The sequence below is a fragment of the Variovorax sp. OV329 genome (genome assembly GCF_900114785.1).
In the GTDB taxonomy this organism is placed as follows: domain Bacteria; phylum Pseudomonadota; class Gammaproteobacteria; order Burkholderiales; family Burkholderiaceae_C; genus Variovorax.
This window is the reverse complement of record NZ_FOUG01000022.1, coordinates 1-54,603: the sequence shown is the minus strand read 5'-3', so window position 1 is coordinate 54,603 and position 54,603 is coordinate 1. Positions and strand designations below refer to the sequence as shown.

Sequence of the window (54,603 nt, the reverse complement as noted above, 5' to 3'; positions counted from 1 at the left end):
GCATTGAAAGTAGCGAGTACCTCGTTGGGACACCGTTCAACACGTGGATGACGAAGTCGATGTCCAGCAGGTATCGCGGCATCAGAGCAGTTCCCGGGCTGATTGGTGCTGGTTTGCGCGGTCGGGCAGGAAGTCGTCGCTGAGACAGGGGTCTTGGAGGAAGAAGCTGTCCCAGGTCTTGCCGAGGGGCACGAGGATGCGCTCGTTGCCCCTAACTCGCACTTCTACCTTGTGGATGCCCTCAGGCAAACGCACGTCAAAGGGGAGGCGGACTGCTTGAGTTCGCTTGGTGACGAATACGGTTCCGATGGCCATGCAAGTGTCCCTCCGGGCTTGAGCATATGCCAATCGTGCGCGGGACCACGATCGCTTCTCTTGCGGCGATGCTCGCTGCTTCAGTTCTGAACTGACCGTGCGAGCCCGAAACGCTACAAAGCCGACCTGGACCCCTGCGATTCCAGCAAGCCGCAGATCGCCCGCACCTGCTTCTGGATGATCTTCGCCACCTCGACCCGGCGCTCGGGCCCCAGGCGCGTGGAAATGGCGGCCACGCTGATGGCGGCGACGGGGTTCCTGGGCGGGAAGGCGACGCCCACGGCCGCGGTGCCCGGGGTCGCGGCGCTGTCGAGGAATGAGTACCCCCGCTTGCGGCTTTCGGCGACCGCCGCCTGCAGGAATGCAGGGTCGAACTCGCCGAACTTCGAGTACTGCGCGCCGTTGGCTTCAAGCACCTCGGCCGCCTCGGCTTCGGGCAGCGCGCCGAGGATCGCCAGCCCGCCCGCGCCCACACCCATGGGACGGCGGATGCCGACGTCGAGCGTCAGCGCCTTGATCGGGTAGTCGCCCAGGGCACGGCTCGTGCAGATCGATTCCACGCCGCGGCGCTCGCTCAGGTACACGGTGTCCTGCGTCAGGTCGGCGATCACGCGCATCGGGCCCTCGCACAGTTGGCTCAGGCGATAGCCCGGTTCGGCGAGCAGCCCGAGTTCGTAGAGCAGCGGACCCAGGTGGTACTTGCGCGTGAGCGGGTCGCGAATGGCCAAGCCTTCGAGCTCCAGGCGCTGCAGCATCCGGAAGCAGGTGGACATCGGCAGCCCGCTGACGCTCACGACGTCCGCGATGCGCATGCCCCGCCGTCCGCGGGAGGCAATCACCCGCAGCATGCCGACGACCCGCTCGATGCTCTGCGTGCCGCTTCTGGCGCCTGACTCGTCCTGGGGCGGTGGTGCCGCGGTTTCGTCCGGGGCCAAGGCGCGCTTGCGGGGTGTTCTGCTTTTAGTTTCCACAGTGTGGCAGTAATCCGGGTTGCACCCGAACGGTGTCATAGGAGCCGTCACTATAGTTTGGGCAATCGAGATTGATCAACAACCACATCGTGGAAGTTGAAACGGAAGCGCAGACATGCCCCAAACGATGACGGAAAAGATACTGGCGCGCGCCTGCGGCAGGCAGAGCGTGAAGCCGGGAGACGAGGTCACGGCGCGCCCGGACTTCGTGATCAGCTACGACTTCCCCGGCTACACCGACGTGTTCTTCAAGGAGACGCGCGAGGACTTCGGCATCGAGAAAGTCTCCAGCCCCGAGCGCTTCGTGCTCTTCATCGACCACATGGTCCCGGCCGCGGCGCCCAAGGAGGAAGAGCTGCACAAGATCACCCGCGCCTGGGGCAAGGAGCAGGGCGTGCCGGTGTACGAGCGCGAAGGCATCGGCCACCAGGTCTCGGCTGAACTGGGCTATGCCACGCCGGGCGCCTTCGTCGTGCACTTCGACGGCCATGTCAGCCAGCTGGGCGCCTTCGGCACCTTCGCCTTCGGGGCGCGCAAGGGCGTGATCGAGTCCTTCGTGACGGAGCGCGTGACCATGACCGTGCCAGCCACCGTGAAGGTCGAGCTGCTGGGCACGCTCCAGCCCGGCGTGATGGCGCGCGACGTGTTCCACCACATGGTGCGCGTCATGGGGCCGGCGTCCTGCCGGTTCAAGGCCGTGGAAATCTGCGGCCCGGTCATCGACGCGATGAGCATCGAGGGTCGGCAGACCATCTGCGGCCAGGCGATGTTCCTGGGCGCGACCACCATGCTCATTGCGCCCGACGCGAAGACGATGGCCTATGTGGCAGGCCGCTCGAAGGTGGCCCTGGAGCCGGTGCATCCCGATCCCGACGCCGTCTACGAGCAGGTCGTGAGGATCGACGTGTCCTCGCTCGAGCCCATCGTGGTGGTTCCGCCCAGCCCGGCGAATACGCGCGACCTCAAGGACCACGTCGGCCTGGAGGTGCATACCGGCTACCTCGGTTCGTGCGCCAGTGGCCGCCTGGAGGACCTGCGCGTGGCCGCCGATGTTCTGCGTGGCCGGCATATCCAGCCGGGCTTCCAGCTGCATGTGGTGCCCACCTCGAAGGCGATCATGGCCGCCGCGGCGCGCGAAGGCCTGATCGAAGTCCTGGTGGAGGCGGGCGCCTTCATCAGCTCGCCCAGCTGCGACTACTGCTTCGGCCGCATCGCCACCATGAGCGATGGCCAGCGCGCCGTGTCCACCGGCACGCTGAACACCCCGGGCCGCATGGGCAGCGTCGATTCGGAGATCTACATCTGCAACGCCGCAGTCGTGGCGGCGTCCGCGCTCGAAGGGCGCATTGCAGACCCGCGTCCCTACCTGGCCGAAGCGGCCGCTGCCGCAGGAGCCGCCGCATGAGCCTCGTCAACCTGCGCGGCCGCGTGGCCTGGGTCTTCGCCGAGGACGACTTCGACATCGACCTCATCATCGGCGTGCGCAACATCAAGATCACCGACGTGAAGGAGCTTGCCGCGCTGGCGATGTCCGACTACATGCCCGGCTTCGCGAGCAGCGTGCGCAAGGGCGACCTGCTGGTGGGCGGCAGCAACTTCGGCTACGGCCACCCGCACTATCCGGCCATGCGCGCCATGCGGCACCTGGGCATCTCCTGCGTGATAGCGGAGTCCTTCTCGCCCGGCTTCTTCCGCGGCGAGATGAGTATGGGCTTCCCGCTGGTCAGCTGTCCCGGCATTCTTGCCGCGGCCGAGCGGGGCGACGAGCTGGACGTGAACTGGGACGCCAGCGAGGTGAGCAACGCGCGCAGCGGCCAGCGCTTGCCGCTGCAGCCCTTTTCTTCGTCCGAGCGCGGCATGCTCGATGCGGGCGGCCTCATCCCCTACCTGAAGGCGCGCTTCGCTGAAGAGAAAAACGCGCAGGCGCGCGCGGCCTGACAGCTCTCACAACCACCTGTGTCCAGGCCCGCCACGGCCAGGGCACGCTCAACTGGAGAATCGCGATGACCACCCCACGCCAGGCCCTGCGCCAGCGCATCACCCACGGCCCCACCTTCTGGTTCGGCGGCGCACAGGACGCCCTGTCGGCACTGCTGGTGGACCAGTCGGATTTCGACGGCATCTTCAGCACCGGCTTCGGCATCTCCGCTGCGCTGCTCGGCCAGCCGGACATGGAGCTCTACACGCTGAGCGAGAACGTCGCCACCGTGAACCGCATGGTCAACGTGGTGCGCAAGCCTGTCTTCGCCGACGCCGACACCGGCTACGGCAACGTGCTGAACGTGGGACGCACCGTGCGCGAGTTCGAGAAGGCCGGTGTCGCGGCCCTGTCGCTGGAAGACCAGGTCAGCCCCAAGCGCTGCCCGGCCGCGGCCACCGAGTCGATCGTCGTGCCCATGGATGCGGCGATCGCACGCATCAAGGCCGCGGTGGATGCGCGCCAGGATGCGGACCTGCTCATCGTGGCGCGCACCGACGCCATGGACGCAGGCGAGGCCCTCGAGCGCGCCGCGCGCTACGCCGAGGCGGGCGCCGACCTGATCCAGCCCATTTCACGCACCTTCAGCAGCTACGAGCAGTTGGTGCAGATGCGCGAGACCTGCGGCCGTCGCCTGTCGCTGCAGCTCATGGCCGGCACCTGGATGACCGGGCTGAGCCGCACGCAGATCGAGAACGTCGCGGCCTTCGCCACCTATCCCATCGCGGGCCTGCTGAGCACCGTGCACGCGGTGCGCGCCAACCTGCAGGTGCTGGCGCAGCGACGCAGCGGCAACTTCGATGACCTGCCCTTCGAGCAGACGACCATGGCGGCCTTCAAGGACATCATCGGCTGGCACGCCCTGGAGGAACGCCAGGCGCACTACGAAGTCGGCGCCAAGCGCTGAGAGCGTTCCGACTCCCTCGTCGACCAAGCAACCCCTTTCCCGTTCAAAACAATCAGGAGCAAGCGTGCGTACTTTCAAACTTCTGGGCCGCGTCGCCGTGGCCGGGTTCCTGGCGCTGGGTATCGTAGGCGCGGCTGTGGCGCAAGGCAGCGCCTACCCGACCAAGCCGATCCGGATGGTCGTGCCCTATCCGGCCGGCGGTGCCACGGACGTGGCGGCGCGCATGCTGGCGCCACGCCTGCAGGAGGAACTCGGCCAGCCGGTGGTGGTCGACAACCGCCCAGGCGCTGGCGGCAACATCGCGATGGCCTCGGTGCTGCAGGGCGGTGCCGACGGCTACACCCTGGCGATGACGCTCACCGGCATGCTGTCGATCAACCCGGTGATCTACAAGAAGGCCGGCTTCGCTGCTTCGGACTTCGTGCCGGTTGCGCAGGTGTCGCTGGCGCCTCTGCTGCTGGTGGTGCCTGAAAATTCGCCCTACAAGAACGTGCAGGAACTGCTGGCCGCGGGCAAGAAGGCCGGCAAGGGCGGCCTGCCCTATGGCTCGGCGGGCGCGGGCGGCCTGTCGCACCTGGCCTCGGAAACGATCAATGCGCATGCCGACAGCAACTTCGTGCACGTGCCCTACAAGGGCGGCGCGCCGCTGGTGCAGGCACTCATGGCCAACGAGGTGACCTGGGGCCTGCTGGGCACCGGCGACGCGCGCAGCTTCGTGCAATCGGGCAAGCTGCGCGCCATCGGCGTGCTGCGCAATGGCCGTTCCGAGCTGTGGCCGGACATCCCCACGCTCACCGAACAAGGCGTGGCTGGCGGGGTGGACTTCGATGTGTGGTTCGGCGTGGTTGCGCCGGCCAAGACGCCCGCGCCGGTCGTGAAGCTGTTGAACGAGAAGATCGCAAAGATCGTCGCCGAGCCGGCCTTCCGCAAGCGGCTCAACGAACTCGGCGGCGTCGCGCCTTCCACCGGCAACACGCCCGAAGCCTTCGCGGAAGTCTTGAAGCGTGAACTGGCCGTGCTGCCCAAGGCCGCACAGGCGGCGGGCTTGCAGCTCGACTGAAGAAGGGTCACCCCACGACCTCTGGCCGGACTGCGTGGCTTGCTGGTGGGTCCAGGATACTGGACAATCAGTCCATCATGAAAGATCCGGCTGCGCAAGCTGTCCCTGAAGAGGACATCAACACCCGGATTGCCAGGCGGGTGCGGGACCTTCGCTCTGCGCGAGCCGAGACGATGGACTCGCTCGCCGCCAGGTCCGGGGTGAGCAAGTCCATGATCTCGCTCATCGAGCGCGGCGAGACCAGTGCCACCGCCGCGGTCCTCGAGAAGCTCGCAGCCGGCCTCGGGGTCGCCATGGCCACGCTGTTCGGGCCGGACAAGTCCGCGCAGCAGCATCCGCTGTCGCATCGTGCCGACCAGCCCATCTGGAAGGATCCGGAGTCGGGCTACCTCCGGCGCAATCTCTCGCCGCCCAACTGGCCCACACCCATCCAGTTGGTGGAGGTGCATTTCCCGGCGGGGGCACGGGTGGCCTACGAATCGAGCGATCGCAGGCCCGCGATTGAACAGCAGGTCTGGGTGATTCAAGGACAGATCGAGATCACCCTGGGCGAGCGGCACTTCGCATTGAAAGCCGGCGACTGCCTTGCGCTGAGGCTCGATCGCCCGCTGATCTACAGCAATCCGTCGACGCAGGCCGCGAAGTACCTGGTCGCTCTGTGCGACCAGGCGGTCATGCATCTTTTTCGATAGGGACACCGAGATGAACAGCGAAGCCATCCAGCTGATCGACTGCAGTGAAGAAGAGCACGCCGGCGCCATCCTGGCGATCCTCAACGAGGCCATCGCCAACTCGACGGCCCTGTACGACTATGTGCCGCGCCCGCCGGAAGCGATGAAGAGCTGGTTCGCGGCGAAGAACGCCAACGGCTTTCCGGTCGTGGGCGCGGTCGACGGCAGCGGCAAGCTGATCGCCTTTGCGAGCTACGGAACCTTTCGAGCCTTTCCCGCCTACAAGTACACGGTAGAGCACAGCGTCTACGTGCATCACGAGCATCGGGGGCAGGGGCTGGGCAGGATCCTGATCGGCGAGTTGATCCGGCGGGCCCGCGCTGCCAATCTGCACGCCATCGTGGGCTGCATCGATGCCAGCAACGCAGGAAGCATTGCGCTGCACAAGGGCCTTGGCTTCACGCATTCGGGCACCTTGCCGCAGGTGGGCTTCAAGTTCGGACGGTGGCTCGATGCCGCCTTCTACCAACTGCTGCTGGACACGCCTGTCGATCCGGTGGACGGTTGACCCCGCCCGATACGCCGCGGCGCTGCTTCAGGGTGCCATGACCTTGTACATCCTGTAGCGCTCATCCTGGTAGAGGATCGGCAGATCCGGCTGCACCGCTGCGCCGATCTCGGTGATGGCGTGCGTCACCCCGTAGCGGATGGCAAGCATCCCGAAGCGTGCCGCGTCGGCCGTCCCATAGTCGGCCACGGCCTGTTCGATCCAGTCGTTCCTGTGGTTGCGAAAGTCATCGGGAACCTTGAAGTCCAGCGGATGGCCGATCGCGTCTTCGATGCGGTGGCGCCACTCCTCGAAGTACGACAGGCTGAAGGTGGTTTCGCCGCCGTCCTTCAAGGACCCCAGAACCCGTCTTTCGGCCGCCCAGCGGAAGTTCAGCAGCGGGGCGTGGCCGATGTAGTAATAGGGCGGGATGGCCACCACCGCATCCGCGGGCAGGTTGGCCCGGGACCATGTGGTGATCTTGTTCTCGTAGTAGGACTCGTACGACGAAGAAATGGGGACATGCCGGTACAGGTGCCCCGCGACCGAGGCCATCAGCAGTCCACCGACGACCCACCGCAGCGACGGCTGAGGCGTCGGCGGGGTCTCCCGACGACGCTCTCGAGGGCGCAGGATCTCGAGCCCGAGCACGACAAGCAGGATCCAGAACGACGCCGTGGAAGCGATCGAATAGCCGTCGGGATAAGTCAGCACCTGGTCCAGCGCCAGCGCGCTCACGGCCACGATCGCGCGAAGCCTGCCTGTCGTGTTCCACGCGGCGGCGGCCCAGCAGGCCAGTGATGCCGCAGCCAGGTAGGGCAGGAAGCGCAAGGTCTCTTGCAGATGAAGCTGGAGCGCGACGGGAATGCCGAAAACCTCCACGCCGACGTAGCCGGCCACGCAGGCCGCCACGATGCCGCACAGGTAGGCAAGAACGACGCGGTCCGGCTTCGCGCGCTGGCTGATGGCGATCGCAAGAAGGGGCGGCAGCAGGGCAATCCAGTAGCTGCGGGGCCAGAGCGACGGGAAGTGGTGAAACCAGAGCAGCAGCCGTTGTGCGTCCAGCCACTCCTTGGGCGCATGGAGGGGAACGCCGCTGGCACCGCCGGTAAACGCCATCATCACGAGGAGTGGGGCCGCGCCTACAAGGAACCACAAGGGCTCCCTCAACGCATTCACGAGACGCGCAGGGCTGAAGGCGGCCGCGAACCAGACCAGGATCGCGCCATGGGCGGCCGTCGTGGGATGGATGTTGAACGTCAGCCCGGCCAGCAGGAACGCGGCGCGGTATCGGCCTTGCGCAGCAAGCCCGAGCGCGAAAAGCAGCGGGCCGAGCGAGAGACTGCGGTTGAGCACCATGACGTCGAAGCTGGCCAGGCCCGCGCTCGAGAAGCGCACGAAAAGCACCATGCAGGCCGCGAGAAGTCCGGCCAGCCCGGCGACCTGACGGGGGGACAGCGCACGCGCAAGGGCGGCGACGCCTGAAAACATGAGGGCCGTGCAGGCGATCTGAAGCGCGAAGTAGATCCATTCCAGGGGCGCCACATGCATCAGGGCGGCAATGGCCGGCCAGAGCAGGGTCGGGTGGAACTGCGCGCGATCGACCAGTGGGTCGCCGACGAGAAAGTCGGGGTGCAGTGCACGCTCGATGAAAGCGAAATGGACGGCGTGATCGGCACCGCCGAACAGGTAGCCATTCACGGCGAAGGATGCAGCGACGAACAGGCAGGAGAGCAGCAACTGCTGGGCGAACGGGCTACCGGGCGCCGCAATGCCGATGCCCAGGCGTTGCCGCTGAGAGTAGCCAACATTCATCGAGAGACTCCTGGGAGGACGGGATTTCAAGCATACCGAAAGTATGTCTGCCGAACCTCCCCGGCCTGCGCGACTAGGCGGTGGGCGGCATCCGGTCAAAGGCCCGCAGCGCGGGATCGATGGGATCCCACGCCAGCCCGCGGACACCGTAGGTGAGCACCTGCGGCGCAAAGCGGCCCGGCTCGTCGAGGCTGCCAGCGGGGACCGCGATCATTTCCGGCATCGCGGCGAAGCGCAGGAAGACCGGCGTTCCGCACACCGGGCAGAAAGCGTGGATCTTCACGTTGCCGCTGTCGCCTGCCACTTCCCAGTGCGTTGCCTCGCCGCTGATCTCCATGTCGGCGCGCGCGGGAAAGGTCAGCCAGGATCCGTGTCCAGTGCCGCTTCGCCGCTGGCAGTCGCGGCATTGGCAGTGATTCTGGAAGAGGGGCGCGTGGCGGGTGGCGTAGCGGATCGCGCCGCATGCGCATCCGCCGGTGTAGGGCTGGTTCATGGACGGTTCCTGGTTCAGGCAGCCGACTTCGGCTTGGCGAAGACGTCGATGCCTTGTCCTGTTTCGAGCAGTGACTTGAGGCTGGACAGGACGATCGGCCAGCCTTGCTGGATGCCCTTGTCCATGCCGCTGCCGGCCTCGAGTTCGTCGTGGGTGACGGTCAGCCGCACCATGCCGTCGTAGGGAGCGACGTCGAAGCTCACGCGGCTGTAGCCGGCCGGATCCTCGGCCTGCGATGCATTCGCCCAGGTGATGACCAGGCGCGTCGGCGGCGCGACCTCGACCACCTTGCCGACCAACTGGACCGTGCGCTGCGCGTCGGCGCGCACATGCTCCCAGCCCGAGCCGGGCTTCCAGTCGGAGACGTTCTCGTGGCCCCAGTAGCGCCGCGCGATCTCTGGTTTCGTGATGGCTTCGAACACCTTCTCCGGTGTCGAGCGGATGTAGGTCACGTAGACGAAGCTGGTCTTCTCTTGGTTCATCTCTCACTCTCCTTCGAGTTCTTTCTTCAGGTCGTGCAGCAGGCTGAGCCGCTGCCGTTCGAACTTGCGCACCCACCGCTCGTAGACCTCGTGCAGCGGCACCGGGTTGATGAAATGCAGTTTCTCCCGGCCACGCCAGACGGTGGTGACCAGGTTGGCCGCCTCCAGAAGCCCGATGTGCTGCGTGGCCGACTGCCGCGTCATGTCCAGGTGCTCGCAGAGCTCGCCCAGCGTCTGGCCGTTCTTCTCGCATAGCAGGTCGAGCAGCCGTCGGCGCGTCGGGTCGCCCAGCGCCTTGAAAACCTTGTCAGCGTCCATCCGTTGCGTTTCGTGAGCTGAGGGCATGATATGCAGGCAAATACCTGCATGTCAAGCGGGCTGTCGGCAACACGTGTGGGACGCTGGGGAAAGCCATGGCACCGGGGCTCAACTTGCCCGCACAATGCGCCCCTACGATCCGGCTGCTCTTCCAGAGGGGCCGCCATCCGTTGCCATCGCCGGGAGCCATCGCCATGACATCCCCCTGGGCACTGATCTTCCTGTTCGCCGCGTCGATTGCCGCCTTCCGGATCGGCAACCGGCTTGCGCGCCGCCTGCCGGTGGGGCACCTCACTTCCGAGGCCCGGCATGCGGCGCACGTGGGCATCGGCATGCTGGCCACGCTGCTGGCGCTGGGTGCTGGGGCTGATGATCACTTCGGCCAAGCATTCCTTCGACGACCGCCAGACCGAACTGCTGCGCATCGCCTCCACGGTGGTGCTGCTGGATCGCGCGCTGGTGGGTTTCGGGGACGGCGCCAAGGAATGCCGCGCACAGCTGCGCGTGCTGTTCGAGAGCGTGCGTGCACGCGTGGAAGACCGCAAGCGCGCGGTGGATCCCCCGACGGAGCTGATGGGCAACCTGCATTCGCTCACGCAGCTGCAACACAGCGTGCTGGCGCTACCCGTTCAGGACGACACCCAGAAGTGGTACCAGGCGCGCGCCATGCAGCTGTCCAGCGAGATCGCGCACGACCGGGTGCTGATCGTGGAGCGCAACGAAAGCTCCATTCCCGCCGTGCTGCTCACGGTGGTGGTGGCCTGGGTGATCCTGATCTACCTGGGCCTGGGCATCTTCAACGTGAGCAACCTGACGGTGAACATCACGCTGGACATCTGCGCACTGGCCTTCGCCTGCGCGGTGGCCATCGTCATCGAACTCGACACACCCTATTCGGGCCTGGTCGGCGTCTCCACCGAGCCGCTGGCGCGGGCGGCCGCGGCGCTGGAAAGCTGAAGACCTTCATGCCTTCACCGTGACCATCCCCCAAGTCCCGCCGCTGGCCGTCAGACCTTGATGCCGTTCTTCTGGATGAGCTGGCCGAAGTATTCGTGGTCGCGCTGCATGGCCTGCGCGAACTGCGGCGCATCCAGGTAGGCCTGCCCCAGCGTGAGCTTGGCCAGCCCTTCCTTGAAGGCCGGGTCTTCCGAGGTCTTGCGCGCCACCTCGCGCTGCAGGTCGATCACCGGCTTGGGCGTGCCCTTGATCGCGGCCAGGCCGCGCCAGGTGCCCAGCGCCAGGTCGAGCTTGCGCTCCTTGAAGGTGGGTACGTTGCCGAAGGCGGGAATACGCTCATCGGCCATGATGCCCAGCATCTTCAGCTTGCCGCCCAGCACGTGCTGGCCGACCTCGGCCGGGCTCACGTCCAGCGCGTCGATGTGGCCGCCCAGCAGCGCCACCACGGCCGGCGCGGCGCCGGAGTAGGGCACGTGGTTGAACTTGACGCCGGCGCGGTCCTCCAGGCCGATGGCGGACAGGTGGTAGACCGAGCCGTTGCCGGCGTTGCCCAGCTTGACCTCGCCGGGCTGCTTCTTCGCGGCTGCGAGGAATTCTTCCAGCGTGTTCCAGGGCGCGTCGGCGCGCACCGTGATGGCGGCCGGGTCGGCGTTGAGCCGCGCGATGGGCTCGAACTTCGTGTAGTCGAACTTGGCCAGGCCGAGGTTGGGCAGGGTGGTGACTTCGGCGATCACCATGCACAGCCTGTAGCCGTCGGGGCGGCTCGCGAGCACGTCGCTCATGCCGATCACGCCGCTGGCGCCGGGCTTGTTGTTCACCACGAAGGGCTGCTGCGGCATGTACTTCTTGGCCACCTCGGCATACAGGCGCGTGAGCGCGTCGGTGCCGCCGCCGGCCGAGGCCGGCACCACCAGTTCGACGGGGCGGCTCGGGTACTCGTCGGCGAAGGCCGGCATCGACCATGGCAGCGCGGCGGCGCCCATGGACTGGAGGATGCGGCGGCGGTTCCAGGTGCCGGTGTGTCGTTGCTTCATGCGCTTGTCTCCTGTTATGTGTGCGGGTTGGCTCTAGGTGAAATTCCGCTGGTAGGTGTCTTCCAGCAGCCGCGTGGCGGCGCGCGCCGCGGCCTCGGGCTTGCTCTGCTCGATGGCGCGGGCGATGTCGGCGTGCATGGCCATCGACCGGTCCATGCCGCCGAACTTCTCGAAGGTGCGCGGCACGCTGATCTCCAGCGCGGCGCGGATCACCGAGCCCACCGGCATCAGGAAGCGGTTGTGCGCGGCGGCGATCACCTGCATGTGGAAATCGATGTCGGCCTGCATCGCGCGCTGCGGGTTCTGGTGGCCCTCGCCCATGGTGTGCAGCGCGGTGCGGATGCGCGCGATGTCCTCGGGCCGGGCGCGCTGCGCGGCCAGGCGCGCGGCCAGCGGCTCGATGGCGAAGCGGATCTCGAAGAGCTCCTGCGCCAGCGCCGCCGGGTCGCCCGACTCGCTCTGCCAGGCGATCACCATCGGGTCCAGCGTGTTCCAGCGCTCGGGCGGCCGCACGCGGGTGCCGATGCGTTGCTTCGCCTCGATGAAGCCGTTGCTCGACAGCAGGGTGAAGGCCTCGCGCAGCGTGCTGCGGCTGACCTGCAGCTCGGCCAGCAGGTCGGTCTCCTTGGGCAGGGTGTCGCCGGGCTTGAGTTCGCCCTGGATGATGCGCCGGCCGATGCGCCCGGCAATCTGCGCGGGCAGCCCGCGCTCGCCGCCGTGGTCGTAGGGCCTGCTCATCGGGGGGACGCCACCGGCAGCGGACCGAGTGCCTGCGCGAAGCGCCGCACCATCGCCAGGCCCGCATCGTTGGGACGCATGGCCGGCGCGCGGTCGTGCACCTGCAGGCCCGCGCGCTCGGCGAACAGGCGCTTGCCGTAGCACAGCAGATTCTCGATGCCCTGCATGACGAAGACCACCGCCGGCAGCATGGCCTGGTATTCGCGCTCGGCGGTGTCCTCGTCTCCACTGCGGAAGGCTTCGTAGGCGCGCACCGCGTAGTCGATGCAGTCGGGCGCGAGGATCATGCCGCGGCAGCCCGCGCGCAGGTTGTCCACCAGCTCCAGCCCGCCGCGGCCGTTGAACACCGGCACGCGGCCCTCGGTGCGCTCGATGAGGCCCGCGATGTCCACCACCGGCCCTTCGCCCTTAAGCAGTTGGATGTTGGGATAGCGCGTGACCAGCTCGCGGATCTCGTCTGCACTCAGCCCCCTGCCGAAGAAGGCGGGCGCATTCTGGATCGCCACCGGCAGGTCTGTGGACTCGGCCACGCGGCCGAAGAAGCGGATGTACTCCGCGGCGCCGAAGCTGCCGGCCGCCGGCGGCTGCAGGATCACCCAGTCGGCGCCCACCGATTCGGCATGCCGCACCTGCGCCACCTGCTCGGCCACCGAGGAGCCGAAGATGGTCAGGGCCAAGGGCACCTGGCCCGCCGTGTCCTCGGCCACCCAGTCCATCACCGTGCGGCGCTCGGCCTCGCTGAGCTTGGAGACCTCGGTGGCCAGCCCCAGCGCTGCCATGCCGTGCACGCCGCAGGCCAGGCTGCGCTGCACCTGCTGGCGCATGGCTTCACGGTCCAGCTTCTCATGCGCGTCGAAGAGGGCGTAGGCGATGGCGTGGATGCCGTGGAAGCTCTCGGGCTTGAACTTGGACATGATGGGCTCGTTTGTGAACGAAAAGTCATATTATCGGAGTTATTGGCTTGACCGAGTTGGGGCAAGCCCTGAGGAAGCCCGTGCGCGAACACGCCGGCTCGTCTAGCATTGCCGCGCATGAACACGCTTGAATTGCGCGGCAGCGCAGCCCGCATTCCGGTGCTCGGCATGGGCACCTGGCGCATGGGCGAGGATCGCGGCCAGCGCCCGGCCGAACTGGCCGCGCTGCGGGCCGGCATCGGCATGGGCTACCGCCTCATCGACACAGCCGAGATGTACGGCGAAGGCGCTGCCGAGGAACTGGTGGGCGAGGCGATTGCGCAGGCCGTGCGCGCCGGCGACGTCGAGCGCGAGGACCTCTTCATCGTCAGCAAGGCCTATCCGCACAATGCCGGCCGCGAGGGCCTGCCCGCTGCCTGCGCCTGCAGCCTGGAGCGCCTGGGGCTGGACTACCTGGACCTGTACCTGCTGCACTGGCGCGGCGAGTTTCCGCTCGAGGAAACCGTGGACGGCATGCGTGCGCTGGTGGCGGCCGGGCGCATCCGCCACTGGGGCGTGAGCAACCTGGACACCGAGGACATGGAGGAGCTGGCGGCCGCCTGCGGTGGCGAGGGCCAGCTGGACTGCGCGGCCAACCAGGTCTACTTCTCGGTGAGCGAGCGCGGCCCCGAGTACAGCCTGCTGCCCTGGCTGCAGGCAAGGTCGATGCCGCTCATGGCCTACAGCCCGGTGGACCAGGGCGCCGTGATGCGCGATGCCGGCCTGGCGAAGATCGCCAGGGGCCTGGGTGTGAGCGCCGCGCAGCTGGCGTTGGCCTGGGTGCTGTCGCGCCCCGGCGTGGTGGCCATTCCGAAGACGGTGCGCAAGGCGCATCTCGAACAGAACCTGGCGGCATCGCAGCTCGTTCTGGGTGCCGATGTGCTGGCCGAGATCGACCGCCTGCATCCGCCGCCGCGGCGCAAGCATCCGCTGGCGATGATCTGAAGGCATGGAATCGCGAACCATGCGGGTCAGCGCCTTCGCCAACAGCAGCAGCGCGAAAGCGTACGAGGTGCAAGCCAGCCGTGGCTGCGGCGGCCCCGCGGAACTGCAGCCCGCATGACGGCGCCGGCCAACAAGGCAGTCGACAGTGCCGTCCGCCTGGTCGCCTTCTTCGAGGCGGCCAAGGGCGTGCTGGTGCTGCTGGTGGGCACGGGCGTGATCGCGCTGCGGCACAAGGGCGTGTACGACGTGGCCTTGTCGCTGATTGCGCATGCGCACCTCAACCCGGCCTCGCGCTACCCGCACATCTTCCTGGATGCGGCCAGCGACCTGCAGAACACGCGCCTGCTGGTGCTGGCCGGCGGCGCCGCATGCTATGCGGCCTTGCGCTTCGTCGAGGCCTTCGGCCTCCTGTTCGCGCGCAGCTGGGCAGAGATGCTGGCCGCGCTCAGCGGTGCCATCTACGTACCCTTCGAGATCATGGGCCTCTGGGAGCACCGCACGCTGCTGCACGCCGGCATGCTGGTGGCCAACCTGGCGATCGTCGCCCTCATGCTCTACGCCCTGGTGCGAAAGCGCAGGGGTTTACAGTCCAAGGCATGAAGACCCTTGCCACGATTTCGGCAGCGCTGCTTCTGGCATGGGGCAGCGCCGGCCACGCTCAAAGTTCCGGTTGCGATGCGATCAAGGCGCAGATCGATGCCAAGGTGCGCGCCTCCGGCGTCAACGATTTCGTGCTCAGCGTGGTGGAAGCCGACGCGCCGGCCGGCGGCCGCGTGGTCGGCAGCTGCGAGCTGGGAACGAAGAAGATCATGTACGAGCGCACCGGCACCGCGTCTTCGCCCGGCACTGCACCGGCACCCGCGCCTCGGGCGAAAAGCCAGCCGATCATCACCGAGTGCAAGGACGGCTCGGTGAGCGTGGGCGGCAACTGCAAGCCCTGAGCGCAGAACGAACAACACACCAACACTGGAGGAGACCCATGACCGACCCCATCGACACCTGGCACCACCTGGTGAAGGACCGCAACCTGAAGGCACTGGACACACTGCTGGCGCCCGACGCGGTCTTCCATTCGCCGGTGGTCCACACCCCGCAGGCGGGCCGGGCCGTGACCAAGGCCTACCTCGCGGCTGCCCTGCAGGTGCTGGGCAACGAGAGCTTCCGCTACGTGCGCGACGTGCGCCAGGGCCGCGACGCGGTGCTGGAGTTCGAACTGGAACTCGACGGCGTTCATGTCAACGGCGTCGACATGATCCGCTGGAACGAGCAGGGCGAGATCACCGACTTCAAGGTGATGCTGCGGCCGCTGAAGGCGGTCAACCTGATCCACCAGAAGATGGCGGCCATGCTGCAGGCCAGGTCTGCGAATGGCTGAGGCGAAGGCGCGCGAACGCTGCGCCTGGGCCGGCAGCGACCCGCTGATGCAGGCCTACCACGACGAGGAATGGGGCGTGCCCGAGCACGATCCGCGCGCGCTGTGGGAATGCCTGATGCTGGAGGGCTTCCAGGCCGGCCTGTCGTGGATCACCGTGCTGAAGAAGCGCGAGGCCTTCCGCAAGGCCTTCCACGCCTTCGACCCGGCGCGCGTGGCGCGCATGGGCGAGAAGGACGTGCTGCGCCTGCTGGAAGACCCGGGCATCATCCGCTCGCGCGCCAAGATCGAGGCCACCATCCAGGGCGCGAAGATCTTCAACCAGATGCGGGCCGATGGCGAGGACTTCGACGCCTACTGCTGGTCCTTCACCGGCGGCAAGGTGCTGCGCGGCAATGGCCACACGGTGCCGGCCAGCTCCGAGCTATCGGAGACCATCTCCAAGGCGCTGAAGAAGCGCGGCTTCAAGTTCGTGGGGCCCACCATCGTCTATGCCTGGATGCAGGCCGTGGGCATCGTGGACGACCACACGAAGGGCTGCTTCAAGCACCATGTTTGACGACGACGCCACACCCCGCCGCCGCCTCCGCGTGGGCCAGCCCATCACGCCCGAGGAGTTCGAGGAGCTGAGCGACGAGCAGCTCGAGCGCCTGGTGCCCAAGGCTTATCGCGAATACTTCCCGGGCAAGGACTTCTGCGCCGACGGCCATTTCTACCTGCATGACGGCACGGCCTGGAGTTTCTACCGGGGCGGATTCCTGGACGAATGATGGCCGGCCGGCGGCTGTCACGTCGGCGAAAGACGCCTGAGGTGTTCTCCTACAGACAGTCTGCCCACAAGCGACCATCTTGGGTTCATGACACAGCCCATCGAACTCCTCGTCGTGGAGCCGGCACCCGGCTCTTTCGTCTGGCGCCTGCTGCTCACGGATGACCAGGGCGGCAATGCGCGCGTGCTGCGCATGGCGCCCGATCCGGCCGACAGCTATGAAGAAGCACTGGCCTCCGGCCAGGCCGCACTGCACAGCGAGATAAGGCGCCACGCGGCGCCTGCCAGCTAACTCACGCCGCCGGCGTGGCGAACTCGGGTCCGTCGAAGGTGGTCGGCACGTGCAGCCGGCCCGATGCGATCTCGGCCGCCACGCGCTCGATGCGGTTGCGCACATCGGCGGGAACGTCGGGCGCCATCGTGAGGCGCACGGCCTCGCGCTGGGCCAGGCCGATCCTGTGGATCTCGTTGGCGGCAAAACGCCCGGCCTGCAGGTCGCGCACCGACTCGAAGACGCCGACGCTCACGTCCGCGATGGCCGAGCCGACGAAGACCTTGGGGTCGCGCGCCACCCAGTCCCCCACGTTGCCGATCTGGCGCCGGCCCTGCTCGCGGCAGACCTGCGTGACGCCATCGCGTCCGGCATTGAGCATGGTGAAGATCACGTCCGCGCCGGCCTGGCTCTGCGCCAGCGCGACCCGGCGCGACAGCGCGTTGTCGTCCTGGTTGCCGGAGAAGTTGGTCAGCAGGCGCACCTTGGCACTGGTGTCGCGCACCCCCGCTGCGTAGGCGGCGCGGCCTTTGAGTCCAGGCACCACGCGTATTCCCGACATGTGGCCGACCACGCCGGTTCGCGTGGTGGATGCGGCCAGCACGCCGGCCAGGTAGGCCGACTCTTCTTGAAGCACGTCGTAGCTGGCCAGGTTGGCGCCGCGCACCGCGCCCTGCGTGACGACGAAGCGGGTGCCGGGATGGCGTGCGGCCACCTCGGCACAGGCCTCGTTGTTCTGTCCGCCGTGGGCGACCACCAGGTCCGGCTGCTCCTTCGCCAGTTCCTCCAGCGCCTGCACCAGCAGCGCCTTCTGCGGCTGGATGCCGTCGATGTAGCGGGTCTTGACGCGCAGTTCGGTGCCTGCCCTCTGCAGGCCGCGCCAGCCAGCCTCCATGAAGCCCTGGTCGGCCACGTTGCCGGCGAAGAGCGCCGACACCTTCAGTTCCGAAGGCTTGCGCGTGGTGGTCGAGCCGCAGGCGGCCAGCAGCGGGAATGCACAGGCGCTGGCGAGCAGGTGCCGGCGCGAAAGCGATGCGGGGAGCAGGGGGCGGTCCATGGCGCTGGAAGTCGTGCGATGCGAGCTCAATGCGCCTCGGCCTGCTTGGCCGCCGCGATCACCGCCGCCTCGTCGTGCTTCGCGCCGTTGAGGAACAGGTTCAGCAGCACCGCCGCCACCGAGGCCAGCAGGATGCCCGACTCCACCAGCGAGTGGATCGAGTGCGGCATCCACTGCTTGAAGTTGGGGGCGATCAGCGGAATCATGCCGATGCCGATCGACACCGCCACGATCATCGGGTTGTTGCGGTTGGTCTTGAAGTCCACGCCGGCCAGGATGCGGATGCCGGTGGCAGCCACCATGCCGAACATCACCAGGCCCGCGCCGCCCAGCACCACGGTGGGCAGCGACTCCACCAGCGCCGCCATCTTGGGCAGGAGGCCCAGCACGACCAGGATCACGCCGCCGGCCACGCAGACATAGCGGCTCTTGATGCCGGTGACGGCCACCAGGCCCACGTTCTGCGAGAAGCTGGTGTAGGGGAAGGTGTTGAACACGCCGCCGATCAGCGTGCCCAGGCCATCGGTGCGCAGGCCGCGGGCCAGGTCCTGCTGGCTGATCTTGCGCTCGGTCATCTCGCCCAGCGCCAGGAACATGCCGGTCGATTCGATCATCACCACGATCATGATCAGCGTCATGGTCAGGATCAGGATGGGGTCGAACTGCGGCATGCCGAAGTGGAAGGGCAGCACCACGTCGAACCAGTCGGCGCGCGCCACCTTCTCGAAGGTCATGAGGCCCATCACGGCCGATACCACGCCGCCGATCACGATGCCCAGCAGCACCGAGATGTTGGCGATGAAGCCCTTGGCGTACTTCACGATCAGCAGGATGGACACCAGCACCAGCGCCGAGATGCCCAGGCCGGTCAGGTCGGCGTACTTGGGGTTGGGCACCGAGGGCACGATGGCCATGCCCTTCGGAATGGGCGGCAGTGCCGAACCGGGCGAGGTCACGTCGGCCAGCCACTTGGCGTAGACCGGGTCCACCAGCGCCGGGGCCGTGGGGCCCACCGGGTTGCCGAAGATCCAGTTGATGCCCACGCGCATCAGGCTCACGCCGATCACCAGGATGATCGTGCCGGTGACCACCGGCGGGAAGAAGCGCAGCATTCGGCTCACCACCGGCGCGATCAGTATCGAGATGATGCCCGCCCCGATGATGGAGCCGAAGAGCAACTGCGCCCCGCCGTGCCCGCCGTTGGCATTGGCGATGGCCACCATGGGGGCCACCGAGGCGAAGGTCACGCCCATCATCACCGGCAGCTTGATGCCGAACCACTGCGTGGCGCCCATCGACTGGATGAGCGTGGCGATGCCGCAGCAGAACAGGTCGGCGGAGATCAGCAGGGCGACTTCCTGCGGGCTGAGCTTGAGGGCGCGGCCGACGATGAGCGGCACGGCCACGGCGCCGGCATACATCACCAGCACGTGCTGCAGGCCCAGGGCCGTGAGCTTGCCCATGGGCAGGCGCTGGTCGACCGGGTGGACGCCCGTCTGGGCTTCAGGGGAGGTGGCGGCAGCCGTCATTGGCTTTTTCTCCTGGCTGGGATGACAAGGGAGGATGGACCAGTGCCCACACGTTCTGTACGCGAAACTGTATACAAATCAGCATGCAGACCGTATGGCGGTAAACCCCGATTCCGCCAGAGGCCAGCAATCCTCGTGCCGCGGAGCGCTCAGGCCAACAGGGCCTTCACCAGATCCAGCTGCCGGTTGGGCGTCTCGTTGTCCAGGTCCAGGTTGGCCTCGATGCGGGCCAGGTGCTCGGCCATGCAGTCCACCGCGGCCTGCACGTTGCCGCCGCGGCAAGCGCGCAGCAGCTCCGAGTGCTCGTCCGAGGAGCAGTGCGGATCGTTGGACGAGTGGTAGAGCATGGCGATGAGCGAACTGCGAGCCACCAGCTCGCGCACCAGCTCGGTGAGCGTGGCATTGCCGGTGGCCTCGGCCATGGCCACGTGGAAGTCGCCCAGCAGCCGCTCTCGCACGGTGCCAGTGGTGGTGCCCGACTGCAGGGCGCTGCGCTCGAAACGGATGTGCTGCTCCAGCGCCTTGTAGTCGGTCGCCTTGGCCTTGGAGATGAACAGGCGCACCACCTCGCCCTCCAGCAGGCGTCGCACGCCGAAGACCTCGCGCGCCTCGGTCACGCTGGGCCGGCTCACGAAGGCGCCCTTGTCGGGAATCATCTCGATCAGCTTGTCCTTGGACAGGGTGAGCAGCGCCGCGCGGATCTTGGTGCGGCTGACCGCGTAGACGCGGCCCAGCGCCTCCTCGCGCAGCCAGGTGCCGGGCGGCAGGCGCTTCTCGACGATGGCGGTGGCGATGTCCTGCGCGATGCTCTCGATGGTCGCGCTCTTGTCGGGCATCGGGTTGGCGGCGGCAGGTTTTTCGGTGGCAGCGGGCATGGGCCGATTGTGGCCAGTTTGTGCGCGCCGCCGCGCCCCCAGCGTTTGGGGGCCCGGCCGCCTCACGCGGCGCGCTGCAGCACCGGCTTGCCGCGCGCGGGCAGGGCGAAGTCCGCCAGCAGCCCGCTCATGGGCTTGGGCAGCGGATGCGCCAGCTCGCCGTGCTTGCTGGTGCGAAGGCGCAGGTTCACCAGCGACTCGACCAGCTGCGTGGCGGCGGCCACGCCGTCGATCACCGGCACGCCCAGCTGCTGGCTGATGTGCTCGCACAGGTCGGCCATGCCGGCGCAGCCCAGCACGATGGTGTCGCTGCCGTCCTCGGCGAGGGCTCGCCGGCATTCCTCGACGATGCGCTCGCGGGCGTTGGAGCCGGGCTTCTCCAGGTCCAGCACCGCGATCTCGCAGGCCCGCACGTTGGCGCAGAAGCGCTTCATGCCGTACATCTCGGCCAGGTGCCAGGCCTGCCCCGTGGTGCGGGCCAGCGTGGTGACCACGCTGAAGCGGCTGCCCACCAGGCTGGCCAGGTGCATGGCCGCCTGCGCGATGCCGATGACCGGCCCGCGCGCCAGCTCGCGCGCCGCCTGCAGGCCCGGATCGCCGAAGCAGGCGATGACGTAGCCGTCGATGCCTTCCAGCTCGCCGGTGGCCACTTCCTGCAGGAGGCCCGGCACTGCCAGCGCCTCGTCGTAGTGGCTCTCGATGGAGGCCGGCCCCATCGCGGGGCTGACCGCCACGATCTGGGTGCCCGGCCGGGCCGCCGCCCGCGCGCACTCGCCGATCGTGTCGGTCATGCTGCGCGTGGTGTTGGGGTTGATGACTTTGATTCGCATGGCAGTGGTGGAAGAGGAGGCAGGAAATCAGGATGCGCGGCGCGAGAGCATCAGGTAGCTCACGAAGCCCAGGCCCATGCCGATGAACCAGGCGTAGTTGGCTGCGCCGTGCAGGGCCGGGATCAGCACGCACAGCGTGGGGATCAGCGCCGAGGGGATCAGCGCACCCACCGCCTTGCGGTTGATGCCGTTGGTGTACCAGTAGGCGCCCTTGGGGCTCATGGTGTAGAGCGCATCCACGTCCACCTTCTGCTTGCGCACCAGGTAGAAGTCGGCGATCAGGATGCCGAACAGCGGGCCGATGAAGGAGCCCAGGATGTCCAGCGTGTAGTGGATGACCTCGGGGTTGTTGTAGAGGTTCCAGGGCGTGATGAAGACCGAGCCCACCGCGGCGATCATGCCGCCGGTGCGCCAGCTGATCTTGCTGGGCGCGCAGTTGGAGAAGTCGAAGGCCGGCGACACGAAGTTGGCACGATGTTGATGCCGATGGTGGCGATCATGAAGGTGAGGGCGCCCAGCACCACGGCGGTGGTGCTGTCGATCCTGGCAACGGTGTGCACCGGGTCGGTGATGAGTTCGCCGAACACCGGCAGCGTGGCGGCCGAGGTGATCACCGACAGCAGCGAGAAGAATAGGAAGTTGACCGGCAGGCCCCAGAAGTTGCCCTTCTTCACCGCGTTGAAGCTCTTGGCGTAGCGCGAGAAGTCGCCGAAGTTGAGCATCGGGCCGCTGAAGTAGCTCACCACCAGTGCGATGGCACTCAGCATCACCGGCAGCGCTTCCCAGCCCTGGAACTTGAGGCCGCCCAGGTTCATGTCGATGTTCTGCCAGCCGGCCTTCCACACCAGCCAGCCGCACAGCGCTGCCATCACCACGTACACCGCGGGGCCGGCCCAGTCGATGAAGCGGCGGATGGCTTCCATGCCGTGCCAGAACACGAAGGCCTGCAGCACCCACATGGTCATGAAGGCGACCCAGCCCAGCGCGGACAGGCCCACGAAGCCGTGCAGCTTCACGTCGGCATAGGGCGCGAGGTGGGGAAAGAAGTGCAGCGCCAGCAGCATGAAGGCGCTGGAGGCCAGGTAGGTCTGGATGCCATACCAGGCCACGGCGATCAGGCCGCGGATCACGGCCGGCACGTTTGCGCCCAGCACGCCGAAGGAGGCGCGGCAGATCACCGGGTAGGGCGTGCCCGTCAGCTGGCTGGGCTTGGCCACGAGGTTGCAGAAGAACTGCACGATGACGATGCCCACCAGCAGCGAGACCAGCACCTGCCAGCTCGACAGGCCCAGCGAGAACAGGCTGCCGGCAGTGATGTAGCCGCCCACGCTGTGCACGTCGGACATCCAGAAGGCAAAGATGTTGTATTGGCCCCAGGTCTGCTTCTTCAGCGGCGCGAGGTCTTCGTTGGTCAGGCGCCGGTCGTAGCCCGGCTTGATAAGGGCATTGGAATGCTCCACATGCCCGGCATCGGCGGCAAGGCCGGTGCCGGGCAGTGGCGCGGCGGCTTGTGTGACAGCTGAATTCATGACTTTGGCTCCTGTGGCGTTGGTCAGGTCGGTGACCTGGAAGGCGGAGGTTGGCTTTTCGATTGCGCCCTATATTTGTATACAAAAATCGGGTGCAATCAAGGAAGTTTCTGCAATCGGGCGTCCGTGTTTACCCTTGGGCCTTTGTCGATCAGGAGTCGAACATGGGCAATCCAAGGTCAGTTGTTTCCCGTCGCGGCTTCATGGGCGGCGTAGGCGCCGGAGGCCTGGCCCTTGGAGCCAGCCTGGTGGGCCACAGTGAAAAGGCCGCCGCTGCGTCCGTGATCGACGTGAGCAAGGTCACCACGCCCGTTTCGAGCGTGCAGGCCCTGCCGAACGCCTACTACCTGAGCAAGGTCCGTCTGGAGACCGGCTTCGTCGAGGAAAGCAGGGCCTGGCTCGACAGGCCGGTCATCACCCGCACCCGGACCGAGTTGAAGACCCTGCGCATCGCCGATGGCAAGGTCGCAGAAATCATGGACGCGGCACCGGCGGGTTCCTCGGATGCACCGGTCTACGACGCACAAGGCCAGTTGATGCTGCCGACCTTTCGCGACATGCACATCCACCTGGACAAGAGCTTCTACGGCGGCCCCTGGGAAGCGACCCTTCCCACGCAGCATGGAAGGGCAGACCGTGTCGCCCAGGAGAAGGAGCTGCTGCCCAAGCTGCTCCCGGTGGCCGAAGAGCGAACGGCCGCGATGATCCGCCTCATGCATTCGCAGGGCACGACCGTGTGCCGAAGCCATTGCAATGTCGACCCGGTCAGCAAGCTGGGCAATCTCGAGCATCTCAAGACCTCGCTGGAGCGATCCAAGGGCACGCTCGAGTCGGCGATCATCATCTTTCCGCAGCACGGCCTCCTGGCCTCCGACAGCGTGGGGCTGATGCGCGAGGCCTTGAAGTCGGGCGGTGTCGGCTATGTGGGCGGGGTCGATCCCACCTCCTTCGACCGCGACATGGAGAAGTCGGTCGACACCACGGTTCAGCTCGCGACCGATTTCAACGTCGGCATCGACATCCACATCCATGAGCCGCGGGCCACTGCCATTCCCGCATTCAACCGCTTCATGGACCACGTGGAGAAGAACAAGCAGCTGCAAGGCAAGGTGACCTTCAGCCATGCCTATGCCCTTGCCGAACTCTCCAAGGAAGAACTGAAGGACATCGTGGCCCGCATGAAGGCGCTGGGCATCACCCTGGCCAGCGGGGTCCCGCTGGGCAAGGGCGCCATGCCGCTGCGCGAGGTGCACGAGGCGGGCGTCAACGTGATCTGCGGCACGGACAGCGTCATGGACTGGTGGAACTCGTTCGGCAACTGCGACATCCTGCAGAAAGCGCAGGAGATTGCCCGGCTGCAGTACGCCAGCACCGAGTACGAGATCAGCCGCGCGCTGGGCTATGCGACCGGCTTCGTCACACCGCTGGACGACAAGGGACAGCAGGTGTGGCCCAAGGCCGGGGACGAGGCGAGCTTCAATCTACTGCCGGCAAGTTGCTCGGCCGAAGCGGTTGCGCGGCTGCCGGCGCGCAATGCCGTTTTTCACAAGGGCCGGCTCGTGCACGGCGCAGTGCCGGCCGCATGAGCTGCACCGCCCCTTGTGGTCCGGTTTGCCGGGAGCAAGTCGCCGACACGCGCTGACCCGGACGAGCCGCAGAATGGCGCCATGGACTCTCCCACCGAAGACAAGCCCGACACCGAGTGCCGCCGCGTCCTGGCCCATGGCCGCGTGCAAGGCGTGGGCTTCAGGGAAAGCTGCGTGCGCCACGCCCGATCTCAGGGCGTAGCCGGCTGGGTGCGAAATCGCGCCGACGGCACGGTGGAGGCGGTGCTGCAAGGCCGGCCCGCGGTGCTGGATGCGATGTGCGACTGGCTGCGCCACCATGTGCCTGGCGCGAGGGTCGATTCGCTGGATGTGCAGGTCCTGCCGCGACCCTGCAGCAAGCTGGACAGCTTCGAGCGCCGGCCCAGCGTCTGACCCGTCGCCTGCAGACGCGGGCAAAGCTTCCTATGATCCCCGCTCCCTTTCCCGAGGAGCGACGATCCCATGAGCATCCCCAGCACCCGCCTCGGCCGCACCGGCCTCACCGTGTCGCGCCTGGCGCTCGGCACCATGACCTTCGGCCTGCAGACCGACGAGGCCGTGTCGCAGCAGATCCTGGACAAGGCCACCGGCGCCGGCATCAACTTCCTGGACACCGCGGACGTCTATCCGCTGGGCGGCACGCTGGAGACTGCCGGCCGCACCGAGGAGATCATCGGCCGCTGGCTGAAGAACAAGCAGCGCGGCGACTACGTGCTGGCGACCAAGGCGGTGGGCAAGATGGGCCCGCACCCCTGGGACCAGGGCGCCTCGCGCAAGCACCTGCTGGACGCCATCGACGCCTCGCTCAAGCGCCTGCAGACCGACTACGTCGACCTCTACCAGCTGCACAGCGACGACCGCGACACCCCGCTGGACGAAAGCCTGGAGGCGCTGGACGTGATCGTGAAGTCCGGCCGCGCGCGCTACATCGGCGTCTCCAATTTCCTGGCGTACCGGCTGGCACGGGCGCTGGGCCGGGCCGACCTGAAAGGCCTGTCGCGCTACGTCTGCGTGCAGCCGCGCTACAGCCTGCTGTTCCGCGAGATCGAGCGAGAGCTGCTGCCGCTGTGCGAGGAAGAAGGCCTGGGCGTGATTCCCTACAACCCGCTGGCCGGCGGCCTGCTCAGCGGCAAGTACAAGGCCGAGATGAAGCCCGAGCAGAACACGCGCTTCACCCTGGGCACGGCCGGCGGCATGTATCAGGACCGCTACTGGAACGATCGCAGCTTCAACACCGTGGCGAAGCTGCAGAAGCTGGCCGACGAAGCCGGCGTGCCGCTGGCCACGCTGTCGGTCGCCTGGGTGATGGCCAACCCGCGCATCACGGCGCCGCTGCTGGGCGCAAGCAAGCCGGAGCAACTGGACGCAACCATCGCCGGCGCCAGCTACGTGATCGACCCAGCGCTGAAACAGCAACTGGACGAAGTCACGCACGAATACAGAAAAGGAGACGCGCCGCGTTGACATGCGGCGTGCAGGCCACAGCGACTTTCCCACTGCTGTTTGCACAGGCAGTCTGGCGCAAAGCCTTGTAGGGCAAGGCCCCGCCGGGAATCGAGGCGAGTTTTCCACAGGCTTGTCCCCGTTTTGAGGGGACAAGAAATCCCGGAAAAACCGACCGGGTGGCGGGCCACCGGGTCGGTTTTGGTGTAGCCGGCGAGGCCCTCAGGCCAGCAGGTCGGCCAGCGTCCGGGCCACCACCTTGGTCGCGCGGCGCAGGTCTTCCAGTGCCACGCGCTCGTCGTTGCGCTTGGCGTGCGACTCCAGCACGGTGCGCGGGCCGGCGCCGTAGATCACGCCCGGAATCCCGTTTTCTCCGTACAGGCGCACGTCCGTGTACAGCGGCGTGCCCATGGCCTTGATGGGCTCGCCGAAGACCGTCTCGCCGTGCTTCTGGATGGCGTCCACCAGCGGCTTGTTGCCCGCCAGCGGCTTCATCGAGTTGGCCAGCAGCATGCGCTTGATCTCCACCGTGATGCCGGGCTTCTGGGCCGCCGCTTCGGCGATCACGCGGCGGATGGTGGCTTCCACCTCGGCCGGGTTCTCCTCGGGGATCATGCGGCGGTCCAGCTTGAACATCACCTTGCCGGGGATCACGTTGGTGTTGGTGCCGCCCTCGATGCGGCCCACGTTCAGGTAGGGGTGGGTGATGCCCTCGACCTTGGACGTGACCTTCTTGTACTCGGCGTTCTGCGCATACAGCGCGTTGAGGATGTGGACCGCGCCCTGCAGCGCGTCGATGCCGGTGTCGGGCACGGCCGCGTGGGCCATCTTGCCGTGCACCGTCACTTCCATCTGCAGGCAGCCGTTGTGGGCCGTGACCACCTCGTAGCTGAAGCCGGCCGCGATCATCAGGTCGGGCTTGGTCAGCTTGTTCTTCAGCAGCCAGCCCGGGCCCAGGATGCCGCCGAATTCCTCGTCGTAGGTGAAGTGCAGCTCGATGCCGCCCTTTGCGGGCTTGGCCACGGCCTCCAGGGCGCGCAGCGCGAAGGTGAAGGTGGCGAAGTCGCTCTTGCTCACCGCGGCGGCGCGGCCGAAGAGCTGGCCGTCCTCGATCTGCGCGCCGTAGGGGTCGTGCGCCCAGCCTTCGCCGGGCGGCACCACGTCGCCGTGCGCGTTCAGGGCCACTTTCAGGCCGCCCTCACCGTATTGGCGGCGAACGATCAGGTTGGTGATGGACTCCATGCCGTAGTCCTTCACTTCCTGCGCGGGCACCGGGTGCTTCTCGGCCGCGAGGCCGAAGCCTTCCAGCAGCTCGGCCGTGCGCTCGGCATGCGGCGCGTTGTTGCCGGGCGGGGTGTCGGTGGGAACGCGCACCAGTTCCTGCAGGAACTTCACTTCCTCGTCGAAGTGGGCGTCGATCCAGGCGTCGAGCTTGGTGTAGTCGGTCATGGGTCAGTCCTGTTCCAGTGCGAGATTGTCCAGCAGCTTCTGCATGGCTTCCACGGCCAGCTGCATGTCGTCGTTGGTGCTCGATTCGAGCGGGTTGTGGCTGATGCCGGAATTGATGCCGCGCACGAAAAGCATGGCCTGCGGCATCACCTCGTGCAGCTTCATGGCGTCGTGGCCGGCGCCGCTGGGCATGCGGAAGAGCTGAACGCCCAGCGAGTCGACAGCCTTCTCCCAGCGCTGCTGCCAGGCCGGTGCGCTGGGCGCGGCGGCGGCGCGCATGGATTCCTCCAGCGTGTAGCGGACTTCGCGGCGCTCGCAGATGGCGGCCAGCTCGGCCAGCACGTCCTTGACCATGGCGTCGCGCTGCGGGTCGGTGGGCGCGCGCATGTCCAGGCTGAACCTGCAGCGGCCCGGCACCACGTTGATGGAGCCGTTGGGCACTTCCAGCATGCCTACGGTGGCGACCGAGTCGCCGTCCTTCGCCGCACGCTTCTCGGCAAACAGGATCAGCTCGGCAATGGCGCAGGCGGCGTCGCGGCGGCGGTCCATGGGCGTGGTACCGGCGTGGCTGGCCATGCCGATCACCTCGCCGACGAAGCGCACGCCGCCGTTGATGGAGGTGACGATGCCCAGCGGCACGTCCAGCTCGTTGAGCACCGGGCCCTGCTCGATGTGCACCTCGACGAAGCCCAGGTACTTGGCCGGGTCGCGCTGGATGCCGGCGATGTCCTCGGTCTTCAGGCCCGCGTGCTGCATGGCCTCGCGCATGCTGATGCCGTCGGCGTCCTTCTGGTCCAGCCATTTCGTGTCGAAGTGGCCGATGAGCGCGCCCGAGCCGAGGAAGGTGGCCTTGTAGCGCTGGCCTTCCTCTTCGGCGAAGCCCACCACCTCGAAGGCGAAGGGCAGGCGGCGGCCCTGCTTCTTCAGTTCGCGCACGCAGGCCATGGGCACGAAGATGCCCAGGCGGCCGTCGTACTTGCCGCCGTTGCGCACCGTGTCGTAGTGGCTGCCGGTGAGCAGCGTCTTGGCGTCGGGCGTCGCGCCTTCGTAGCGGCCCACCACATTGCCCACGGCGTCGATCTTCACGCTGTCGAAGCCGACCTCGCGCATCCAGCCGGCGATCTGCGCGGCGCAGGCGCGGTGCGCGTCCGTGAGGTAGGTGACGGTGAGCTGATTCTTCTCGGCGTAGCCCGGGTCGGTGTGCTGCGCGAGCTGCTCCTGCCAGTCCCACACGTCGTTGCCCAGCAAAGGCTCCACGCCGAACTTGTCGTTCAGCCGGATCTCGGCAATGCGGTGGATGTTGCGCAGCGCCTCGCCACGCTCGAAGCTGGGATGGTTGAAGGCCCGGCGCTCGAAGGTCTCGATGATCTCGCGCTTGCTCAAGCCCGTGCCGCGCGGGCCGCGCACCGCCAGGATGAAGGGAAAGCCGAACTTGGCGTTGTACTCGGCATTGAGCTTCTGGATCTTGTCGAACTCTTCGGGCGTGCAGTCCGTCAGGCCGGCCTTGCCCTGCTCGTTGGTGCTCTCGGCGGTGAGGGTCTTGCTCACCATGGCCTTGCCGGCCAGCTCCGGGTGGGCCTTGATGAGGCCCAGCTGCTCCGCCTCGGAGGCGGTGGACACCACGTGCGCCAGCACCTCCTTCAGATGCGCGAGCGAGCGGAAGGGCCGCGAGGCCATCGCGCGCCGGCCGATCCACGGCGAATGCTCGTAGACGCCTTCCAGGAGGTTGGCCGCGTCGTCGGGCGTGGCGGTGTTCAGTTGTTCGACGGTCAATGCCATGTTCATGCTCCCTGGGTGTTGTTGAAGGGGTGCGTCTTCTTCCAGTGCCGGGCGATGTCGACGCGGCGGCATACCCACACGCGGTCATGCTGGGCGATGTGGTCGAGGAAGCGCTGCAGTGCGGTGATGCGGCCGGGGCGGCCCAGCAGGCGGCAGTGCATGCCGATGGACATCATCTTGGGCGCCTCGTCGCCCTCCGCGTAGAGGGCGTCGAAGCTGTCCTTCATGTACTGGAAGAATGGATCGGCATGCGAGTAGCCCTGCGGCAGCGCGAAGCGCATGTCGTTGCAGTCCAGCGTGTAGGGCACGATGAGCTGCGGCACCACCTCGCCGTCGCTCTTCTGCACCTTCATCCAGAAGGGCAGGTCGTCGCCGTAGTAGTCGCTGTCGTATTCGAAGCCGCCGTAGTCGGCCACCAGGCGTCGGGTGCGCGGGCTGTCGCGGCCGGTGTACCAGCCCACGGCGCGCTCGCCGGTGAGCTTTTCGATGGCTTCCATGCCCAGGCGCATGTGCTCGCGCTCGGTGGCTTCGTCCAGGTTCTGGTAGTGGATCCAGCGGTGGCCGTGGCAGGCGATCTCGTGGCCCGCTTCCTTGAAGGCGACGGCCAGATCGGGGTAGCGCTCCAGCGCCATGCCCACGCCGAACACGGTCAGCGGCAGGCCACGCTTCTCGAACTCGCGCAGGATGCGCCACACGCCGGCGCGTGAGCCGTATTCGTAGATGCCTTCCATGCTGATGTGGCGATCGGGAAAGCTCGCGGGGTTGAACATTTCCGAGAGAAACTGCTCAGAGCCGGCGTCGCCGTGCAGCGTGGCGTTCTCGCCGCCTTCCTCGTAGTTCAGCACGAACTGCACGGCGATGCGGGCCTGGCCCGGCCACTGCGCATGCGGCGGATTGCGCCCGTAGCCGACCAGGTCGCGCGGATAGGGCAGGGTGGAGTCGTAGACAGCAGCCATGTTGCGGGTCGAATGAGGTGGAGGGCGACGCCGGGAGAAGGCGTCAGGACAGGGCCAGCGCGATGTCGCTGGTGGGGACCTTGCGGTCGAACGTGAGGTTGGCCTCGACGTGCAGGAGGTGCTCGGTCATGAGCTTGACGGCAAGCTCTTCGTCCTTGGCCGCGAGGGCCTTGACGATGTCGGCGTGCTCGTCATTGGAATGCGCTGCCGCGGACTTGCTCTGGTACATGAGGGTGATGAGCGCGCAGCGCGAGATCAGCTCGCCCAGCATCTGCGCCAGCACCTGGTTGCCCATGAGTTCGGCCATGCGCACATGGAAGTCGCCCAGCAGCTCGGTGCGGCCGGAGATGTCCTCGCCGCCGACCGAGGCCTTTTCGAGCGCCACGTGTTCCTTCAGCGCCTTGATCTTGGCCGGCGTGACGTTGCGCACGAACTCGCGCGCCATCTCGGCCTCCAGCATGCGGCGCACCGCGAACACCTGCCGCGCCTCGTCGACCGCCGGCGCCGCCACGAAGGCGCCGCGCGCGGGCTCCAGGCGGATCAGGCGGTTCTGCGAGAGCTGGAAGAGGGCCTGGCGCACCAGCGTGCGCGACACGCCGAAGTGGTCCGCCAGCTTCTGCTCGGCAAGTTTGCTGCCGGGCTGCAGGCGGTGTTCGACGATGGCCTTGGTGAGCGCGTCGACGATGGCACGGGTCGTGGTCGAGTCCATGAATTCATGATAGCCCTAAAGCCCAGAACTGTATACACTTTTGTCCACCGGATTTTCCCGGCCCATTCTTGCCACGCGAAGGAGCCCCACCATGGGATTGAGCACTCACGTTCTGGACACGATGCATGGCGGCCCTGCAGCCGGCATGGAGGTGGCCCTCTACACCACCGAAGGCGATGCAGCCACGCTGGTCAAGCGCTTCAACCTCAACAGCGACGGCCGCAGCGACGGCCCCCTGTACGACAACAACAGCCTGAAGACGGGCACCTACCGCCTGGTGTTCGATGTCGCGGGCTACTTCAAGGCCAAGGGCGTGAAGCTGCCGGAGCCGAACTTCCTGAACAAGGTGGCGCTGGACTTCGGCGTGGCGCATACCGACCAGCACTACCACGTGCCCTTGCTCGTCAGCCCTTGGAGCTATTCCACCTACCGTGGCTCCTGAATGGCGCCCCCCGGCTTTTCACTTCGCTTCGCTGCGTGTAATTCGCCACCCCCCGAGGGGGCGACCCCACCAGGGGCCCGGCGAAGCCGGTTCCCCGGTGCGGGGCTGGCGAAGAGATGCCTGACAGCCGTCTCCCGGGGCTAATCTTGAAGCTGGCCCTCGCTCAAGGTATCCAGTTGGAACTTGCCACTCTCGTCCCACAGCCAGGTGTCCGTCCAGGTCACCGCGCCCAGCCGCGTTGCGGCCGGGTAGGGCGCGGCGGCGAGCACGGTGCGCTCGATCTCCTTGATGACCTCCGGCGCATGCTTGGGCGCGCGCAGCCAATGCACGGAGCGCACGCGGCCCTGGGCGTCGAGGTTCACTTCCAGCGTGCCGATGGCGTAGAGCAGCGGCGGCAGCTTGCCCTTGTAGATGCGGTTCTGGTTGAGGGCGTAGACGTGGCCGGCGGCATCGCGGCGGTAGTCGCGCGCCGTGGCGGCGTTGCTGGCGCGCGGCGTCGGCCGGGCGGCAATGCTTCCGGGGGCTTCTGCGTCGCTGATCTGTCCGCGCACGGCGCCGTCGGGCGCGGTGCCGCAGCCGGCCACGATGAGGGTTGCAAGGAAAAGGCCGGCGAAGGCAAGGCGTCGGGACAGGCGTTCAAAATGCATCGGCGGATTTATACCGTGCTCCGCACGCTGCGCCGCAACACGAGGTTTCGCTTTCACACATGAACGGCCTGGTCGACACATTGCTGGCGCGGCTCGCCAGGGGCGAGCAAGGCGTGCTCGTGCGCGTGCATGCCACGCAGGGCTCGGCGCCGCGCGAGAAGGGCACCTGGATGGCGGTGTGGGAGGATGACCTCACCGGCACCATCGGCGGCGGGCAACTCGAATTCCAGGCCACGCAGGAAGCGCGTGCCTGGACCGACGGCGGCACGGCCATCGAGGGCGTGCGCCGCTATCCGCTGGGCCCCACCCTGGGGCAGTGCTGCGGCGGCGTGGTCTACCTTAGCTACCAGCGCATCTCCGAGGCCGACATCGCCGCGCTGCGCACCGAGCTCACCGCACACCTGAACCCGGTCGCCCTCTTTGGCGGCGGCCACGTGGGCGCGGCGCTGGCGCGGCTGCTGTCCACGCTGCCTTTCTCGGTGCGCTGGATCGACAGCCGCGACGGCGTGTTCCCGCCGCAGCTGCCGGTGCAGATCGAGACCGAGCATTCCGAGCCGGTGCAGGACGCGGTGGCGCAGCTGGCCACGAATTCACGCGTGCTCATCATGAGCTTCAGCCACGCGGAAGACCTCGACATCGTCATCGCCTGCCTCAAGCGCCAGCGCGAGAAGGGCGACCTGCCCTACATCGGCCTGATCGGCAGCAAGACCAAGTGGGCCACCTTCCGGCACCGGCTGGAGGCGCGCGGCTTCACCGAGGCGGAGATGGACCACATCACCTGCCCGATCGGCGTGCCGGGCATCACCGGCAAGGAGCCGGAGGTGATCGCCGTGGCGGTGTCGGCACAGTTGTTGCAATCGATCTCTCAGGGTTAACCACTAAGGCCCGCGGCGCGTGCCCACTACGATCAGATTCCAAAACTGTATACACTTCAGTCCACAGTAGCCGCAGCGGAGCGAGGCGGGTCCCCCGTCTGTCGTTCGCGGTCAATTCTCTGCTTACAGCGCCCGCAGTGGTGAGCAGGTCCACACAAGAAGCGGCGCCCAAGCGCCGCCAAGGTTGAGAGCCTCACATGGAAAGCTACTACCTCGACTGGGCCAACCTGCTGCTGCGCTGGGTCCACGTCATTACCGCCATCGCCTGGATCGGCGCCTCCTTCTACTTCGTGATGCTGGACAACAGCCTCGAGAAGCCGCAGGACCCGGAGTCGCTGGACAAGGGCGTGGGCGGCGAGCAGTGGGCCGTGCACGGCGGCGGCTTCTACAACATGCAGAAGTACGCGCTGGCGCCCAAGAAGCTGCCCGACCACCTGCACTGGTCCTACTGGGAAAGCTATTCGACCTGGCTGACCGGCTTCGCGCTGTTCACCATGTCCTACCTCTGGAACGCCAGCACCTACCTCATCGACAAGAGCAAGATGGACTGGCAGCCGGGCGCCGCCATCGGCGTGGCGCTGGCCTTCTTCGTGGTGTTCTGGATGGCCTACGACGCCATCTGCCAGCTCTTCGGCCAGCGCAAGAACGGCGACACCATCGTCGGCGTGCTGGTGGCCCTGCTGGTGGCCGCGGCCGCCTGGCTGGCCTGCCACTGGTTCGCCGGCCGCGCCGCCTTCCTGCTGGTGGGCGCCATGATGGCCACCACCATGAGCGGCAACGTGTTCTTCTGGATCATTCCCGGCCAGCGCAAGAACGTCGCTGCGCTGCGCGAAGGCAAGCCGGTGGACCCGATCCACGGCGCCCGCGGCAAGCAGCGCAGCGTGCACAACACCTACTTCACGCTGCCGGTGCTGTTCGCGATGCTGAGCAACCACTACAGCTTCACCTACACGCACAAGTACAACTGGGTCGTCCTGCTGCTGATCATGCTGGGCGGCGCGGCCATCCGCCAGTTCTTCGTGGTGCGCCACCGCTTCAAGCTGGGCAACGCCGGCAACCCGCTGCCCTACGCGATGCTGGGCGTGGTGGTGCTGGGCCTGACCATCGTCTGGATGCGCCCCGAACCCACGCCGGAGCCGGCGCCCGGCGCGGCCGTGCAGAAGGTGTCGTACGGCGAGGTGCAGAAGGTGCTGGAGCAGCGCTGCTACATGTGCCACGGCGCCGCGGTGCAGATGAAGAACGTGCGCCTGGACACGCCGGCCGACGTCACCCAGCACGCCCAGGGCATCTACCAGCAGGCAGTGGTCACCAAGATCATGCCGATGAACAACGCCACCCAGATCACCGATGCAGAGCGTGCGCTGCTGGGCAAGTGGTTCCAGGACGGCGCCGTCACCAAGTGACGCCAGGGGCACGGGACGATCGATGCGCCCGTGCCCTGAACCTCAATGCGCGGCCTGCGCCAGTTGCACGGCGAGCCGGTTGTGACGCTCCACCAGCGGCTCCGGCTCCAGCGTGGCGAGCTGCCCTTCGCGCACCACCACGCGGCCGTTGACCACCGTGAAGGCCGCCTGCGGGCTGGCGCACAGCAGCAGGCTGGCCACCGGGTCGTGCACCGCGCCGCCGGCGAATCCCAGCGTGCGCAGGTCGAACATCGCCAGGTCGGCGCACATGCCCGGCGCGAGGTGGCCGATGTCGGCGCGGCCCAGCACCTGGGCGCCGCCGCGGGTCGCAATCTCAAGTGCATTGCGCGCCGTCATCTCCGAGGGGCCATGGTCGCAGCCGAAGGGCTCCAGCGCGCGGCCCACGCGGGCCAGCAGCATTGCCTGCCGCGCCTCGTTCACCATGTGGGCGCCGTCGTTGCTGGCGCTGCCGTCCACGCCCAGGCCCACCGGCACGCCCGCGTCGAGCATGCGGCGCACCGGCGCGATGCCCGAGGCCAGGCGCATGTTGCTGCAGGGGCAGTGCGCCACGCCGGTGCGCGTCTTCGCGAACAGGGCGATGCCGGCCTCGTCCAGCTTCACGCAGTGCGCATGCCACACGTCGTGGCCCAGCCAGCCCAGGTCCTGCGCGTACTCGGCCGGGGTGCAGTTGAACTTCTCGCGGCTGTAGGCGATGTCGTGGTCGTTCTCGGCCAGGTGCGTGTGCAGCCGCACGCCGAAGGCGCGCGCCATGGTGGCCGATTCGCGCATCAGGTCGCGGCTGACCGAGAAGGGAGAGCAGGGCGCCACCGCCACGTTCACCATCGCGCCGTGCGACTTGTCGTGCCAGGTCTCGATGAGGCGCTGCGTGTCCTTCAGGATCGCGTCCTCGCGCTCCACCACGCGGTCGGGCGGCAGGCCGCCTTGGGAGGCACCCACGCTCATGCTGCCGCGGGTGGCCACGAAGCGCATGCCGATCTCGTGCGCCGCCTCGATGCTGTCGTCCAGCCGCACGCCGTTGGGGTAGATGTAGAGGTGGTCGCTGCTGGTGGTGCAGCCCGACAGCAGCAGCTCGGCCATGGCCAGCTGCGTGGACACCTGCACCATCTCGGGCGTGAGCCCGGCCCAGATCGGGTACAGGCCGCGCAGCCACGAGAACAGCTCGGCATCCTGCACGCCGGGAATGGCGCGGGTGAGCGACTGGTACATGTGGTGGTGCGTGTTGACCAGCCCCGGCACCACCAGGTGGCCGCGCGCGTCGATCACCTCGTCGGCCTCGCGCGGCAGCGCGTCGGCGGGGCCGATGGCCTCGACCACATGGTCACGGATCAGAATGGAGGCATCGCGCAGTTCGCTGCGTCGATCGTCGAAGGTGGCGACGCATTGGGCGTCGCGAATCAGGAGCGTTGCCATAGCGCAGACAATCCGGGAAGTACGTTGGAGATTGAAGAGCAATGATCGCATCGAATCCAGCCGCAGGCCCCGTGCCCGACGCACGGCAAGCCCCGCGCCAATTCCTCGAGCACCTCTACCGCGTGGCGGTGGACCGTGCCTTGCCGCTGTCTAGCATGGGCGCGAAGCTGCCCAAGCCGCCCAACGGCCGCACGCTGGTGCTGGGCGCGGGCAAGGCCGGCGCCTCGATGGCCCAGGCGCTCGAAGCCCTTTGGCCGGCCGACGCACCGCTGTCGGGCCTGGTGGTCACGCGCTACGGCCACATCCCGCCGCGGCCCGAGGGCCTGGCGCAGCGCATCGAGATCGTCGAGGCCTCGCATCCCGTGCCCGACGCGGCCGGCATGCAGGCGGCCGAGCGCATCCTCGCGCTCACGCAGGGGCTCACGGCCGATGACCTGGTGCTGTGCCTGATCTCCGGCGGCGGCTCCTCGCTGCTGGTGCTGCCGGCCGAGGGCCTCACGCTGGAAGACAAGCAGCGCATCAACAAGGACCTGCTGGACAGCGGCGCCAACATCGGCGAGATGAACTGCGTGCGCAAGCACCTGTCGCGCATCAAGGGTGGCCGCCTGGCCGCCGCCTGCGGGCCGGCGCGGGTGGTCACGCTGACCATCAGCGACGTGCCGGGCGACGACCCGGCCATCATCGCCAGCGGCCCCACGGTGCCGGACGACACCACCTGCGCCGATGCGCTGGGCATCCTGGACCGCTACCGCATCCAGATCCCCGACGCGGTGCGCGCGGCGCTCAAGAGCGGCGCGCTGGAAACGCCCGACCCGAAGGACCCGGTGTTCAAGGGCCACGAGGTGCACCTGATCGCCACGCCCCAGCAATCGCTGGAATCAGCCGCCGCCGCAGCACGTGCCGCCGGCATCGAGGCGCACATCCTCAGCGACGAGATCGAGGGCGAGTCGCGCGAGGTCGGCAAGGTGCACGCCGCGCTGGCGCGAGCCGTCGCACATCGCGGCGCTCCCTTTGCGAAGCCCTGCGTGATCCTTTCGGGCGGCGAGACCACGGTCACCATCCGTCCACGCCAGCCCGGCCAGGCCAAGGGCCGCGGCGGGCGGGCCGGCGAGTTCTGCCTGGGCCTGGCCGGTGCGCTGATGGCGCAGCAGGCGGTGTGGGCACTGGCGGCCGACACGGACGGCATCGACGGCGTGGAGGACAACGCCGGCGCCTTCGTCACGCCCGACACGCTGTCGCGCGCCGAGGCGGCCGGTAAGAAGCTGTCGGACCACCTGGACCGCAACGACGCCTACGGCTACTTCGATGCCATCGGCGACCTGCTGGTGACCGGGCCCACGCACACCAACGTGAACGACTTCCGCGCGATCCTGGTCCTGTAGCGCGGCTCGGGCGGGCCAGGCCTCATCTCGTGCTCGGCTACCTCGGCCTGCTCCAGGTGCGGGACGTCCCGCGTACCTGCGGATTCAAAGCTGTCACCTGCGCCGCACCTGCCCCGCGGGTGGCGGCGCTACCATCGACCGCAATGATTCCATCGCCCGCTACCCCGCCGCCATCGTCGCCGGCCGCCCCGGTGCGCCCCATCCGCCAGGCCGCCACCCTCATCGTGCTGCGCGACGGCGCGCAGGGCCTGGAGACCCTGATGCTGCGCCGCATCGAGAAGGCCAACGACCAGAACAGCGGCGCGAGCGTGTTCCCCGGCGGACTGCTCGATGCGCACGACCGCCATCTGCATGCCTGCTGCGCCGGCGTGGACGACCGGGCCGCGAGCACGCGGCTGTCGATTGCGCAGGGCGGGCTCGACTACTACGCCGCCTCGGTGCGCGAGTGCTTCGAGGAGGCCGGCATCCTGTTCGCGCACGACGCGCAGCAACGGCTGGTGGACCTCGACAGCCTGGGCGCCGAGCGCCTGGCGGCCTTGCGCGGTGCGGCCGCTGCCGGCACCGATGCGCTGCTGGCCATGTGCGCCGACCAGGGCTGGCAGCTGGCCATGGACCGCCTGAACTACTTCGCGCACTGGCTCACGCCGCCTGGCATGCCGCGCCGCTTCGACACCCGCTTCTTCATCGCGGCCCTGCCGCCCGGCCAGAACGTGCAGATCGACCAGGTGGAGATCGCCGAGCACGCCTGGCTGCGGCCGCAGGACGCCATCGACCCCGCGCGCCGGCTCAAGCTGATGAACGTGACCCGGCGCATCCTGGAGCAGCTGGCGACGTTCGGCAGCGTGCAGGAATGCATGGCCCATGCAGGCACACTGCGCGACATCCCGCTGACCATGCCCCGCGTGGCCGGCGGGCCGGGCGCACCGCGCCCGGTGAACATGGAAGAGCCCGCCTATGCCGAGTTGGGCTACGTGGACCCCGACGGCCGTGGCCACGGGCGCCACACGCTGGAGGGCGGCCAGGTGCTCGCGCTGTCGCCGCGCGTGGTGCGGGTCACCGCGTCAGAGGGCGAAGGGCCGGGCGCGCACAGCTACTTCGTCGGTTCCGGCAACGGTGATGGCCCCTGGGCGCTGATCGATCCGCAGCCCGCAGATGCCGCGCACTTCGAGGCGCTTCGAGCCGCGGCGCCGGGCCCGGTGCGCTGGGTGCTGTCCACACGGGGCGAGCTGGCCGACGCCGCGGCGCAGGCGTTGCGCCGGGCCTGGCCGGAAGCAGAGCACGTGCGCCTCGTGCCGGGTGACGAGCTGCGCTCCGGCGAACTGCACCTGCGGGTGCTGTCACCTGGGGGCGACGTGCAGGCGCGTGGCTTCCTGCTGCTGCCCGACGGCCTCTTCTTCACCGGCGAATCCCCGTGGAGCGCCGAAGAGATCCCTGGACAAGCAGCCTGGCTGGCACCGGCCCGCGGCTTCCTGCGCCCCGCGCGCTGACGCATGGACTCGGCCGGCCACGCCATCCGCAGTCTCTACGGTGCGCTGTGGCGTCATGCCGAAGGCACGCGCATTCAGCTGGTGGGCGCGCTGTCGCTGCTCACCTCGGCGCAGCTGCTGCGCCTGGCCATGCCCTGGCTGGCGGGGCAGGCCATCAATTCGCTGCAGGCCGGCGACTACCCTGGCGCAGCGCGCTGGATCGGCGCGCTGGCGGGCGTCTACCTCGCGTCATGGCTCATGCACGGCCCCGGCCGCATCCTGGAGCGCAACGTGGGCCTGCATGTGCGCGAGCAGCTGGCCGACCAGCTCTACACGCGGCTGGCCGATGCGCCCCTGGCCTGGCACGACGCGCACCACTCGGGCGAGCTGCAGCACCGCGTGCACCAGGCCAGCCGGGCGCTGGCGGATTTCGCGCAGAACCAGTTCGTCTACCTCAGCACCATCGTCAGCATCGTCGGCCCGCTGGTGGCGCTGACCCTGCTGTCGCGCGGCAGCGGCGCGCTGGCCATCGTCGGCTACGTGCTCATCGGCCTGGTGGTGCTGCGTTTCGACAAGGCGCTGATGAAGTACGCGCGGCAGGAGAACGATGCCGACCGGCGCTACGTGTCGGCGCTGCTCGACTTCCTGGCCAACACTTCCACCGTGATCGGCCTGCGCCTGGTCAGGCCCTCGCGCCGGCTGCTGGCGCGGCGCATGGCGGCCATCTCCGAGCCGCTCAAGCACACGGTGGTGCTCAACGAGGGCAAGTGGTTCGCGGTCGACATCCTGGGCATGGCGCTCACCTGGGGGCTGGTGGTGTTGTACGTGGTGCAGACGCGCGAGCCCGGGCAGGCGGTGATGCTGGGCTCGGTCTTCATGATCTACCAGTACGCGCAGCAGGCCGCAGGCGTGGTCAGTTCCATGGCCAACAACTTCCAGTCCTTCGCGCGCATGCACACAGACTTCGGAAGCGCCGCGCCCATCTGGGCCGCGCCGCCGCGCGTGGCCGACGTGCAGGCCGGCGAAACGCTCGATCCCGATGCGCAGTGGCAGGCCCTGCAGCTGGCCAAGCTCAACTGGCGCTACCTGCCGCGTGGGGCGGCCGCCGCAGCAGCCGTGGATGCGGGCGAGCGCGTGCCCAGCGGGCTGCACGACATCAGCCTCTCGCTGCGCCGCGGCGAGCGCATCGCGCTGGTCGGGCCCAGCGGCGGCGGCAAGAGCACGCTGCTGCGCGTGCTGGCCGGCCTGTACCAGCCGGGCAGCGGCACGCTGTCCTTCGACGGACAGCCGGCGCCCTGGTCCAGCCTGCGAAACATCGCCACGCTGATCCCGCAGGAAAGTGAGATCTTCGAGGCCAGCGTGCGCGAGAACCTCAGCTTCGGCGAGCCCTGCGACGACGAGCTGCTGCACGCGATGCTGCATGCCAGCACCTTCGACGAGGTGCTGGCCACCACCCATGGCAACCTGGAGACGCCGCTGTCCGAACGCGGCTTCAACCTCTCGGGCGGGCAGCGCCAGCGCCTGTGCCTGGCAAGAGGCATGCTGCTGGCGCGCGGCAGCTCGCTGCTGCTGCTGGACGAGCCCACCAGCGCGCTCGACGCCGCCACCGAGGCGCGCGTGCTGCAGCGCATGGCCGAGGCTTTCCCGGATGCCTGCATGATCGCCTCGGTGCACCGCCTGAGCCTGCTGGAGCGCTTCGACTCCGTGCTGCTGATGGATTCCGGTCGCATCGCCGACTACGGCCCCAGCGCCGAGGTGCTGGCGCGCCAGCCTTCCTTGCGCGGCGCCGTCGTCAATCGACCTTGAGCGAGCCCAGCCGCGCGACCACCAGGTCGTGCAGCGCCTGCGCAGCCGCCGAGAGGCCGCCCTCGCGGCGCTGCACCAGGTAGACGGTGCGGGTGAGCGCGGGCAGCGAGAGCGGCCGCGTCACCAGGCTCTCGCGCCGGAACTGGAACAGCGTGAGCGCCGGCACCACGCTGATGCCCAGGCCCGCATCCACCAGGCCGGTGACCGTGGCCAGGTGCTCCACTTCGAAGACCGTGTTCATGCGCAGCGGATGCAGCGCTGCGTCGAGCGCCTGCCGCACGCTGCTGTTGCGCGCCATCTGGATGAAGGGCCAGGGCGCCAGTTTCTTCGCGGTGATGCGCGACTCTTTCGCGAGCGGATGGTCGGCGCGGCACACCAGGTGGAATCGGTCGGAGCACAGGCGGCGGCTGCGCAGGTCGCCCTGCGCAGTGCTGCCCGCACCGGAGGCCGCGAGCGCGAAGTCGGCCTGGCCGCCACGCACCTGGGCGATGCAGTCGTCCGACAGCGCGTCGATGAGGTCGATGCGCACGCCCGGCCATTGCTGCATGTACTCGGCGAACACGCCCGGCAGCCAGCCGGCCGCCAGCGAGGGCAGGGCGGCCACGCGCACGCGGCCCTTGCGCAGCTCCACATGGTCGGCCAGATCCTGCAGGGCGCCGCTCATGTCTTCCATCAGGCGGCGCGCCGATTCCTCGAAGCGCCGGCCCTCGGGCGTGAGCAGCACGCGCCGGGTGTCGCGGTCGAACAGGCGCGCGCCCAGCGATTCCTCCAGGCCGCGGATCAGCGCGCTGAAGGCGGGCTGCGACAGGTGGCAGCCCTGCGCCGCACGCGTGAAATTGCGCTGTTCGGCCAGGGCGAGGAAGGCACGCAATTGCTTCGTCGAGAGATCGGGCAGCTTCATGCTTATCCGAAAGTTGGATGAGTCGATCTGAACTTTCGATTTTACGGATGACTGGCCGATCCCTAGAGTTCGAAGCATGCAAGGCACGAATCACGCTTTGGAACCACAGGCACCTCCGCTGCTGGTGGGCTGCGCCGCCGGTTTCTCCGGCGACCGCACCGACGCCGCCGGCCCGGTGGTCGACACCCTGGTGCGCCGGCTGCAATCGGGCCCGGCGGGCCAGAAGGCCTTCCTCATCTTCGAGACGCTGGCCGAGCGCACGCTGGCCCTGGCCCAGTTGCGTCGCCGCGCCGACGCGCAGGCCGGCTACGAACCGCTGCTGGACGAGATGCTGCGCCCGGTGCTGGCGCGCTGCCTGCAGCACGGCATCCGCATCGTCAGCAACTTCGGCGCCGCCAACCCGCGCGCCGCGGCGCGCCACATTGCCCGGATGGCCCGCGAACTGGGCGCAACGGCGCCGCGCATCGCGGTGGTGGAGGGCGACGACCTGGGCGCACCCGCACAGCAGGCTCTGCTGCGCGAGGTGCTGGGTGCGCAGATGGAAGGCCTGCGCATCGTCAGCGCCAATGCCTACATCGGCGCAGAAGCCATCGCCGCCGCGCTCGATGCGGGCGCGCAGGTCGTGGTGTGCGGGCGTGTGGCGGACCCGTCGCTCACCGTCGGCCCGGCGATGTCGCATTTCAGCTGGCGGTCGGACGACTGGGACCGGCTGGGCCGCGCCACCATGGCCGGCCATCTGCTCGAATGCGGGGCGCAGGTGTGCGGCGGCTACTTCGCCGACCCTGGCTTCAAGGACGTGCCGGGGCTGGCCTCGGTCGGCTTCCCGATCGCGGAGATCGATGCCGACGGCGGCTGCGTCATCGGCAAGGCCGAGCACACCGGCGGCCTGGTGAGCGAGGCCAGCGTCAAGGAGCAGTTGCTCTACGAAGTGCATGATCCCGCCGCCTACCTCACTCCCGACGTCGTGGCCGACCTCTCGAACGCCGCGGTGCAGGCCGTTGGCGCCGATCGGGTCCGGCTTTCCGGCATCGGCGGCCATGAACGGCCCACGCACTACAAGGTCAACGTCTGCCACGAAGGCGGCTGGCTGGCCGAGGGCGAGATCTCCTATGCCGGCCCGCGCGCCGAAGCCCGTGCGCGCCTGGCGGCCGAGGTGCTGCGCGAGCGCTTGCCACAGTTGAAGCTGCGTGTGGACCTGATCGGCACCTTGAGCATCCTGGGCGACGACGCGGGGCGCGCACTGGCGGCCACGCCGGATGCCGGAGGCCGCGATGTGCGCCTGCGCGTGGCCGCGACCCATGGGGACCGCGCCCAGGCCGAGCGCCTGCAGCGGGAGGTGATGGCGCTCTACACCTGCGGCCCGGCCGGCGGCGGCGGCGTGCGCAGCGCGCTCACGCCGCGGCTCAACACCGTGTCCTGCCTGCTGCCGCGCGAGGCGGTGCCGGTGCGCTTCGGATTCGTGGAGGGCACGGCATGAGCACCGCGCAAGCAAGCTCGCACCGCGGCGCGAAGCACGAAGGTACTTCCATGAGCGACTTCATCGACGTGCCCCTGTACCGCGCCGCGCATGGCCGCACCGGCGACAAGGGGGACCGTTCCAACATCAGCGTCATCGCCTGGCATCCGCAGCTCTATCCGCTGCTTGTCGACGAGATCGGCTGCGAGGCCGTGGCCGCGCAGTTCGCGCACCGCCGGCCCAGCCGGGTGCAGCGCTTCCTGCTGCCCGGCCTGCACGCCATGAACTTCGTGCTTGACGGCGTGCTGGACGGCGGCGTCAACGACGCGCTCAACCTGGACACGCATGGCAAGTCGCTGTCCTTCCTGCTGCTGGACATGCGCCTTCGCGTGCCCGGTGAACTCGTGCCGCTGCTCAAGGGCGGACACGACTGATCACCTCTCTTTCCTCACATCAACTCAGGAGACAAAAGAAATGAACCGTTTTCACGCTGCTGCGCTCGGAGCCGCGCTGCTGGCCGGCTTGCCCGTCATCGGCCAGGCGCAGGGCTTTCCGGAAAAACCCATCACCTTCGTGGTGCCCTTCGCCGCCGGCACGGCCACCGACCAGATCGCGCGTGCCCATCGGCGTGCAGATCACGGCCGCGACCAAGCAGGCGGTGGTCATCGACAACAAGGCCGGTGCCAGCGGCATGATCGCGGCCCAGCAGGTGGCCAAGGCGGCGCCCGACGGCTACACGGTGCTCATCACCACCAACACTACGCACGCGGCAAATGAGCACCTGTACAAGAAGCTCTCCTACGACCCGGTGAAGGACTTTTCGCCCATCACCGCGTTGGGCAAGGGCGGCCAGATCATGGTGGTGAACAACGCCTCCCCCGCCAAGAGCGTGGGCGAGTTCGTCGCGATGGCGAAGAAGGAGCCGGGCAAGCTGAGCTTCGGCAGCGGCAGTTCCTCCAGCCGCATGGCGGGCGAGTTGCTGCAGCAGATGGCCGGCATTCAGTTGCTGCACGTGCCCTACAAGAGCAACACCCTGGCCGTGACCGACCTGCTGGGCGGCCAGATCCAGATGATGATCACCGACACCGCCACCGGCCTGCCGCAGGTCAAGGCCGGCAAGCTGCGCGCGCTGGGCGTGTCCAGCGACAAGCGTTCGCCGCTGGCACCGGACGTGCCCACCATTTCCGAGGCCGGCGTGAAGGGCTACGAGATGGGCTACTGGTTCGCGGCCTATGCGCCCGCGAAGACGCCGCCGGCCGTGGTCAAGCGCCTGAACGAGTTGATGGTGCAGGCGGCACGCAGCCAGGAGGCTAAGACGTCCTTCTACGAACCCACCGGCACGGAAGTCTTCACCACCTCGCCGGAAGAGTTGGCGAAGTTCCAGGCCGGCGAATCGCAGAAGTGGGGTCGTATCGTGAAAACTGCAGGGATCGAGGCCGAATAAGGACGAGCACGACGAAAAGCCCTCCGCCAAGACGTCTTGGCCGGAGGGTTCTCGCGATGCCGGGGTACCACGAGGGCTTGGCCGGGACCGTGGCCTCAGTTTGCAGCAGTTGCGCGGGCCGCGGCGTGCGGATGACGCAGATACTTCATGCCAGCCGAGGCTGACACCGTGTCGGAGAAAGCACCCTTCAGGTCACCTTGACCACGACAGCAGCGATGCCTGAGCCGCCTGCCCGCGTGCGACCCCCGAGGGAGAATCTAGCCCCCTACAACCGACCAGCCGGCCTGCTGGTTCGTCCGGTCGTTCTCGTATTCCCACCGAGTGCCGCAAGCGTCGCAGCGGTAGCTGGTAACGGTGACCGTGTGGCCATCGCTGCGCTCGACCTTGCGGCTGGATGCCTGGACGAGTTCGGCATGTCCGGGTGCACGGCGCCAGTTGCGCTGGATGGCGGAACACGAAGCGCAAAGCACCATCTTGTTCAGCTTCTCTCGTCGGTTGAATGCGTTTGTCATACGGCTTCGGGTCGTCTACGGGTCGTCGAGCTGCCAATGCTAGCAATACGACGGATTGCTCTCGGCGAGAGGGTCGGGATTCCATCCCCGCAGAGCACTTGCCATTGTGGGCGAAGCTGGGCCCCGAGGTGCCCGAGAGCTGGCAGGCAAGGCCCGCGGGCCCTGTCTCACCATCCGGTGGTCGCAGAACGTCACCCTCCCGACGCAATCTCCCGCAACCACGCCTGGCACTGGTCGGCACCTTCCAACGGCCAGTCGACGCGGATGGTCTTGCCACCCTGTTGCACTTCGATGTGGATGAAGCGGCCGTTGCCGTCGGCGTGCCCGTTGGTGTTGCGCCCCCCGATCAGGCGCGACCACCAACTGCCGCCGTGGCCGTTGAGGACCGCTGCGGGTGCCGCCGCACGCATTGGAGTGGCGGAAGGCGAGGGCGCCAGAGTTCCCACCGCCGACACGGCAGGAGCTGCTGACGCTGCAGGTAGCGATGCCGACGCAGCGCGTTCCGATGCAGGCGTCGTGGCAGCCGCGGATGGAGGCGCGGCCTTTGCATGAGCCGCTCCCTGCGTGGCACCCGCAGCCACCGGCTTCACGGCCGCTGCCGGTCCAGCACTCGCCGCTCCAGCCGCCGGCCCGTCGATACGCGCCCGCAGGTTGTTGCCGAACTCCTCCCACATCCGGTCCGCCTTTGTCTTCATCACCGAGAGGCCGAATGTGCCCAGGCGCCCAAGAACATCGACGTTGACCTTGATGCGCAGTTCGGTGCCACCGTCGGCCAGCGGCGTGAGGAAGATCTCGCTCTGCTGCTTGAGCGAGCTGGCCACGGAGGCGTCCTCGCCCGTGCCCTCGGCACGCAGGTAATCGGGCGCGCGCTGCTCCACGATGTTGGTACGCAGCTTGAACTTGGCGCTCACGAAGGCGATCTTCACGTGCATCAGCGCGACGTATTCGGTGGGGCTGATGACGTCGATGGACTGCATGCCGGGCACGCAGCCGCCCATCACCTGCGGGTCCAGCAGCAGCTCCCACACGCGCTGCGGCGCGGCGGCGACGGTCAATGTCTTTTCAATTTCCATGATGTTCGGTCTCCCTCATTTTTTCTGCGGCTTCCAGAATTGATTCCACGATCTGCGTGTAGCCGGTGCAGCGGCACAGGTTGCCGTTCAGGCCGTGGCGCACTTCGTCGGCGTTGGGGCAGGGGTTGTGCTTCAGCATCGCGCACGAGGTCATGAGAAAGCCGGGCGTGCAGTAGCCGCACTGCAGGCCGCCGCACTTCATGAAGCTCTCCTGCAGCGGATGAAGCTGCTCGCCCTGGGCCAGTCCTTCGACGGTGCGCACTTCGCGGCCCTGCACCTGCACGGCCAGCATCAGGCAGGACTTGACGACCTCGCCATCCACCAGCACCGAGCAGGCGCCGCAGATGCCGGTCTCGCAGCCGCGCTTGGTGCCGGTGAGCGTCAGGTCGTCGCGCAGGAAGTCGGACAGAAGCCGGCGGGCCGGCACATGCTCCACGCTGCAGCCTTCGCCATTCACGCTGCATTCGATTCGGTGCGTGCTCATCGCGCAGTTCCTTCTTGCAAGGGGTCGTTAAGGCCGAACAGCTCGGCCACGGTGCGGCGTGCCACCACGCGCACCATCTCGCGCCGGAAGTCGGCATTGCCGCGGGTGTCGGACACAGGATCGATGTCGGTGGCCACGATGTCGGCCACCTCGTTCACGGTGTTCTCGTCCACGGTACGGCCTTCCATAAATGCCTCGGCGCGGCGCAGGCGAACCGGGATGGGCGTGGATCCGCCGACGGCGATGCGCGCCTCGCGGCACAGCAGGCCCTCGCGCCGCGCCACCAGTGCCACGCTGGCCAGCGGGCGGTGCTCGGCGGCCGTCCGCAGGAAGCGCGAGTACACGCCGCTGGTGTCGGCTACCGGGGCAGGCACGCGGATCTCGGTCACGATCTCGTCGCTCTCCAGCGCGGTGACGTAGTAGTCGACCAGGAATTCCTCGATGGACAGCACCCGCTCGCCGCGGCTGCTGCCCAGCACCACCTTCGCATCGAGCGCCATGAGGCAGCCCGGCGGATCGGTGGACGGGTCGGCATAGCAGAGGTTGCCGCCGATGGTGCCCTGGTTGCGCACCTGCGGGTTGGCCACGCGCGAGGCCATGCTGGCCAGCACCGGGTAGTGCTGGCGCACGATGGCCGAAGCGGCGACGTCGGCATGGCGCGAGAGGGCGCCGATGCGCAGGCCGTTCTTCTCGTCGAACTCGATGCCGCGCAACTGCGGCAGGCGGCCCAGCGAAACCAGGTGCGTGGGCGTGAGCATGCGCTGGCGCATGCCCAGCATCAGCGCGGTGCCGCCGGCGATGGCGCGGCAGTCGTCGCCCAGGTCGGCCAGCATGTGGCTGGCCTCGTGCACGGTCGTGGGTTCCAGGAAATCGAAATCACGCATGCACGTTCTCCTCGCGTTGAGCGGCCAGCGCTGCCAGCACCTTCTCGGGTGTGATGGGCAGCGTGGTGATGCGAACGCCCACCGCATCGAAGACCGCGTTGGCGATGGCCGGCGCGCCGGGCAGGATGGCCGTCTCGCTCGCACCCTTGGCGCCGTAGGGGCCGTTGGGATCGTTCGATTCGACAAAACCGCCGCGCAGCATCGGCACGGCGTCGGCGGTGGCCATGGTGTAGTCGGCGAAGTTGCCGTTCATCAGGCGTCCACCCTCCAGCTGCAGCTGCTCGTACAGCGCCCAGCCGAAGGCCTGCACCGTGGCGCCGTTGGTCTGGCCGTGGATGGCCGTGGGGTTCAGCGCCTTGCCGCAGTCGTCCGAGACGAAGCTGTCGAGCACCGTGACCTTGCCGGTCTCCGTGTCCACCTCGACCTCCACCGCCTGCGCGGCGAAGGAATAGGCCGGTGCGATGTTGCCGTACACCTTGTCGTCGTGCATCACCGTCTTGGCGTCCCAGGTGCCGCTGACCTGGATGCCTTCGCCGCCGTACGTCCACACGTGCAGCTTCGCCAGCTCGGCGATGGTGGCGCGGCGCTCCGGTGCGATCACGAAGCCGCCTTCCAGCTTCAGGCTGTCCGTGGGCACACTCCACTGCCTGGCGGCCAGGGCGAAGAGCTTGTCGCGCACCATGCCCGCCGCCACGATGGCCGCGTTGCCTGCGGCGATGGTCACGCGCGAGGCCAGCGAGCCGATGGCGATGGGCGAGGTGTCGGTGTCCGGCGCCTGCACGTAGACGTGCGAGATCGGCAGGTCGAGCTCGTGCGAGACGATCTGGCTGAGCATGGTCATCGCGCCCTGGCCCATGTCGCATTCGCCCGAGAGGATGAACAGGCGCCCGTCCTCGTTGACCTTGATGACGACGGTGGAGCCGTCCCAGTTGCCGATCGTGCGGTTGCCGCTCACGTGCATGGCCGCGGCCATGCCCACGCCGCGCCGCTTCGGCCCGGGGGCCTTGGGCGCGCCGCGCTTGTCCTTCCAGCCGATCGCCTGCGCGGCCTGGGCGATGCATTCCACGAGGCCGGTGCTGCCGATCTGCCAGCCGTGGATGGATACCTCGCCCTGGCCGATGGCGTTGCGCTGGTGGATGTCCACCGGGTCCAGGCCCAGCATGCGCGCCATCGTGTCGATGTGGCTGTTCAGCGCGAACTGCATCTGCGTGCCGCCGAAGCCGCGGAAGGCACCGTGCGGCGGGTTGTTGGTGTAGACCAGCGTGGCATGCGAGCGCACGTTGGGGTTGCGGTGCATGTTGTCGCTGCGCATGGCGCTGACGTGCATCACCTCGGCCGAGAGGCCGCTGTAGGCGCCGCATTCGGCGACGATGCGCACGTCCTTGGCGACGATGGTGCCGTCGGCGCTCATGCCCAGCTTGAGCGTGACGCGCTCGGGCACGCTCGAGCAGCAGGCCAGGAAGTCTTCCAGCCGGTTGTTGACCACGCGCACCGGCTTGCCGGTCTTCACCGCCAGCAGGCCGGCGATGAGGTTGTTGGCGTCTTCCACCATCTTGCCGCCGAAGCCGCCGCCGGTGGTGGCCTGGATCACGCGGATGCTGGAGATGGGGCGTTCCAGCGCCGCCGCCAGGCGCAGGCGAGCCTGCGTGACGGACTGGGTGGAGGTCCACACCACCAGCCGGCCGTCGGGGTCGATGCTGGCCACGGTGCCCATCGGCTCCAGGTAGCCGGGGTACTGCGCATGGCAGTCGTAGGTGGCCTCGTGGATCAGGTGCGCGGAAGCGAAGCCGGCGTCGATGTCGCCGCGGGTGAACCTGATCTCGTGCGAGACGTTGTTGCGCCCCGGATGGATGCCGGGCGCTTCCTCGTCCAGCGCCTCGTCGGTCGTGAGGATGGCGGGCAGCTCCTCGTATTCGACGCGGATCAGGTCCAGCGCGTCGCGAGCGATGTCCTCGCTGACGGCTGCGACCGCAGCCACTTCCTCGCCGGCGAAGCGCACAACGCCTTCAGCCAGGATGCGGCGCTCCTTGTGATGCACGCCCCACATGGCGCGCGGCGCCTCGGCGCCGGTGAGCACGGCCTTCACGCCCGGCAGGGCGAGGGCGGCCGAGGCGTCGATGGAGACGATGCGTGCGCTCGGGTAGGGGCTGCGCAGCACCTTGCCATGCAGCATGCCGGCGAGTTTGATGTCACCGGCATAAAGGGCGCGGCCCAGCACCTTCGCGCGGGCCGTGACCTGGGGCGTGTCGGCCCCCAGGGTCGATGCGCCCTTCCGTTCTTCCTCGGAGGGTGGCGACTGCATGGCGCTTATTCCGCGACGATGCCCAGATCCTGGATCACCTTGCCCATGACCACGTAGTCGCTCGCATTGATCTTGCCCAGCACCTCGGGCGCGCCGCCGGCGGGCAGGGCGCCGAAGATGGCCAGCTTCTCGACCACCTCAGGCTGCTTCACGATCTCGTTGAGGTGCGCGTTGAGCATCTTCACCACCGGGGCGGGCGTGCCCTTGGGCGCGAAGAAGCCGTTCCACGAACCGACCACCACGTCCTTGTAGCCCAGTTCCCTGAGCGTGGGCACCTCGGGCGCCAGCCTGGAGCGCTGCGCGTCGCCGATGGCCAGCGGCACCAGCTTGCCGGCCTGCAGGTACTGGCGCACCGCGCCGAAGGTGACCCAGGCGGTGTTCACATGGCCGGCCACCACGTCGGTGACCGAGGGGCCCACGCCGCGGTAGGGCACGTGGGTGATCTTCACGCCGGCGGCCTGGTTCAGCCACTCGCCCAGGATGTGCATCGGCGAGCCCGCGCCGGGGCTGGCGTAGGTGACCGGCTTGCCGGCCTTGGCCATGGCGATCAGTTCGGGCAGGGTCTTCACGCCCAGGCCCGGGTTGGCCACCAGCACCAGCGGCTGTGTGGCGGTGTTGATGATGGGCTCGAAGCCGTGCAGCACGTCGTAGCTGGCGCTGGGCGAGAGCTTCATCACCAGAGGGGCTGTCGTGAAGGGGTTGGGCGTGAACAGCAGCGTGTAGCCGTCGTTGGCCGCGCGGCCAACGTAGTTGTTGCCCAGTGCGCCGCCGGCGCCCGGCTTGTTGTCGATGATCACCGGCTGCTTCAGGCGGGCCGAGAGCTTGTCGGCGAACAGGCGCGCGATGGCGTCGGTGTCGCCGCCCGGCGGGTACGAGACCACTACCGTGATGGGCTTGCTCGGGTACTCGCCCTGGGCGAGGGCCGGGGTGGCGACAAATGCGCTGGCGGCCAGGGCGGTGGCGAGGCTGAGGACGTGGCGGCGGGTCGAGAGGGTCAAGTCGGACTCCTGGAGTCGAAGGGTGGGGCGGCTTTGCTTGATGCGTTTTATTAGTGAAACAAAGATTCACTAATGAATAAAGATTCTGAGGCTTGAATTGATGCATCAACTTGCTGCAACTACCTATTGACACAGATAATTTTCGAATTCGCAGCAAGCCTGAAATCGCAGTGCACCGGCATGGAACAATGCGTGCCCCATGAGCGAGCAAAGCCCCCCTTCTTCCCGCCCCCAGAACACCGCCACCCCCTGGCACGACCTGGATGAAGCCGGCACCGGCCTCACGGTCGATGCCTTCATCACGACCATGATGAGCCAGGTGGGCAACGCCCTTCGCCGCACGATCACGCTGCCTTACGCCGACCAGTTCGGCCTGTCGGTGTCGGAGTGGCGGCTGCTGTCGCTGGTGGCGCATGCGCAGCGCGTGGCCTTCAGCGACCTGGTGCTGCAGTCGACTTCCGACAAGGCGCTGGTGAGCCGCACGCTCAAGCTGCTGGAGGGGCGCGGCCTGGTGGCGCTGGAGGCCGAGGGCAACACGCCGCGCAAGAAGATCTACTGCGTGATCACCGACAGCGGCCGGGAACTGCACGCGCAGGCCATCCCGATCGCCCGCGCGCGCCAGGCCGCGGCGATCCGCGTTTTGCCGGTGGAGGAGCGTGACGCGATGTACCGCGCGCTGCTGAAGTTGCGGGCCTACTGCAGCGAGATGGAGGCTGAGGGCCGCCACGGGAACGGACGGGTCGATCCACTGGGGCTGGACATCTAGCGGACCAGCGCCGGCCGGCTTCGGCGCGGCTTCACGGCTTGATCGTCGAACGATCGGGCGGCGATCGTGGGCAGGCGATCGCCGATGCCCATGATGGATGGCCATTCGACTTAGCCGGAGGTTTGGCTCACAGTCATGGCGAGCGCCGCCACAATTTCGAACTGGGGTGTACCTGCGGGTCCCTCGGCGTCCGGCGGCGTCGGAGGCGGGTTGAACAATCCATCGGTGAACACGCGCGTTGCGTTGGCCGACTCGGCCGGGCGAACGTCCGGCGGCGAGGGCGTGATCGCGTTCGATGGGTTTCGTTTCGATCCGGCCCGCCAGGAACTGGTCGACAAGGAGGGCATCAGGGTCGCGCTGACGCCCAAGTCCCTGGCGCTGCTGCAGTACATGCTCGCCCATGCGGGGCGGGTGCTGCTCAAGGAAGAGCTGATGCGGGCGCTCTGGGGAACAGTGGTCGTCACCGACGACTCGCTGGTCCAATGCGTCAAGGACCTGCGCATCGCCCTGGACGACAAGGGCCAGCAGCGCATCAAGACCCTGCCGCGCCGCGGCTACATGTTCGACGTGGACGTCAGGTCCATGCAGCCTCAGCCGGTTGCCGTGCAGCAGGGTCCGCCTGCGGCAAGGCCGTCGTGGCGCCAGTGGCTCCTGGCATGCGGCGCCCTGGCGCTGGCGGCACTGCTCGGCGCCGCCGCGGTGTGGCAGCGCCAGGGCGACACACGCATCAGCATCGACGACGAGATCCGCAACCGCCGTTCGGTGGCCGTGCTGGCCTTCACCGACAAACAGGGTTCGGCGCAGGGTTCGACGCTCGGCGATGACCTCGCGGACATCGTCGGCAGTCAACTCGTGCGCGCCGGTGTCCGGGTGATCGGCCGCGCGGCGACGGTCCGGCAGGACCCGGCCGAGCCGCAGTTCGAGCGCATCGGTCGGGAGCAGGGCGTGCGCTACGTCCTCGGCGGCCGGGTGATGAGGGCGGACGGCAGGATCACGGTCGATACCTACCTCACAGAGATTGCCTCCGGCGCGGTCTACCGCCTGCACGAGGCGGAATTCAGGTCCGCCGACGAGGCGCCCCGTCCCGCTTATGGGCGGGAGGTGCTCGTGGCGCTGCAGGCGCGCTATTACGAGATCGAGGTCGAGAGGGCGCGCTCCTCGGGGCGCGAGAACAATCCTGTGGACCGCATCGCCCTGGCCTGGCGCGACCTGGATCGTGGCAGCTCCAGGGCGGACCTGGAGAGCGCCCGCCGCCACTTCGAGGCTGCGGTGCAGGCGGATCCCTACTCGGTGGAGGCCATGCTCGGTCTGGGGATGAGTCACCTGAGCGAGTTCTACGCCTTCTACAGCCGGACCCCGGAGCGAACGCTCGAGCACGCGGAGCAGGTTCTCAGGCGTGCCATGGAGCTTGCGCCCGACAACGCCCGGGTCATGGCGGCCTGGGCAGAGGTGCTGCTGTTGCGCGAGCGGCCCGAAGAGGCTCTCTGGGTCTGGCAGCGCGCGCTGGAAGTCTCGCCGGAGAGTCCCGTCATCCACCTCCGGATGGCCGGGGCGCTGATCCGCCAGGGCCGCTACGAGGACGCACAGGATCACCTGCAGAAGGTGACCGACCTGCGGCCCTTCCAGACTCGGCGCCAGCAGAGCCTGAACCAGATCCTGGCCGACGCCGCCTTCGCTCAGGGTCGGGACGACGAGGCCTACAGCATCCTCAAGCACTGGGCCGCCGAGTTCCCGGGCAGCGCCCGGCCATACCTCATGCTGGCCGCCCTCGACGCCCTGTACTGGCGCGACGCAGCCGCCGCCGACCACATGGCGAAGTATCGCGAGGCACATCCGCTGGGAAGCATCGACTACGTCATCCGGACCTATCCGTCCGCCAATCCGCAATTCCTGGCACAGCGCAGCCGATTGCTGGAGGGGCTCAGGAAGGCAGGCCTGCCAGACGGAGGCAAATGACCGACATGGCCCGAAGCTCCAATCACCTGGTCGCGCGCTTCGTCGCGGCGCTTCTGCTCGCGCTTGCTCCCCTGGGGGCCGGTGCGCAGTTTGGAATTCAAAGCAATCCCTTGTCGTACTTCGTGCCGGACGACATCAACATGCCGCCGAAGGGAGACAAGCTGCTGACGCTCATGTCGCCGCAGCCCGGGGCGCTGGTCGTGCCGGTCCCGGCGGTCTACTTCCGTCCGATCGGCGCGCCGCGTGGTGCGGTCGTGATCGTGAATGCCCCGACCGGGTGGACCAATGCCCGCGAAGGTCACTTCGGACGCGCGCTGAGTTCGGCCGGCTACGCCGTGATCGCGATCGACAGCAATGGGCCACGTGGCGTCAACAGCACCCTGATCGACAACACCAGGCTGAGCTTCTACGCGCAGCTGCGCGATGCCTTCGCGGCCCGCAGCTATCTGGTCGCCCAGGGGCACGTGGCCGACCGGATCGCCATCATGGGGTCGGGCCGCGGCGGCACGATCGCGCTGATGGCGGCCGACCGCACCTTCCTGCAGGACGAGACACAGCGCTTCACGCTGGCGGTTGCGCTTACGCCCGCCTGCATGTTCCATCCTCGATCGCCGAAGCCGGGCTCGGATGTGTTCCTTGTCGCCGGCGACAAGGACGATATTGCGGGCGCCAGGGCCTGCCCGGACCTGGTCCGCGACTACGCCGCCGCCGGCGGCTCGGCCAAGATGAGGATCTACCCGGGCGTCTCCAGCGGCTTCGACGGCAATCCGGTCATGACGCGGCGCGTGCGGGACTCGTTCACCGAGACCTTCGTGGAGTGCCGGATCCCGGTCGAGCCGGACGGCCGTTTCGTCGTCGGCGGACGTTCGTTCCCGGATGCGGAATCCGCAGGGCTCATTGCCGAGATGCGAAAGACATGCATGGGCAAGGGCGCCTCGACCTGGACCAACCTGACGCAGAAGGCCAGCGTCACCCTGGAGGTGATCGACTTTCTGGACAGTAGCTTCCGCAAGTAGTCGCTGCCTCGGAAGCGTCGCCGAAAAGTCGGAGCGCATCGGCCAAGTCTCGTTGCACGCTCGGCCAGACGTCGTGGAGAAATGCGCTTGGGCAGATAACTTTGGTGGGCCGGCAAGCTGGCGCGTCGCCAGTCCCGGCAAGACGACCCACGAAAGGATCAGCCGTGAAGACCCATCATCTTCCTTCCTGTCTGGCTGTTGTGCTGGTGGCGCTGTCCACGAGTGGCTCGCACGCGCAGACTGCGGCCCCCGCAGGACGCAGCGTCGAGGCAGTGCGTGCCGAGGCCATCGCGGCGGCGCACGACCCCGACCAGAACGGTGCGGCCGGAACTCGCGGCTTCGGCGAGTTCAAGGGCACGGCCGATCCTGCTCAAATGGCTGCCCAGGCCCGTGCGGCCGCCAGTGCGCCTGATCAGAACGGCGCGGCGGGCACGCGCGGGTTCGGTGAATTCAAGGGCACGGCCGATCCGGCGAAGGTGGCCTCCGAAGCCCGGGAGGCGGCCAGCGCGCCGGACCAGAACGTGGCGAGCGAGTCGAAGGTCAACAGCCGGGTCGTCCCGACCACGCAGAAGCGCGAGTCGATGGCGGCGCGGCCCTGACCGGCCGCGCATCGCCCGCGAGCCTGCCGTGTCTTCGGGAGGGAGGCCGCAATGCTGCGCATACCGTTTCTGACGCTGCTCGTCTCGGCCTTGCTGGCACCTTTGCGGGTGCAGGGACAGGGCCGTGTCTTCCTGAGCAAGCCCGAGGTGGAACTCGCCATCGTCGGCCGGCCGCTGTTGTCCAGGAACCTGGGCAGCGGCCTCGTTTCGCGCTGGATCTTCAACCCCGATGGCACTGTCGAAGCCTTCAGGCCCGGTAGCGCAGGGCTGGTGGCCGGCACCTGGCGCCTGCATGACGACGGCCGGATGTGCGTCTCGATGCTGGGGTGTTGATTTCCATCTAGAAGTGACCCACTAACCCCGGCGATTTCCATCTAAATCTGACCCACGTAAGAACCCTAACCTGCTGCTTTTAGTGGCAG

56 protein-coding genes and 2 pseudogenes are annotated in these 54,603 nt (G+C 67.9%); 31 read left to right on the top strand and 27 right to left on the bottom strand.

Annotated elements, in window-relative coordinates:
- Positions 1–81: 81 nt before the first annotated feature.
- Positions 82–315, bottom strand: coding sequence for a type II toxin-antitoxin system VapB family antitoxin (gene vapB / locus BM345_RS26250; protein ID WP_093385814.1), 234 nt, complete (start codon positions 313–315; stop codon positions 82–84).
- A gap of 113 nt (positions 316–428) precedes the next feature.
- Positions 429–1,250 carry an IclR family transcriptional regulator gene (locus BM345_RS26245; RefSeq protein ID WP_254790015.1) on the bottom strand — a complete coding sequence of 274 codons (822 nt, stop codon included), beginning with the start codon at positions 1,248–1,250 and terminating at the stop codon, positions 429–431.
- Between the two features lie 163 nt (positions 1,251–1,413).
- On the opposite strand from BM345_RS26245, the gene BM345_RS26240 reads away from it, so the two are divergent.
- The 6 genes from BM345_RS26240 to BM345_RS26215 all read left to right on the top strand — a co-directional run bounded on the left by BM345_RS26240 (position 1,414) and on the right by BM345_RS26215 (position 6,470).
- The gene (locus BM345_RS26240) at positions 1,414–2,691 is read left to right on the top strand and encodes a 3-isopropylmalate dehydratase large subunit (protein ID WP_254790014.1); all 1,278 of its coding nucleotides are present in this window, start codon (positions 1,414–1,416) and stop codon (positions 2,689–2,691) included.
- Positions 2,688–3,224 carry a LeuD/DmdB family oxidoreductase small subunit gene (locus tag BM345_RS26235; protein WP_093385807.1) on the top strand — a complete coding sequence of 179 codons (537 nt, stop codon included), beginning with the start codon at positions 2,688–2,690 and terminating at the stop codon, positions 3,222–3,224. The genes BM345_RS26240 and BM345_RS26235 overlap by 4 nt, the downstream gene beginning before the upstream one ends.
- A 65-nt stretch (positions 3,225–3,289) precedes the next feature.
- A complete protein-coding gene (locus tag BM345_RS26230; protein ID WP_093385804.1) occupies positions 3,290–4,171 on the top strand; it encodes an isocitrate lyase/PEP mutase family protein in 882 nt (293 codons plus the stop codon).
- 64 nt (positions 4,172–4,235) lie between these two features.
- Complete coding sequence (locus tag BM345_RS26225; RefSeq protein ID WP_175545159.1) at positions 4,236–5,231, top strand: Bug family tripartite tricarboxylate transporter substrate binding protein; 996 nt, start codon at positions 4,236–4,238, stop codon at positions 5,229–5,231.
- A gap of 77 nt (positions 5,232–5,308) precedes the next feature.
- Positions 5,309–5,923 (top strand): helix-turn-helix domain-containing protein, encoded by a 615-nt coding sequence (locus BM345_RS26220; protein WP_093385799.1) that lies wholly within the window; start codon positions 5,309–5,311, stop codon positions 5,921–5,923.
- Positions 5,924–5,933: 10 nt separating this feature from the next.
- Positions 5,934–6,470: a GNAT family N-acetyltransferase gene (locus BM345_RS26215; RefSeq protein ID WP_093385797.1), complete on the top strand. Its 537-nt coding sequence runs from the start codon at positions 5,934–5,936 to the stop codon at positions 6,468–6,470.
- A 27-nt stretch (positions 6,471–6,497) separates the two neighbouring features.
- On the opposite strand, the gene BM345_RS26210 is transcribed toward BM345_RS26215, so the two are convergent.
- The 4 genes from BM345_RS26210 to BM345_RS26195 all read right to left on the bottom strand — a co-directional run bounded on the left by BM345_RS26210 (position 6,498) and on the right by BM345_RS26195 (position 9,557).
- Positions 6,498–8,264, bottom strand: a complete 1,767-nt coding sequence (locus tag BM345_RS26210; protein ID WP_093385794.1) for a DUF6798 domain-containing protein — start codon at positions 8,262–8,264, stop codon at positions 6,498–6,500.
- Positions 8,265–8,337: 73 nt separating this feature from the next.
- On the bottom strand, positions 8,338–8,757 hold the full coding sequence (locus BM345_RS26205) for a GFA family protein (protein ID WP_093385792.1): 420 nt from the start codon (positions 8,755–8,757) through the stop codon (positions 8,338–8,340).
- A gap of 14 nt (positions 8,758–8,771) precedes the next feature.
- Entirely contained in the window at positions 8,772–9,239 is a 468-nt protein-coding gene (locus BM345_RS26200; RefSeq protein WP_093385789.1) for an SRPBCC family protein, read from the bottom strand.
- Between the two features lie 3 nt (positions 9,240–9,242).
- The gene (locus BM345_RS26195; protein WP_093385787.1) at positions 9,243–9,557 is read right to left on the bottom strand and encodes an ArsR/SmtB family transcription factor; all 315 of its coding nucleotides are present in this window, start codon (positions 9,555–9,557) and stop codon (positions 9,243–9,245) included.
- A gap of 309 nt (positions 9,558–9,866) precedes the next feature.
- On the opposite strand from BM345_RS26195, the gene BM345_RS26190 reads away from it, so the two are divergent.
- The gene (locus tag BM345_RS26190) at positions 9,867–10,514 is read left to right on the top strand and encodes a bestrophin-like domain (protein WP_139237618.1); all 648 of its coding nucleotides are present in this window, start codon (positions 9,867–9,869) and stop codon (positions 10,512–10,514) included.
- Positions 10,515–10,564: 50 nt separating this feature from the next.
- On the opposite strand, the gene BM345_RS26185 is transcribed toward BM345_RS26190, so the two are convergent.
- The 3 genes from BM345_RS26185 to BM345_RS26175 are packed head-to-tail and all read right to left on the bottom strand — an operon-like array spanning position 10,565 to position 13,200.
- The gene (locus tag BM345_RS26185; RefSeq protein WP_093385782.1) at positions 10,565–11,548 is read right to left on the bottom strand and encodes a Bug family tripartite tricarboxylate transporter substrate binding protein; all 984 of its coding nucleotides are present in this window, start codon (positions 11,546–11,548) and stop codon (positions 10,565–10,567) included.
- Positions 11,549–11,581: 33 nt separating this feature from the next.
- Positions 11,582–12,286 carry a FadR/GntR family transcriptional regulator gene (locus BM345_RS26180; protein WP_093385779.1) on the bottom strand — a complete coding sequence of 235 codons (705 nt, stop codon included), beginning with the start codon at positions 12,284–12,286 and terminating at the stop codon, positions 11,582–11,584.
- The gene (locus BM345_RS26175) at positions 12,283–13,200 is read right to left on the bottom strand and encodes a dihydrodipicolinate synthase family protein (protein ID WP_093385777.1); all 918 of its coding nucleotides are present in this window, start codon (positions 13,198–13,200) and stop codon (positions 12,283–12,285) included. Before BM345_RS26175 ends, BM345_RS26180 begins: the two co-directional genes overlap by 4 nt.
- A gap of 117 nt (positions 13,201–13,317) precedes the next feature.
- On the opposite strand from BM345_RS26175, the gene BM345_RS26170 reads away from it, so the two are divergent.
- The 7 genes from BM345_RS26170 to BM345_RS26140 all read left to right on the top strand — a co-directional run bounded on the left by BM345_RS26170 (position 13,318) and on the right by BM345_RS26140 (position 16,617).
- Positions 13,318–14,184 carry an aldo/keto reductase gene (locus BM345_RS26170; RefSeq protein ID WP_093385898.1) on the top strand — a complete coding sequence of 289 codons (867 nt, stop codon included), beginning with the start codon at positions 13,318–13,320 and terminating at the stop codon, positions 14,182–14,184.
- 114 nt (positions 14,185–14,298) lie between these two features.
- Complete coding sequence (locus BM345_RS26165; protein ID WP_093385774.1) at positions 14,299–14,784, top strand: DUF2127 domain-containing protein; 486 nt, start codon at positions 14,299–14,301, stop codon at positions 14,782–14,784.
- Positions 14,781–15,125: a DUF1161 domain-containing protein gene (locus BM345_RS26160; RefSeq protein WP_093385772.1), complete on the top strand. Its 345-nt coding sequence runs from the start codon at positions 14,781–14,783 to the stop codon at positions 15,123–15,125. Before BM345_RS26165 ends, BM345_RS26160 begins: the two co-directional genes overlap by 4 nt.
- Positions 15,126–15,163: 38 nt before the next feature.
- Entirely contained in the window at positions 15,164–15,559 is a 396-nt protein-coding gene (locus tag BM345_RS26155) for a nuclear transport factor 2 family protein (protein WP_093385769.1), read from the top strand.
- Complete coding sequence (locus BM345_RS26150; RefSeq protein ID WP_093385767.1) at positions 15,552–16,115, top strand: DNA-3-methyladenine glycosylase I; 564 nt, start codon at positions 15,552–15,554, stop codon at positions 16,113–16,115. Before BM345_RS26155 ends, BM345_RS26150 begins: the two co-directional genes overlap by 8 nt.
- On the top strand, positions 16,108–16,326 hold the full coding sequence (locus BM345_RS26145) for a hypothetical protein (protein WP_093385764.1): 219 nt from the start codon (positions 16,108–16,110) through the stop codon (positions 16,324–16,326). The genes BM345_RS26150 and BM345_RS26145 overlap by 8 nt, the downstream gene beginning before the upstream one ends.
- 87 nt (positions 16,327–16,413) lie before the next feature.
- Positions 16,414–16,617: a hypothetical protein gene (locus BM345_RS26140; protein ID WP_093385762.1), complete on the top strand. Its 204-nt coding sequence runs from the start codon at positions 16,414–16,416 to the stop codon at positions 16,615–16,617.
- A 1-nt stretch (position 16,618) separates the two neighbouring features.
- Here BM345_RS26140 and BM345_RS26135 read toward each other — a convergent pair whose 3' ends face one another.
- The 5 genes and pseudogenes from BM345_RS26135 to BM345_RS26115 form a co-directional block, all read right to left on the bottom strand.
- Entirely contained in the window at positions 16,619–17,653 is a 1,035-nt protein-coding gene (locus tag BM345_RS26135) for a BMP family protein (protein ID WP_093385759.1), read from the bottom strand.
- A gap of 26 nt (positions 17,654–17,679) precedes the next feature.
- Complete coding sequence (locus BM345_RS26130) at positions 17,680–19,182, bottom strand: nucleobase:cation symporter-2 family protein (protein WP_093385757.1); 1,503 nt, start codon at positions 19,180–19,182, stop codon at positions 17,680–17,682.
- 149 nt (positions 19,183–19,331) lie between these two features.
- Positions 19,332–20,057, bottom strand: a complete 726-nt coding sequence (locus tag BM345_RS26125; RefSeq protein ID WP_093385754.1) for a GntR family transcriptional regulator — start codon at positions 20,055–20,057, stop codon at positions 19,332–19,334.
- A 62-nt stretch (positions 20,058–20,119) separates the two neighbouring features.
- Complete coding sequence (locus BM345_RS26120; RefSeq protein WP_093385752.1) at positions 20,120–20,887, bottom strand: aspartate/glutamate racemase family protein; 768 nt, start codon at positions 20,885–20,887, stop codon at positions 20,120–20,122.
- Between the two features lie 27 nt (positions 20,888–20,914).
- A pseudogene (locus tag BM345_RS26115) lies at positions 20,915–22,416 on the bottom strand (NCS1 family nucleobase:cation symporter-1).
- 164 nt (positions 22,417–22,580) lie between these two features.
- On the opposite strand from BM345_RS26115, the gene BM345_RS26110 reads away from it, so the two are divergent.
- From BM345_RS26110 to BM345_RS26100, 3 genes are all read left to right on the top strand, one after another.
- On the top strand, positions 22,581–24,002 hold the full coding sequence (locus BM345_RS26110; RefSeq protein WP_093385749.1) for an amidohydrolase: 1,422 nt from the start codon (positions 22,581–22,583) through the stop codon (positions 24,000–24,002).
- An 81-nt stretch (positions 24,003–24,083) separates the two neighbouring features.
- Entirely contained in the window at positions 24,084–24,395 is a 312-nt protein-coding gene (locus BM345_RS26105) for an acylphosphatase (protein ID WP_093385746.1), read from the top strand.
- Positions 24,396–24,464: 69 nt separating this feature from the next.
- Entirely contained in the window at positions 24,465–25,466 is a 1,002-nt protein-coding gene (locus tag BM345_RS26100; RefSeq protein WP_093385744.1) for an aldo/keto reductase, read from the top strand.
- Between the two features lie 201 nt (positions 25,467–25,667).
- Here BM345_RS26100 and BM345_RS26095 read toward each other — a convergent pair whose 3' ends face one another.
- The 4 genes from BM345_RS26095 to BM345_RS26080 are packed head-to-tail and all read right to left on the bottom strand — an operon-like array spanning position 25,668 to position 30,338.
- Positions 25,668–26,894, bottom strand: a complete 1,227-nt coding sequence (locus BM345_RS26095) for a M20 family metallopeptidase (protein ID WP_093385741.1) — start codon at positions 26,892–26,894, stop codon at positions 25,668–25,670.
- Positions 26,895–26,897: 3 nt separating this feature from the next.
- The gene (gene uraD / locus BM345_RS26090; RefSeq protein WP_093385895.1) at positions 26,898–28,673 is read right to left on the bottom strand and encodes a 2-oxo-4-hydroxy-4-carboxy-5-ureidoimidazoline decarboxylase; all 1,776 of its coding nucleotides are present in this window, start codon (positions 28,671–28,673) and stop codon (positions 26,898–26,900) included.
- A 2-nt stretch (positions 28,674–28,675) separates the two neighbouring features.
- Complete coding sequence (gene puuE, locus BM345_RS26085) at positions 28,676–29,629, bottom strand: allantoinase PuuE (protein ID WP_093385739.1); 954 nt, start codon at positions 29,627–29,629, stop codon at positions 28,676–28,678.
- Between the two features lie 43 nt (positions 29,630–29,672).
- A complete protein-coding gene (locus BM345_RS26080) occupies positions 29,673–30,338 on the bottom strand; it encodes a GntR family transcriptional regulator (RefSeq protein WP_093385736.1) in 666 nt (221 codons plus the stop codon).
- Between the two features lie 91 nt (positions 30,339–30,429).
- Here BM345_RS26080 and uraH point away from each other — a divergent pair, with 91 nt between their 5' ends.
- Positions 30,430–30,780 (top strand): hydroxyisourate hydrolase, encoded by a 351-nt coding sequence (gene uraH, locus BM345_RS26075; RefSeq protein ID WP_093385734.1) that lies wholly within the window; start codon positions 30,430–30,432, stop codon positions 30,778–30,780.
- 140 nt (positions 30,781–30,920) lie between these two features.
- On the opposite strand, the gene BM345_RS26070 is transcribed toward uraH, so the two are convergent.
- On the bottom strand, positions 30,921–31,427 hold the full coding sequence (locus tag BM345_RS26070; RefSeq protein ID WP_093385731.1) for a hypothetical protein: 507 nt from the start codon (positions 31,425–31,427) through the stop codon (positions 30,921–30,923).
- A gap of 59 nt (positions 31,428–31,486) precedes the next feature.
- Between BM345_RS26070 and xdhC the strand changes: the two genes are divergently transcribed.
- On the top strand, positions 31,487–32,302 hold the full coding sequence (gene xdhC / locus BM345_RS26065; protein WP_093385729.1) for a xanthine dehydrogenase accessory protein XdhC: 816 nt from the start codon (positions 31,487–31,489) through the stop codon (positions 32,300–32,302).
- 197 nt (positions 32,303–32,499) lie between these two features.
- Positions 32,500–33,705 carry a urate hydroxylase PuuD gene (locus tag BM345_RS26060; protein WP_093385726.1) on the top strand — a complete coding sequence of 402 codons (1,206 nt, stop codon included), beginning with the start codon at positions 32,500–32,502 and terminating at the stop codon, positions 33,703–33,705.
- 42 nt (positions 33,706–33,747) lie between these two features.
- Here the strand turns inward: BM345_RS26060 and BM345_RS26055 are convergent, their stop codons facing one another.
- Positions 33,748–35,136 carry an 8-oxoguanine deaminase gene (locus BM345_RS26055; RefSeq protein WP_093385724.1) on the bottom strand — a complete coding sequence of 463 codons (1,389 nt, stop codon included), beginning with the start codon at positions 35,134–35,136 and terminating at the stop codon, positions 33,748–33,750.
- A 41-nt stretch (positions 35,137–35,177) separates the two neighbouring features.
- On the opposite strand from BM345_RS26055, the gene BM345_RS26050 reads away from it, so the two are divergent.
- The 3 genes from BM345_RS26050 to BM345_RS26040 all read left to right on the top strand — a co-directional run bounded on the left by BM345_RS26050 (position 35,178) and on the right by BM345_RS26040 (position 39,790).
- Positions 35,178–36,518, top strand: coding sequence for a glycerate kinase type-2 family protein (locus BM345_RS26050; protein ID WP_093385721.1), 1,341 nt, complete (start codon positions 35,178–35,180; stop codon positions 36,516–36,518).
- 143 nt (positions 36,519–36,661) lie between these two features.
- Positions 36,662–38,005 carry an NUDIX hydrolase gene (locus tag BM345_RS26045; protein ID WP_093385719.1) on the top strand — a complete coding sequence of 448 codons (1,344 nt, stop codon included), beginning with the start codon at positions 36,662–36,664 and terminating at the stop codon, positions 38,003–38,005.
- A 3-nt stretch (positions 38,006–38,008) separates the two neighbouring features.
- Positions 38,009–39,790 carry an ABC transporter ATP-binding protein gene (locus BM345_RS26040; RefSeq protein WP_093385716.1) on the top strand — a complete coding sequence of 594 codons (1,782 nt, stop codon included), beginning with the start codon at positions 38,009–38,011 and terminating at the stop codon, positions 39,788–39,790.
- Here BM345_RS26040 and BM345_RS26035 read toward each other — a convergent pair.
- Entirely contained in the window at positions 39,777–40,691 is a 915-nt protein-coding gene (locus BM345_RS26035) for a LysR family transcriptional regulator (protein ID WP_093385714.1), read from the bottom strand. The two genes, BM345_RS26040 and BM345_RS26035, sit on opposite strands and share 14 nt — an antisense overlap.
- Before the next feature lie 76 nt (positions 40,692–40,767).
- Here BM345_RS26035 and BM345_RS26030 point away from each other — a divergent pair, with 76 nt between their 5' ends.
- From BM345_RS26030 to BM345_RS26020, 3 genes and pseudogenes are all read left to right on the top strand, one after another.
- The gene (locus BM345_RS26030; protein WP_093385711.1) at positions 40,768–42,168 is read left to right on the top strand and encodes an acyclic terpene utilization AtuA family protein; all 1,401 of its coding nucleotides are present in this window, start codon (positions 40,768–40,770) and stop codon (positions 42,166–42,168) included.
- 50 nt (positions 42,169–42,218) lie between these two features.
- Positions 42,219–42,581, top strand: a complete 363-nt coding sequence (locus BM345_RS26025) for an AtuA-related protein (RefSeq protein WP_093385892.1) — start codon at positions 42,219–42,221, stop codon at positions 42,579–42,581.
- Between the two features lie 40 nt (positions 42,582–42,621).
- Positions 42,622–43,591: pseudogene (locus BM345_RS26020) on the top strand (Bug family tripartite tricarboxylate transporter substrate binding protein).
- A gap of 257 nt (positions 43,592–43,848) precedes the next feature.
- Here the strand turns inward: BM345_RS26020 and BM345_RS26015 are convergent.
- The 6 genes from BM345_RS26015 to BM345_RS25990 all read right to left on the bottom strand — a co-directional run bounded on the left by BM345_RS26015 (position 43,849) and on the right by BM345_RS25990 (position 49,844).
- Positions 43,849–44,103 (bottom strand): hypothetical protein, encoded by a 255-nt coding sequence (locus tag BM345_RS26015; protein ID WP_093385707.1) that lies wholly within the window; start codon positions 44,101–44,103, stop codon positions 43,849–43,851.
- Positions 44,104–44,294: 191 nt separating this feature from the next.
- Complete coding sequence (locus BM345_RS26010) at positions 44,295–45,176, bottom strand: SRPBCC family protein (RefSeq protein ID WP_093385705.1); 882 nt, start codon at positions 45,174–45,176, stop codon at positions 44,295–44,297.
- On the bottom strand, positions 45,166–45,660 hold the full coding sequence (locus tag BM345_RS26005) for a (2Fe-2S)-binding protein (protein ID WP_093385702.1): 495 nt from the start codon (positions 45,658–45,660) through the stop codon (positions 45,166–45,168). The genes BM345_RS26010 and BM345_RS26005 overlap by 11 nt, the downstream gene beginning before the upstream one ends.
- Entirely contained in the window at positions 45,657–46,544 is an 888-nt protein-coding gene (locus BM345_RS26000) for an FAD binding domain-containing protein (protein WP_093385700.1), read from the bottom strand. The genes BM345_RS26005 and BM345_RS26000 overlap by 4 nt, the downstream gene beginning before the upstream one ends.
- Positions 46,537–48,846, bottom strand: coding sequence for a xanthine dehydrogenase family protein molybdopterin-binding subunit (locus BM345_RS25995; RefSeq protein ID WP_093385697.1), 2,310 nt, complete (start codon positions 48,844–48,846; stop codon positions 46,537–46,539). The genes BM345_RS26000 and BM345_RS25995 overlap by 8 nt, the downstream gene beginning before the upstream one ends.
- A 5-nt stretch (positions 48,847–48,851) precedes the next feature.
- A complete protein-coding gene (locus tag BM345_RS25990) occupies positions 48,852–49,844 on the bottom strand; it encodes a Bug family tripartite tricarboxylate transporter substrate binding protein (protein WP_093385695.1) in 993 nt (330 codons plus the stop codon).
- Positions 49,845–50,043: 199 nt separating this feature from the next.
- On the opposite strand from BM345_RS25990, the gene BM345_RS25985 reads away from it, so the two are divergent.
- The 5 genes from BM345_RS25985 (at position 50,044) to BM345_RS25965 (ending at position 54,514) form a co-directional block, all read left to right on the top strand.
- Positions 50,044–50,610 (top strand): MarR family winged helix-turn-helix transcriptional regulator, encoded by a 567-nt coding sequence (locus BM345_RS25985; protein WP_093385692.1) that lies wholly within the window; start codon positions 50,044–50,046, stop codon positions 50,608–50,610.
- A gap of 210 nt (positions 50,611–50,820) precedes the next feature.
- A complete protein-coding gene (locus BM345_RS25980; protein WP_175545158.1) occupies positions 50,821–52,566 on the top strand; it encodes a tetratricopeptide repeat protein in 1,746 nt (581 codons plus the stop codon).
- Positions 52,563–53,582, top strand: coding sequence for a dienelactone hydrolase family protein (locus BM345_RS25975; RefSeq protein WP_093385687.1), 1,020 nt, complete (start codon positions 52,563–52,565; stop codon positions 53,580–53,582). Before BM345_RS25980 ends, BM345_RS25975 begins: the two co-directional genes overlap by 4 nt.
- Positions 53,583–53,746: 164 nt before the next feature.
- Positions 53,747–54,181, top strand: a complete 435-nt coding sequence (locus BM345_RS25970; RefSeq protein WP_139237617.1) for a hypothetical protein — start codon at positions 53,747–53,749, stop codon at positions 54,179–54,181.
- A 51-nt stretch (positions 54,182–54,232) separates the two neighbouring features.
- On the top strand, positions 54,233–54,514 hold the full coding sequence (locus BM345_RS25965; protein ID WP_093385682.1) for a hypothetical protein: 282 nt from the start codon (positions 54,233–54,235) through the stop codon (positions 54,512–54,514).
- Positions 54,515–54,603: the final 89 nt, after the last annotated feature.

Coding starts and splice junctions, on each gene's coding strand:
- vapB (WP_093385814.1), bottom strand. CDS start 315: ATGGCCATCGGAACCGTATTCGTCACCAAGCGAACTCAAGCAGTCCGC.
- BM345_RS26240 (WP_254790014.1), top strand. CDS start 1,414: ATGACGGAAAAGATACTGGCGCGCGCCTGCGGCAGGCAGAGCGTGAAG.
- BM345_RS26235 (WP_093385807.1), top strand. CDS start 2,688: ATGAGCCTCGTCAACCTGCGCGGCCGCGTGGCCTGGGTCTTCGCCGAG.
- BM345_RS26230 (WP_093385804.1), top strand. CDS start 3,290: ATGACCACCCCACGCCAGGCCCTGCGCCAGCGCATCACCCACGGCCCC.
- BM345_RS26220 (WP_093385799.1), top strand. CDS start 5,309: ATGAAAGATCCGGCTGCGCAAGCTGTCCCTGAAGAGGACATCAACACC.
- BM345_RS26215 (WP_093385797.1), top strand. CDS start 5,934: ATGAACAGCGAAGCCATCCAGCTGATCGACTGCAGTGAAGAAGAGCAC.
- BM345_RS26210 (WP_093385794.1), bottom strand. CDS start 8,264: ATGAATGTTGGCTACTCTCAGCGGCAACGCCTGGGCATCGGCATTGCG.
- BM345_RS26205 (WP_093385792.1), bottom strand. CDS start 8,757: ATGAACCAGCCCTACACCGGCGGATGCGCATGCGGCGCGATCCGCTAC.
- BM345_RS26200 (WP_093385789.1), bottom strand. CDS start 9,239: ATGAACCAAGAGAAGACCAGCTTCGTCTACGTGACCTACATCCGCTCG.
- BM345_RS26195 (WP_093385787.1), bottom strand. CDS start 9,557: ATGGACGCTGACAAGGTTTTCAAGGCGCTGGGCGACCCGACGCGCCGA.
- BM345_RS26190 (WP_139237618.1), top strand. CDS start 9,867: ATGCGGCGCACGTGGGCATCGGCATGCTGGCCACGCTGCTGGCGCTGG.
- BM345_RS26185 (WP_093385782.1), bottom strand. CDS start 11,548: ATGAAGCAACGACACACCGGCACCTGGAACCGCCGCCGCATCCTCCAG.
- BM345_RS26180 (WP_093385779.1), bottom strand. CDS start 12,286: ATGAGCAGGCCCTACGACCACGGCGGCGAGCGCGGGCTGCCCGCGCAG.
- BM345_RS26175 (WP_093385777.1), bottom strand. CDS start 13,200: ATGTCCAAGTTCAAGCCCGAGAGCTTCCACGGCATCCACGCCATCGCC.
- BM345_RS26170 (WP_093385898.1), top strand. CDS start 13,318: ATGAACACGCTTGAATTGCGCGGCAGCGCAGCCCGCATTCCGGTGCTC.
- BM345_RS26165 (WP_093385774.1), top strand. CDS start 14,299: ATGACGGCGCCGGCCAACAAGGCAGTCGACAGTGCCGTCCGCCTGGTC.
- BM345_RS26160 (WP_093385772.1), top strand. CDS start 14,781: ATGAAGACCCTTGCCACGATTTCGGCAGCGCTGCTTCTGGCATGGGGC.
- BM345_RS26155 (WP_093385769.1), top strand. CDS start 15,164: ATGACCGACCCCATCGACACCTGGCACCACCTGGTGAAGGACCGCAAC.
- BM345_RS26150 (WP_093385767.1), top strand. CDS start 15,552: ATGGCTGAGGCGAAGGCGCGCGAACGCTGCGCCTGGGCCGGCAGCGAC.
- BM345_RS26145 (WP_093385764.1), top strand. CDS start 16,108: ATGTTTGACGACGACGCCACACCCCGCCGCCGCCTCCGCGTGGGCCAG.
- BM345_RS26140 (WP_093385762.1), top strand. CDS start 16,414: ATGACACAGCCCATCGAACTCCTCGTCGTGGAGCCGGCACCCGGCTCT.
- BM345_RS26135 (WP_093385759.1), bottom strand. CDS start 17,653: ATGGACCGCCCCCTGCTCCCCGCATCGCTTTCGCGCCGGCACCTGCTC.
- BM345_RS26130 (WP_093385757.1), bottom strand. CDS start 19,182: ATGACGGCTGCCGCCACCTCCCCTGAAGCCCAGACGGGCGTCCACCCG.
- BM345_RS26125 (WP_093385754.1), bottom strand. CDS start 20,057: ATGCCCGCTGCCACCGAAAAACCTGCCGCCGCCAACCCGATGCCCGAC.
- BM345_RS26120 (WP_093385752.1), bottom strand. CDS start 20,887: ATGCGAATCAAAGTCATCAACCCCAACACCACGCGCAGCATGACCGAC.
- BM345_RS26110 (WP_093385749.1), top strand. CDS start 22,581: ATGGGCAATCCAAGGTCAGTTGTTTCCCGTCGCGGCTTCATGGGCGGC.
- BM345_RS26105 (WP_093385746.1), top strand. CDS start 24,084: ATGGACTCTCCCACCGAAGACAAGCCCGACACCGAGTGCCGCCGCGTC.
- BM345_RS26100 (WP_093385744.1), top strand. CDS start 24,465: ATGAGCATCCCCAGCACCCGCCTCGGCCGCACCGGCCTCACCGTGTCG.
- BM345_RS26095 (WP_093385741.1), bottom strand. CDS start 26,894: ATGACCGACTACACCAAGCTCGACGCCTGGATCGACGCCCACTTCGAC.
- uraD (WP_093385895.1), bottom strand. CDS start 28,673: ATGGCATTGACCGTCGAACAACTGAACACCGCCACGCCCGACGACGCG.
- puuE (WP_093385739.1), bottom strand. CDS start 29,629: ATGGCTGCTGTCTACGACTCCACCCTGCCCTATCCGCGCGACCTGGTC.
- BM345_RS26080 (WP_093385736.1), bottom strand. CDS start 30,338: ATGGACTCGACCACGACCCGTGCCATCGTCGACGCGCTCACCAAGGCC.
- uraH (WP_093385734.1), top strand. CDS start 30,430: ATGGGATTGAGCACTCACGTTCTGGACACGATGCATGGCGGCCCTGCA.
- BM345_RS26070 (WP_093385731.1), bottom strand. CDS start 31,427: ATGCATTTTGAACGCCTGTCCCGACGCCTTGCCTTCGCCGGCCTTTTC.
- xdhC (WP_093385729.1), top strand. CDS start 31,487: ATGAACGGCCTGGTCGACACATTGCTGGCGCGGCTCGCCAGGGGCGAG.
- BM345_RS26060 (WP_093385726.1), top strand. CDS start 32,500: ATGGAAAGCTACTACCTCGACTGGGCCAACCTGCTGCTGCGCTGGGTC.
- BM345_RS26055 (WP_093385724.1), bottom strand. CDS start 35,136: ATGGCAACGCTCCTGATTCGCGACGCCCAATGCGTCGCCACCTTCGAC.
- BM345_RS26050 (WP_093385721.1), top strand. CDS start 35,178: ATGATCGCATCGAATCCAGCCGCAGGCCCCGTGCCCGACGCACGGCAA.
- BM345_RS26045 (WP_093385719.1), top strand. CDS start 36,662: ATGATTCCATCGCCCGCTACCCCGCCGCCATCGTCGCCGGCCGCCCCG.
- BM345_RS26040 (WP_093385716.1), top strand. CDS start 38,009: ATGGACTCGGCCGGCCACGCCATCCGCAGTCTCTACGGTGCGCTGTGG.
- BM345_RS26035 (WP_093385714.1), bottom strand. CDS start 40,691: ATGAAGCTGCCCGATCTCTCGACGAAGCAATTGCGTGCCTTCCTCGCC.
- BM345_RS26030 (WP_093385711.1), top strand. CDS start 40,768: ATGCAAGGCACGAATCACGCTTTGGAACCACAGGCACCTCCGCTGCTG.
- BM345_RS26025 (WP_093385892.1), top strand. CDS start 42,219: ATGAGCGACTTCATCGACGTGCCCCTGTACCGCGCCGCGCATGGCCGC.
- BM345_RS26015 (WP_093385707.1), bottom strand. CDS start 44,103: ATGACAAACGCATTCAACCGACGAGAGAAGCTGAACAAGATGGTGCTT.
- BM345_RS26010 (WP_093385705.1), bottom strand. CDS start 45,176: ATGGAAATTGAAAAGACATTGACCGTCGCCGCCGCGCCGCAGCGCGTG.
- BM345_RS26005 (WP_093385702.1), bottom strand. CDS start 45,660: ATGAGCACGCACCGAATCGAATGCAGCGTGAATGGCGAAGGCTGCAGC.
- BM345_RS26000 (WP_093385700.1), bottom strand. CDS start 46,544: ATGCGTGATTTCGATTTCCTGGAACCCACGACCGTGCACGAGGCCAGC.
- BM345_RS25995 (WP_093385697.1), bottom strand. CDS start 48,846: ATGCAGTCGCCACCCTCCGAGGAAGAACGGAAGGGCGCATCGACCCTG.
- BM345_RS25985 (WP_093385692.1), top strand. CDS start 50,044: ATGAGCGAGCAAAGCCCCCCTTCTTCCCGCCCCCAGAACACCGCCACC.
- BM345_RS25975 (WP_093385687.1), top strand. CDS start 52,563: ATGACCGACATGGCCCGAAGCTCCAATCACCTGGTCGCGCGCTTCGTC.
- BM345_RS25965 (WP_093385682.1), top strand. CDS start 54,233: ATGCTGCGCATACCGTTTCTGACGCTGCTCGTCTCGGCCTTGCTGGCA.